This window comes from uncultured Muribaculum sp. (genome assembly GCF_910583865.1).
GTDB lineage: Bacteria > Bacteroidota > Bacteroidia > Bacteroidales > Muribaculaceae > Muribaculum.
Window position 1 is genome coordinate 115,344 of sequence record NZ_CAJTYX010000001.1, and the last position, 53,987, is coordinate 169,330.

General features: G+C 53.4%; 37 protein-coding genes. 10 read left to right on the top strand and 27 right to left on the bottom strand.

Annotation, left to right across the window (positions count from 1 at the left end; genetic code table 11):
* Positions 1-58 precede the first annotated feature (58 nt).
* The 4 genes from ruvC to QZ303_RS00430 are packed head-to-tail and all read right to left on the bottom strand — an operon-like array spanning position 59 to position 2,384.
* Positions 59-667, bottom strand: coding sequence for a crossover junction endodeoxyribonuclease RuvC (gene ruvC / locus QZ303_RS00415; protein ID WP_295727720.1), 609 nt, complete (start codon positions 665-667; stop codon positions 59-61).
* Positions 660-971: a DUF4286 family protein gene (locus tag QZ303_RS00420; RefSeq protein WP_295727721.1), complete on the bottom strand. Its 312-nt coding sequence runs from the start codon at positions 969-971 to the stop codon at positions 660-662. The genes ruvC and QZ303_RS00420 overlap by 8 nt, the downstream gene beginning before the upstream one ends.
* 10 nt (positions 972-981) lie before the next feature.
* Positions 982-1,566 carry a CD225/dispanin family protein gene (locus tag QZ303_RS00425; RefSeq protein ID WP_295727724.1) on the bottom strand — a complete coding sequence of 195 codons (585 nt, stop codon included), beginning with the start codon at positions 1,564-1,566 and terminating at the stop codon, positions 982-984.
* A gap of 47 nt (positions 1,567-1,613) precedes the next feature.
* Positions 1,614-2,384: a glycosyltransferase family 2 protein gene (locus tag QZ303_RS00430; RefSeq protein ID WP_295727726.1), complete on the bottom strand. Its 771-nt coding sequence runs from the start codon at positions 2,382-2,384 to the stop codon at positions 1,614-1,616.
* A 109-nt stretch (positions 2,385-2,493) separates the two neighbouring features.
* Between QZ303_RS00430 and QZ303_RS00435 the strand changes: the two genes are divergently transcribed.
* Positions 2,494-4,473, top strand: a complete 1,980-nt coding sequence (locus QZ303_RS00435) for a protein-disulfide reductase DsbD (RefSeq protein WP_295727728.1) — start codon at positions 2,494-2,496, stop codon at positions 4,471-4,473.
* 139 nt (positions 4,474-4,612) lie between these two features.
* Here the strand turns inward: QZ303_RS00435 and QZ303_RS00440 are convergent, their stop codons facing one another.
* The 3 genes from QZ303_RS00440 to QZ303_RS00450 all read right to left on the bottom strand — a co-directional run bounded on the left by QZ303_RS00440 (position 4,613) and on the right by QZ303_RS00450 (position 9,253).
* Positions 4,613-5,551 carry an RluA family pseudouridine synthase gene (locus QZ303_RS00440; RefSeq protein ID WP_295727731.1) on the bottom strand — a complete coding sequence of 313 codons (939 nt, stop codon included), beginning with the start codon at positions 5,549-5,551 and terminating at the stop codon, positions 4,613-4,615.
* A gap of 9 nt (positions 5,552-5,560) precedes the next feature.
* Positions 5,561-7,903 carry a type I DNA topoisomerase gene (topA, locus tag QZ303_RS00445; RefSeq protein WP_295727733.1) on the bottom strand — a complete coding sequence of 781 codons (2,343 nt, stop codon included), beginning with the start codon at positions 7,901-7,903 and terminating at the stop codon, positions 5,561-5,563.
* 183 nt (positions 7,904-8,086) lie between these two features.
* Positions 8,087-9,253, bottom strand: a complete 1,167-nt coding sequence (locus QZ303_RS00450; RefSeq protein ID WP_295727735.1) for an MFS transporter — start codon at positions 9,251-9,253, stop codon at positions 8,087-8,089.
* A gap of 125 nt (positions 9,254-9,378) precedes the next feature.
* Here QZ303_RS00450 and QZ303_RS00455 point away from each other — a divergent pair, with 125 nt between their 5' ends.
* The 4 genes from QZ303_RS00455 to QZ303_RS00470 all read left to right on the top strand — a co-directional run bounded on the left by QZ303_RS00455 (position 9,379) and on the right by QZ303_RS00470 (position 14,967).
* A complete protein-coding gene (locus QZ303_RS00455) occupies positions 9,379-10,050 on the top strand; it encodes a redox-sensing transcriptional repressor Rex (protein ID WP_295727737.1) in 672 nt (223 codons plus the stop codon).
* Positions 10,047-10,592: a hypothetical protein gene (locus QZ303_RS00460; RefSeq protein ID WP_295727738.1), complete on the top strand. Its 546-nt coding sequence runs from the start codon at positions 10,047-10,049 to the stop codon at positions 10,590-10,592. Before QZ303_RS00455 ends, QZ303_RS00460 begins: the two co-directional genes overlap by 4 nt.
* Positions 10,593-10,653: 61 nt before the next feature.
* On the top strand, positions 10,654-13,953 hold the full coding sequence (gene porU, locus QZ303_RS00465) for a type IX secretion system sortase PorU (protein WP_295727740.1): 3,300 nt from the start codon (positions 10,654-10,656) through the stop codon (positions 13,951-13,953).
* 555 nt (positions 13,954-14,508) lie between these two features.
* Positions 14,509-14,967 (top strand): hypothetical protein, encoded by a 459-nt coding sequence (locus QZ303_RS00470; protein ID WP_295727742.1) that lies wholly within the window; start codon positions 14,509-14,511, stop codon positions 14,965-14,967.
* 412 nt (positions 14,968-15,379) lie between these two features.
* Here the strand turns inward: QZ303_RS00470 and QZ303_RS00475 are convergent, their stop codons facing one another.
* The 6 genes from QZ303_RS00475 to QZ303_RS00500 form a co-directional block, all read right to left on the bottom strand.
* On the bottom strand, positions 15,380-16,372 hold the full coding sequence (locus QZ303_RS00475; protein WP_295727745.1) for a DNA methyltransferase: 993 nt from the start codon (positions 16,370-16,372) through the stop codon (positions 15,380-15,382).
* Positions 16,373-17,092: 720 nt separating this feature from the next.
* A complete protein-coding gene (locus QZ303_RS00480) occupies positions 17,093-17,971 on the bottom strand; it encodes a carbon-nitrogen hydrolase (RefSeq protein ID WP_295727746.1) in 879 nt (292 codons plus the stop codon).
* Positions 17,972-17,991: 20 nt separating this feature from the next.
* Positions 17,992-19,038: an agmatine deiminase family protein gene (locus tag QZ303_RS00485; RefSeq protein WP_295727747.1), complete on the bottom strand. Its 1,047-nt coding sequence runs from the start codon at positions 19,036-19,038 to the stop codon at positions 17,992-17,994.
* Positions 19,028-19,267, bottom strand: coding sequence for a hypothetical protein (locus QZ303_RS00490; protein ID WP_295727748.1), 240 nt, complete (start codon positions 19,265-19,267; stop codon positions 19,028-19,030). Before QZ303_RS00490 ends, QZ303_RS00485 begins: the two co-directional genes overlap by 11 nt.
* A 232-nt stretch (positions 19,268-19,499) precedes the next feature.
* A complete protein-coding gene (locus QZ303_RS00495) occupies positions 19,500-23,783 on the bottom strand; it encodes a choice-of-anchor J domain-containing protein (protein WP_295727750.1) in 4,284 nt (1,427 codons plus the stop codon).
* 375 nt (positions 23,784-24,158) lie between these two features.
* A complete protein-coding gene (locus QZ303_RS00500; RefSeq protein ID WP_295727752.1) occupies positions 24,159-24,617 on the bottom strand; it encodes a DUF695 domain-containing protein in 459 nt (152 codons plus the stop codon).
* 169 nt (positions 24,618-24,786) lie between these two features.
* On the opposite strand from QZ303_RS00500, the gene QZ303_RS00505 reads away from it, so the two are divergent.
* The 4 genes from QZ303_RS00505 (at position 24,787) to QZ303_RS00520 (ending at position 33,407) form a co-directional block, all read left to right on the top strand.
* Positions 24,787-26,442, top strand: coding sequence for a diphosphate--fructose-6-phosphate 1-phosphotransferase (locus QZ303_RS00505; RefSeq protein ID WP_295727754.1), 1,656 nt, complete (start codon positions 24,787-24,789; stop codon positions 26,440-26,442).
* 83 nt (positions 26,443-26,525) lie between these two features.
* The gene (locus tag QZ303_RS00510; protein WP_295727755.1) at positions 26,526-27,974 is read left to right on the top strand and encodes a bifunctional UDP-sugar hydrolase/5'-nucleotidase; all 1,449 of its coding nucleotides are present in this window, start codon (positions 26,526-26,528) and stop codon (positions 27,972-27,974) included.
* A gap of 14 nt (positions 27,975-27,988) precedes the next feature.
* Positions 27,989-30,973 (top strand): glycoside hydrolase family 3 N-terminal domain-containing protein, encoded by a 2,985-nt coding sequence (locus tag QZ303_RS00515; RefSeq protein ID WP_295727756.1) that lies wholly within the window; start codon positions 27,989-27,991, stop codon positions 30,971-30,973.
* Between the two features lie 115 nt (positions 30,974-31,088).
* Positions 31,089-33,407 (top strand): TonB-dependent receptor, encoded by a 2,319-nt coding sequence (locus tag QZ303_RS00520; protein ID WP_295727757.1) that lies wholly within the window; start codon positions 31,089-31,091, stop codon positions 33,405-33,407.
* Positions 33,408-33,521: 114 nt separating this feature from the next.
* Here QZ303_RS00520 and QZ303_RS00525 read toward each other — a convergent pair whose 3' ends face one another.
* The 12 genes from QZ303_RS00525 to QZ303_RS00580 all read right to left on the bottom strand — a co-directional run bounded on the left by QZ303_RS00525 (position 33,522) and on the right by QZ303_RS00580 (position 51,431).
* Positions 33,522-35,936, bottom strand: a complete 2,415-nt coding sequence (locus QZ303_RS00525; RefSeq protein ID WP_295727758.1) for a choice-of-anchor J domain-containing protein — start codon at positions 35,934-35,936, stop codon at positions 33,522-33,524.
* A 163-nt stretch (positions 35,937-36,099) separates the two neighbouring features.
* A complete protein-coding gene (locus QZ303_RS00530; protein ID WP_295727759.1) occupies positions 36,100-37,074 on the bottom strand; it encodes an SPFH domain-containing protein in 975 nt (324 codons plus the stop codon).
* Between the two features lie 53 nt (positions 37,075-37,127).
* The gene (locus tag QZ303_RS00535) at positions 37,128-37,580 is read right to left on the bottom strand and encodes an NfeD family protein (RefSeq protein ID WP_295727762.1); all 453 of its coding nucleotides are present in this window, start codon (positions 37,578-37,580) and stop codon (positions 37,128-37,130) included.
* 133 nt (positions 37,581-37,713) lie between these two features.
* Complete coding sequence (locus tag QZ303_RS00540) at positions 37,714-39,072, bottom strand: NAD(P)-dependent oxidoreductase (RefSeq protein ID WP_295727763.1); 1,359 nt, start codon at positions 39,070-39,072, stop codon at positions 37,714-37,716.
* Between the two features lie 122 nt (positions 39,073-39,194).
* Positions 39,195-40,775: a sulfatase gene (locus tag QZ303_RS00545; protein ID WP_295727764.1), complete on the bottom strand. Its 1,581-nt coding sequence runs from the start codon at positions 40,773-40,775 to the stop codon at positions 39,195-39,197.
* A 9-nt stretch (positions 40,776-40,784) separates the two neighbouring features.
* Complete coding sequence (locus tag QZ303_RS00550; RefSeq protein WP_295727766.1) at positions 40,785-41,348, bottom strand: RNA polymerase sigma-70 factor; 564 nt, start codon at positions 41,346-41,348, stop codon at positions 40,785-40,787.
* A complete protein-coding gene (locus QZ303_RS00555) occupies positions 41,345-42,805 on the bottom strand; it encodes a phosphodiester glycosidase family protein (RefSeq protein WP_295727768.1) in 1,461 nt (486 codons plus the stop codon). Before QZ303_RS00555 ends, QZ303_RS00550 begins: the two co-directional genes overlap by 4 nt.
* Positions 42,806-43,118: 313 nt before the next feature.
* The gene (locus QZ303_RS00560) at positions 43,119-44,585 is read right to left on the bottom strand and encodes a BACON domain-containing carbohydrate-binding protein (RefSeq protein ID WP_295727770.1); all 1,467 of its coding nucleotides are present in this window, start codon (positions 44,583-44,585) and stop codon (positions 43,119-43,121) included.
* 28 nt (positions 44,586-44,613) lie between these two features.
* The gene (locus QZ303_RS00565) at positions 44,614-46,182 is read right to left on the bottom strand and encodes a SusD/RagB family nutrient-binding outer membrane lipoprotein (protein WP_295727772.1); all 1,569 of its coding nucleotides are present in this window, start codon (positions 46,180-46,182) and stop codon (positions 44,614-44,616) included.
* A 6-nt stretch (positions 46,183-46,188) separates the two neighbouring features.
* On the bottom strand, positions 46,189-49,815 hold the full coding sequence (locus QZ303_RS00570; protein ID WP_295727774.1) for a SusC/RagA family TonB-linked outer membrane protein: 3,627 nt from the start codon (positions 49,813-49,815) through the stop codon (positions 46,189-46,191).
* Between the two features lie 100 nt (positions 49,816-49,915).
* Positions 49,916-51,013 carry a FecR family protein gene (locus tag QZ303_RS00575; RefSeq protein ID WP_295727776.1) on the bottom strand — a complete coding sequence of 366 codons (1,098 nt, stop codon included), beginning with the start codon at positions 51,011-51,013 and terminating at the stop codon, positions 49,916-49,918.
* A gap of 187 nt (positions 51,014-51,200) precedes the next feature.
* Positions 51,201-51,431 (bottom strand): hypothetical protein, encoded by a 231-nt coding sequence (locus QZ303_RS00580; protein ID WP_295727777.1) that lies wholly within the window; start codon positions 51,429-51,431, stop codon positions 51,201-51,203.
* 89 nt (positions 51,432-51,520) lie between these two features.
* On the opposite strand from QZ303_RS00580, the gene QZ303_RS00585 reads away from it, so the two are divergent.
* Positions 51,521-52,813, top strand: a complete 1,293-nt coding sequence (locus tag QZ303_RS00585; RefSeq protein WP_295727778.1) for a hypothetical protein — start codon at positions 51,521-51,523, stop codon at positions 52,811-52,813.
* Positions 52,814-52,921: 108 nt separating this feature from the next.
* Here QZ303_RS00585 and QZ303_RS00590 read toward each other — a convergent pair whose 3' ends face one another.
* Both QZ303_RS00590 and QZ303_RS00595 read right to left on the bottom strand, forming a co-directional pair.
* Positions 52,922-53,278: a helix-turn-helix transcriptional regulator gene (locus QZ303_RS00590; RefSeq protein ID WP_295727780.1), complete on the bottom strand. Its 357-nt coding sequence runs from the start codon at positions 53,276-53,278 to the stop codon at positions 52,922-52,924.
* Between the two features lie 332 nt (positions 53,279-53,610).
* A partial coding sequence (locus QZ303_RS00595; protein WP_295727781.1) for an RloB family protein occupies positions 53,611-53,987 on the bottom strand: 377 nt, incomplete at its 5' end.

Below are 53,987 nucleotides of genomic sequence, written 5' to 3' on the forward strand. Positions count from 1 at the left end.
TTCGTAGAACTTTTCGTTTTAAAGCATTGGCATCGCGACACCATGACACGGCAGGATGTCATTTGACGCGTCCCGGATTGCGGGCGATGAATTCCTTCCATGACTTCGGGCCACGGGCTATGGCGGGTTTCTTAGATTCGTAGAAGTGGCACAACGCCGCTGCGAGCGCATCGGTGGCATCAAGCTCGGGCAACAGGCTCTCGCGTGGTATGTCGAGCATACGTCGCAGCATCTCCTGCACCTGCTCCTTCGAGGCCGCCCCGTTGCCGGTAATCGACAATTTGATCGATCGCGGCTCATACTCCGTGATGCACACGTCACGACTGATCGCCGCAGCCATAGCCACTCCCTGCGCGCGTCCAAGCTTTAGCATCGACTGCACGTTCTTGCCGAAGAACGGGGCTTCTATCGCCATCTCGTCGGGAAGATACTGCTCGATGATGCCCGTCACACGATTGAATATATGTCCGAGGCGCATATAATGGCTATCGAACCTGCTGAGCTTAATAACCCCCATGGCTATCATCGACGGCTTTCCTCGACGCACACCGAGAATGCCGTAGCCCATAACGTTGGTGCCCGGATCGATACCTATTATTATATGCTCCCACTCCCGTAGCGCCTCGTTGCGCGCCGATGCGGAGAGGGGACGCGCAACGTCAGCCACGCTCCACCTCCTCCATCACCGTGGTAAAGTGGAGCACACGATGCGCCCAACGACTTGCGGCCTCCTGAAGAAGTCCGGGCTGTAGCTTGTCGAGCCAATCGGATGCCTCACGAGGGCCGTCGCACTGTATCTGCAACGCATAAGTCGTGCCGGGCGAATCTTCCCTGCTGGAGCACACACGCATGAGAAGCGGATGCCGATAGCCGGCAGACGAAGCAGTGGCTATATACACGCCATGCGCCCATGCCGTCCACTCATCCTCAAGTCCGGTATCGACATGGAAAGTGGTATTGACAAGTACCATGCTACGGATCTCAAAGATTGCTCATCACACCGCTGAATATCATCAGCCCGCTGTAGAGCAATCCGACCACCAGACCGCAGATTGCGGCAATCAAGGTCCATTTCTTGGCACTTGCCGATGCCTGGTAGGCCTGCTCGTAATTGCCGGATGTCCACAAGCCGTTGACAGAAGCTGCCTTAACGATAGCAACAATACCGAAAGGCACACAGCATAGGATGGTGACAATGATGGCCCATACCAGATAATTTTCAGGCGGCACGAGTGGCTGCTGATAAGGCTGCTGAGGCTGGTATTGCTGCTGATAAGGCGACTGCTGAGATGTCTGCTGCTGATATTCGGGAGCAGGCTGTACGGCACGCGGGGCCGGAGGAGGACATACGCCACCCTGCGCCGGGACTGCCGGAGCTGATGGCACATCCACGTCGGACTTAGGCCCGTAAAGAGCCATACGCACCTCTTCTACAGACTCAGCCGTAGCCCAGTCGGCCATACCTTCGGCCCACACCAGATCGGTAGGACGCAAGCCGCGGGCCACAAGTTCGCTTAACTCAAAAGGCCCTACAGGAGACTCGTTTTCAATAATGTAATATTTCATATTCTTAAAGATTGATTCATTTATAATTTGGTTGAAGCAACGGCTGCTCACATGCCGGCAATCTTCTTTTCCAGCCTGCGGCGACGAAAGAAACGACCCATAAAACCGACATGACGCCACAAAGTAGGAAAGAAACCGTAATAATAGCTCATGATACGGAATCTCTCACGAAGCGATGCCCTGCGGTTGCGCGTGGTCATACCCTCGGAAAGATAGTCAATCATGATCTCGTCGTCAGGAAGCGCCACATTGTCACGCGACCGCTGCAGGCATCTGATGCACCACTCGTAGTCGGCCGAGAAGCGGTAAGCAAGGTTGTACGGTTGCGCGATTTTGCGCAACACCACGAAAGCCTGATGACATACCACCATACCATCGGCGAAACTCTGAAGCGTCAGAGTCTCCGGCGCCGTGAGATGGCGCGGAGCCAAATAGCGGCGTTCCGCATCGACGATACAGGTTTGTCCGTAGACTATGCCGGGAAAGTCGTTGTCTGTGATCAGACGGGCAAGATGGTCGAGGGTCGACGGAGAATGGAACGCATCGCCGGCGTTCAGAAATATAAGGTATTGTCCTCTGGCGAGATCCATGGCCTTGTTCATGGCATCATATATCCCCTTATCCGGCGACGAATATATCCTCGCGTTTGGTATGCCCGCATCAATGGCAATCTTAAGGGTGCGGTCGGTCGATACACCGTCCATCACTATATATTCATACATGTCACACGTCTGCTCTTTCACGCTTGCCAAAGTGGCGGGAAGAGTGTCGGCGGCATTATAGGCGACGGTGATTATGGTAAACAGAGGAGCCATCATGTGAGCTTTGTAGATTCTGCAAATGTAGGTAAAAAAGATTACTTTACAAAAAAAAGCGCTACCTTTGCCATATACAAAATCAATATATATAATTCATATACGGAAACCTATGAAACGTTGCCTGATCATACTTATAGCAATGTTGGCATTCTTGACCGTAGACGTAACGGCACAGATTGTCAATCCGGTCCATTGGTCCGTTTCGTTTAAAATGACCGACGATATCAATGGAGAAATAATAATGACAGCATCGATCGACGAAGGCTGGCACATGTACTCACTCGAAGTGGATCCGGATGTCGGCCCTCAGCCACTTGAGATTGAGTGGCCGGCGCTCACCGGAGTCGAACTTCAGGGACGTCCCGTGGCCGACAAGGCGCCTCACAAGGAGTATGACGAGATGTTCGGTGCCAATCTCAGCTGGTGGACCGGCGGAGTCACCGTCAAGCAGGCATTCAAGGCCGTCAAGAACAAATTCACCATCGACGGACTGATACGTTATTCGGCATGCAACAACGACAACTGTATCCCTCCCGCCAAAGAACCGTTCACCCTCTCCGAGACCGCCAGCATTCCGACCGCAGTTGCCGAAGAGCCGGCTGAATCCCTCCCCTCCGACACCACCGTGGCCGTCGCTGCCGTTCCTGCAAAGGAAGAGAGTACCCCGTCCGACCTCTGGGCACCGGTAACACCGTCCGGCGATACCGCCACAGACACCTCCTCCACATCGCTATGGTACATCTTCATAGCATGCTTCGCAGGAGGTTTCCTCGCGCTCCTCACACCCTGCGTGTGGCCCATGATACCCATGACCGTCAGCTTCTTCCTCAAGAAAGGCAAGAACCGCGCCCGCGCCGTGGCCGACGCCATTACCTACGGCCTGTCGATAATCATCATATACGTGGCTCTCGGTATCCTCGTGACGGCCATATGGGGTCCTGCCAAACTCAACGAGCTTGCCACGAGCGCCGTATGCAACATCATATTCTTCGTGCTGCTCGTGGTGTTCGCCATAAGCTTCTTCGGTGCGTTCGACATCAAGCTACCCTCACGCTGGGCCAACAAGATGGATGCCACCGCCGACAAGACCACCGGTCTGTTGAGCATCTTCTTCATGGCATTTACCCTTACCCTGGTGAGCTTCTCATGCACCGGACCAATCATAGGCACACTGCTCGTAGAGGCCGCCAGCACCGGCGACAAGTTCGGCCCGGCTATAGGCATGGCGGGATTCGCACTCGCGCTCGCCATACCGTTCTGTCTATTCGCCATGTTCCCCTCGTGGCTTCAGAGCGCACCAAAATCAGGCAGCTGGATGAACACCGTAAAGGTCGTGCTCGGGTTTCTCGAACTGGCGCTGTCGCTGAAGTTCCTGTCGGTGGCCGATCTCGCCTATGGCTGGCATATCCTCGACCGCGAGACATTCCTGGCGCTATGGATCGCCATATTCGGATTGCTCGGCGCCTACCTGCTCGGAGCGTTCAACTTCGCCCATTACGGTCCTGCCGACCGCTCGATAGGCACTGTGCGGTTCTTCCTCGCACTCGCATCGCTGTCGTTCACGGTGTATCTCATCCCGGGACTGTGGGGAGCGCCACTAAAGAGCGCAAGCGCGTTCGTGCCACCGCTCTACACCCAGGATTTCAATCTCTACGGTGAGAGTTTCAAGGAATACTCCGACTACGACGAAGGAATGGCCGTAGCCCGCGAGGAGAACAAGCCGGTGCTGCTTGACTTCTCCGGATACGGATGCGTGAACTGCCGCAAGATGGAAGGGGCCGTGCTCGACGAGCCGGATGTAAAGGCGATGATCGAGAAGAATTTCGTGGTAATCAAGCTGATGGTTGACGAGAAGCGTGCACTTCCTCAACCAATATACGTCGAAGAAAACGGGAAACAGATACGTCTCGACACCTCCGGCGAACGCTGGAGCTACCTGCAGCGCTACAAGTTCCAGGCAAACGCCCAGCCCTACTATGTGGTTCTCAACGACCGTGGCGAACTGCTGTCGGGACCCTATTCCTACGACGAAAGCATCCCGCGCTTCACGGCATTCCTCGAAAAAGGTATCAAAGCCTTCTCAGAATAACTTCGGTAGTAGAAAGACCGTATGTCTCACATAAAGATCGGGCAAAACCCACGGAGAGCATACCTTTCCGCAACAAAAAATATGCCACCTTGCATTCGCATGATGGCATATTTTTTGGTTATGGACTATGAAAATCCTGTCATTTACCGCCGACAAGCTTCCAGAAAGAGCCGGGCACGGGGGTCTCGAAGTTCATGTCGCGGCGTGTGGCCGGATGGACGAACCGGAGAGTGCGTGCATGCAGGGCGAGGCGGTGGATAATAGTCGACTTCGCCCCGTAGCGCCTGTCGCCGGCGATAGGATGGCCGAGTTCCTTCATGTGCACACGTATCTGGTTCTTGCGCCCGGTTTCGAGCGACACCTCTACCATAGTATGCCCCATAGCACGCTTTATCACACGATAGCGCGTGACAGCCAGTTTTCCTTCTTCCGGGTTCTTGGTCGTGTAGACCTCATGCTGCGAGTTCTCGGCAAGATAGCTGCGGATCTCACCCTCGTCGTCATCGACATACCCTTCGACCACGCACACATATTTACGGGAAATGACCATATTGTTCCAATTATGCTGCATGGTCTCTTTGGCCTTCTCGTTCTTGGCCAACATCATCAGGCCCGAGGTATCACGGTCAAGGCGATGCACGATGAAGAGCTTGTTGGAAGGATTCTCCCATTTCACCCAGTCACGCATGATGGTATAGGCCGTGCCGTCGGTCACCTTGTCGTTGCCCATCGACAGCAGCCCGTAGCCCTTCTCTATAACCATGATGTCGGAATCCTCGTAGACAAGCTTGACCCTACGGTTGCTGAACACCTTGAATTCACGCGTCAGATTCACGCTCACCGTATCGGCGGGAGTGACAGGAGTGTTATGGAGAGTCACCGGCATGCCGTTGACAGCTACCCGGTTGTATTTCAACAGCTCCTTTACTGTAGTGCGCTTGCGTTCAGGCATCGATGCGAAAAGGAAGTCAAGAAGCGTAGTGTCGGACGCAGGTGTATAGTTCTCGATCACATCGGGCTTGAACGGTGCCTTCTGCGCGCCGGGACGATTGGTGGTGACTGGTGATTTGCGTGGCATATTTCTATATCATTTTTTGCGTGAGGACGCACGGCGTACCGTCGTCTTTTTAGGCTTGGCATCCTGCTCCTCGGCCATCTTCAGCAACTCGTCGCGCGTCAGGTTCTCGGGATGCTCAAGGCCGCGAGGGAGCTTATAGTTGTTCTTGTTGTAGGTGAAATACACACCATAGCGTCCGTTAAGTATCTGCATGTCGCCATCACCCTCGAAGGTCTTTATCACCTTCTTGCTCTCGCTCTCACGCTTGGCGATAATCAGCTCCTCCGCTTCAGGAAGAGTGATCGCCGCGGGGGCAAGCTCCTTTGGTATCGACACGAATTTTCCGTCGTGACGCACATATGGGCCGAAACGGCCTATGGCCACAGTGACAGTCTTTCCTTCAAACTCTCCGAGAGCGCGCGGGAACTCAAACAGCTTGAGCGCCTCTTCGAGTGTGAGCGTGCTCATCGATTGCCCTTTCAACAATGATGCGAACTGGGGCTTGTCGGGGTCATCCTCGGCGCCACCGATCTGCACCAACGGACCGAAACGCCCTATCTTCACGCTCACAGGCTTGCCGGAGGCAGGATCCGTGCCGAGCAGACGCTCACCAACACGGTGCTCCAGACGCATGTTACTCGCCTGCTCAACGTCGGGATGGAACACGCTGTAGAAATCCTCAATCTCGCTGTTCCATTTAAGGTTGCCCTCAGCTATATCGTCGAACTTCTCCTCCATCCTTGCGGTGAAATCATAGTCCAGAATCGAGGGGAAATATTTTATCAGGAACTCGTTGACCACCATTCCTATGTCGGTAGGCACAAGCTTGCCCTTCTCAGAGCCGGTGGTCTCCGTGCGCGTGCTTCGTGTAATCTTGCCGGAGGCGTCGAGCGTAATCACCTCGTAGCTGCGCTCCACACCCTCCTTTTCGCCCTTCTCCACATATTCGCGAGCCTGAATGGTGGATATGGTAGGGGCATACGTCGAAGGACGCCCTATGCCGAGCTCCTCCATCTTCTTCACCAGCGAAGCCTCGGTATAGCGCGGAGGATGCTGCGTGAATCGCTCCGTAGCGACTATCGAATCCATCGTCACGGCATCGCCGCTCTTCATCGCGGGAAGAAGCGAAGCGCTGTCGTCGTCGGCATTGTCATCGTCGCGGCTCTCGATATACACACGGAGGAAACCGTCGAACCTCACCACTTCGCCGGTGGCGGTAAAGCGCTCGTCGCATGTCGAAGGGGTTATCTCTACTGTAGTGCGGTCAATAAGCGCGTCGGCCATCTGCGAGGCCAGCGTGCGCTTCCAGATCAGCGCATACAGTCTTTTTTCCTGCGATGTACCATCGATTTCGGCCACGTGCACGTCGGTGGGGCGTATAGCCTCGTGAGCCTCCTGCGCCCCCTTGGAATGGGTGTGGTAGTGGCGCACCTGAAGGTACTCCGGGCCGAGACGTCGCGACACCTCGTCGGATATGGCATTCACGGCCAAAGAAGATAGATTTAGCGAATCGGTACGCATATAAGTAATGTGTCCAGCCTCGTAAAGCTTCTGGGCCACCATCATGGTCTGCGACACGGTCATGCCGAGCTTGCGTGCGGCTTCCTGCTGAAGTGTCGAGGTGGTAAACGGCGGTGCCGGCGATTTCGTCACCGGCTTGGTGATGACATCGGTTATGGTGAACCGGGCGGCACGGCATTTTTCGAGCAAAGCTTCCGCGCTCTTCATGTCGGAGAGACGGCGGTCGAGCTGCGCGGCAAGCGTGCCCCCACCCGAAGTGGTGAAGTCTCCGTTGACGCGATAATAAGGTTCTGCATGGAACGCTTTGATCTCAAGCTCGCGCTCCACTATCAGCCTTACCGCCACCGACTGTACGCGCCCGGCCGAGAGCGCCGGCTTGATTTTCCTCCACAGCACAGGCGACAACTCGAACCCTACGATACGGTCGAGCACACGACGCGCCTGTTGCGCATCGACACGGTTAAGGTCAATGGCACGCGGATGGCGTATAGCCTCCTCGATGGCTTTCTTGGTGATTTCGTGGAACACTATGCGACGCGTGGTGGCCGGATCAAGCCCGAGCACCTCGCAAAGATGCCACGCGATAGCCTCACCCTCGCGGTCCTCATCAGACGCAAGCCATACCGTGTCAGCATTCCTGACAGCCTTGCGGAGATCGTCGACAAGCGATTTCTTGTCGTCAGGTATTTCATAGACAGGGGCAAAGCCATTGTCGATGTCTATACCGAACTTCTTCTTGTTGAGGTCGCGTATGTGACCATATGACGACATCACCTTGTAGTCGTTACCAAGAAACTTCTCTATTGTCTTGGCCTTCGCCGGCGACTCGACTATTACTAAATTCTTAGGCATTTTCGCGTTTGTGGATGGAAATTTTTGGCAAAATTAGAAAAAAGTGTTAATAGATTGCCTATAAAAATACCCAAATTTTTCCGGACACCCGTCATACCGTGACGACTGATGGCGCTGTAAGGCGTTATTACTATGGCAAATCAATCCATATGGATAAACACGACCTATGCATGAAAGTTCGCGTCAGCGCGCGACTCCTATGCCCGGACGCTCGTAGCGGAAATACAACCACGCCAGCAGAACCACTCCTACAGCCACCAGAGGGAGACCTGCCACGGCTGGAGCCATATAGCTGCAGGTGGTGCGTATGATCACGCCTCCGAACCATGCAGCCACGGCATTGCCTACATTGTAGGCGATCTGTATGCACGCCGCTCCGAGCATCTCACCGCCGCGGGCATATCCCACGATATCGCTCTGCAACGGACTGCCCGAGCCGAAAAGCGCTGCCGTGCCGAGCACCATCAGCAATACAGCGGCAATCTTATGATGACCGAGGAAGAAGAAGAGCAGGAGCACCGGTATGGCCGACGCCTGCACCCACGCCGCCACGGCCGCAGGCTTGAACCGGTCGCTGAGACGCCCCGCGATAAGATTGCCGGCAAACATGCCGAACCCTGCGACCGCCATCAGCCACGACATGGAGTCGCGTGAGAATCCGGCCACGAAAGTCAGCTGCGGATCAATGAAGCTATACCATGAATATATGCCTATCTGTCCCAGAAGCACACCGCCGAACACAAGCCACGGCGGAAGGGTGCGTAAAAACCGGAATTGCCCTTTGAACCCCATATCCTCAAGGCCGGGCACCTGCGGCACCCAGTATCTGATAGCCACGAACGTGGCGGCACCGCTCAAGCCGACTATCACGTATGCCACACGCCATGAGGCCATGTTCGATATCAGTGTGCCCAAAGGGACGCCTGCGAGCGTAGCCACCGTCATTCCTCCTATCATCATAGCCACGGCACTCCCGGCCTTCGACGGCGAAGCGAGCCTGCGGGCCACTATGGCACCCACGCCGAAATACGCACCGTGGGGAAGCCCGGAAATGAAACGTGCCGCGCAGAAGCTCCAGAACTCTGGAGCAAACGCAGCAAGCATGTTGCCTACCGTAATCACACCGGCAAGTATGAGCATGAGCCTCTTCAACGCCATCCTGCGGGCGAACAGAAGCGCCGGAGCGCCGACACACACGCCTGCCGCATAGGCTGAGATGAACGCGCCTGCACGCGATATTCCCACCCCCATGTCAGCGGCAAGCGTACCCAGGATTCCCATAGTCAGAAATTCGGTGATTCCGAGGGCAAACGTGCCCATCGCCAAAGCAAACAATCCTCGCTTATTCATAGGTAAAGCATTTTGAAAAACGGCTGCAAAGTTACATATTATCCTCATTTTACAGACAAAGAATAGCATGCCGGCAAAAAAATTCGTAATTTTGCATCACTGAAACAATACACAGACACTTCAACGTGAACGATAACATACACATACAGTCATCGACACCGATCCGCGAGCTTCCCGAGCCTACCCTCAGACGCCTGCCATGGTATCTGGCCTACGTAGGAATGCTGAAAGAACGCGGAGTGGAATACGTGTCATCCACGCAGATTTCCAAGGAGATCAATGTCGATGCGTCGATGATTGCCAAGGACCTCTCTTTCCTCAACATTCGAGGAAAGACCCGCATCGGCTACGAGGTCTCGGTATTGGATCATGAACTTCAGGACTTTCTCGGGTTCAAAAGAGGACATAATGCCGTCATGATAGGTGTCGGCAGCCTCGGCGCGTCCCTGATAAGCGACTCCGGCCTGGTCAACTACGGCCTGCGCATAGTGGCCGGATTCGACATAAACCCGGAAGTCGTCGATACATCCATCTGCGATGTACCCATCTACGACATGAAGCATTTCAGCAAGCTTATACCATCGCTCAACGCCGAGATAGGAATCATAGCCGTGCCTATCCACGTGGCGCAACAGGTGAGCGACACGCTGGTCGAAGCCGGGATAAAGGCGTTGTGGAACTTCACCCCCTTCCGCATCACCGCTCCGGAAGGGATCGTCATCACCAACACGTCGATCTACGCGCATCTTGCCGTCATGTACAATCGCCTCGGACTTCAAAGCACCCTGCGGAAATGAAAGCGATGGTAGGCATGCGGCGCCCTGATGTACCATTCGGGCCTGAGACTCCGGTAACGGTAGTTCCGGATTCTGCGATTCTGCGCACAGGGCGTCCATGGTTCATTCCTCCGTTCGCCACACGGTGGACCCTTGAGACTGTGCTCGCTCTTAGAATATCGCGGCTGGGGCACTGCATCGGCGCAAAATTCGCCCACCGCTATTTCGATGCCGTGACGCTCGGCGTGATGCCTCGCCCATATCCACATGACCCGTCCAACGGCATGCTCGATGCATTCGACGGCGCCTTGATCATAGGTGACTGGATGCCACTCACCGACGATGGCACCATTGTCGCCTTTACTCCAACGGGCACAATGGATCTTGGCCCACAGATTGAAGGCGCACGCGACATGATAGCCCACCTCAGCTCATTCGCCACTATGAAAACCGGCGACGTGGTGGGGATATGCACGTTCCTTCCGGTCGCCGACCCATCCATCGACCTACGATGGGAAGGTGGCATAAACGGCAAAAGACTCCTCTCGTTCAACGTCAAGTAATATATATATCCACATTACCCTCCTCTCCCTACTTAAAAAGCCATTTATACCGGAATTTCTCATGAAACACGACATACCACTGCTTGCCGCCATAAGCCTTCTTGCCGCCGGAGAGGCCCAGGCCCATGAATACTCCTATTATGCCGCACAATCAGCACTATCCTCTGGCAGATGGGTGAAGATAGAAGTATCCGAGACCGGCATACAGCAAGTAGATGCCGCCACATTGCGGTCACTTGGATTTGAACATCCTGAAAAAGTAGCCGTCTACGGTTATGGAGGCGCATTGTTGCTCGACGACAAGTTCTCTACAGCACTCCCCGACGACCTGCCGAGACAGACCTCCATATTCGCCGAAGGCAAACTGATGTTCTACGGGCAGGCTGCTGAAAATATCACCGTATCCGGCAAAACACTGACTCCCGCCCACAATCCATACTCGTTTAATGGGTATTATTTCCTCACTCAGTCCGCCGAGGAGACCCGTGCCCCGGAACCGATAGCATATATCCCATCGGCAAACGGAGTCGAGACACATACCGCCGCATATGCCGTCAACCGCGACGTCCAGAGCTATGATTACCTCGGTGAACGATGGTTCGACACAATGCTCGAAAGCCACAAGGGCACATCCTACAGCTTCCCTATAGCAGATGCAGTCAAGTCCGGATTCATGCGTCTTAGCTACGCATGGGCGTCGGAAGAAAACGCGTCAATCACGATAAACCTCCCCTCTCAGGCTTCCGCATCCAATACGACAGGGATATCAATATCCAAACCTTCGACGCTCGTGCGCCGCACCGGATATGCCGACATTACGCTCGGAGATGACATGACTGCCGACAGCCTGTCCGTGGACATACGCCTCGACAACCCGAGATCAGACAGAGGATTCGCGGCAATGGACTACGCGGCGCTTATTTTCCAACGTGACAACACACTCGGGGGCGATGCCCAGCGCCGCATGTATGTCACCACATCCGCGAAAGAAAACATCCGGTTCCACGATATCCCATCGAACGCAATAGCCTGGGACGTGACTTCCCCCGTGAATGTAAGGCAATATGAAATCATATCAGAAGAAATCACGCCTGCCGCTTCCGGGACGGCCACAATCATACTCTTTGACCCCAAGGCCACGCAACACGTGCCGCAAGTGACCGATGACGCGATGAGAACGCAGAACCTGCACGCCGCCACCACACCCCACATGCTTATCGTCACCATCGGCCAACTGCGTGAACAGGCCGAACAGCTCGCGGAAATACACCGCAGGGAGCAAGGAATAGAAGTACTTGTGGCCGATGCCGAGGAGGTTTACAATGAATTCTCCTCAGGAGCATTCTCGGCCATGGGAATAAGGCGATTCGTCAAGATGCTATACGACCGCGACCCCCAAAAGCTGCGTTCGCTGCTGCTCTACGGCACCGGATCCTACGACATGCGCCATATCACACACTCGATGCCGATCCTTCCGGTAAGGGAATGCTCACAGGACGCCTACATGTTCAGCCCGTCGCAGTCATATTGCGCCGACAGCTATTTCGCGATGCTTGACGACAACTACAATCCAAACACCATCTGGCATCAATATCCCCGGATAGCGGTAGGACGCCTCCCCATACACACACCCGAACAGGCACTGCTCGTCAACGACAAGATAAACCGTTTCATCACCACCCCCTACTGGCAGCGCGCGGCCAACACCTCCATTTTCATCGCCGACAACGTGGACGAAGGCCAGTACCATGAGGCCCTCGACCAGGTAGCCGGAGAAATAGGGAAACGCTCGGGGGCTACGACACTGAAGGACTACATCGACTTTTTCCCCGACGATTATAAAAATTCGACTTCCCCTCAGCTCAACCGCGCCGTAAGCGCACATATACATGAGGGAGCGGGATTCCTGCACTACATGGGCCACTCCGACTACGACGGGTTCGTGTCCGGTGGATATGGCATCACTTCCAACGAGGCACGCAGATACACCAACCGCAGCTTGCCTATATTCATCCTCAGCACCTGCAATGTCGGCCATTTCGACGGGCCGAAATCCACGCTTGGGGTATCGTCGGTGCTTGCACCGAATGCCGCAATAGCAGCAATAGCGTATGCCCGTGAATCATGGGCCAAAGGCAATGAAAACTCACATGCAATAATCGGACGTCACCTATCCTCAGCAAAGAATGGAATGACCTTAGGAGAATTGTGGCTGAATATACGAACGGAATGCGTGAAATACCATATGAACAGTACCCGCTATTCCATCAATGACCTCAACAGAAATCTCCTCGGCGATCCAGAACTGCCGCTCCGGTTCCCGGAATATAACGCCACGCTCTCACTCCCTGGAAGCACGTCAACAGAACTGATTCCATTGTCTCCCCTGAAAATAAGCGGCACCGTATGCGACATCGAAGGCAATACCTTGTCGGACTTCGACGGGAAGGCTCATATCCGTGCTTTACTTGAAGAGATGCCGATGACCACACGTGGCATTCGCGATTCGGAGGCCAAGGGGATGACTTACATGTGCGGTTCTGTTCCTGTAGGCACTGTGACAGCCGACATAACAGATGGGAAATACGAAGCCTCAATAGTGCTGCCCGACGGAATCGGCAACAACAAAATGAGATTGGTGATTTATGCCGAGAGTACCGACCTGACACGCACCGCCGTAGGGGAACTTGCCGGCCTTACTTTCGTTTCTTCGTCAGACGCCATTGATACGCCCGACACCTCGGCCCCCGAAATCACCGATTTCTTTGTAGGGTCGCCGCAGAACGTAGCCACTACGAAAAACGATATGCTCAAAGCCGTCATCGCGGCAGACCCGTCAGGCATAGCGCTTGGAGCGTCACCCCTCGAAACAGCGCTAAACCTGTCAATCGACGGAGCATCCATTGACAATGCGACGATGCATTGCATGACCCGTACCGACGGCTCGGTGACATTGACCGCGCCAATAGGCTCTTTGCACGACGGGCGTCATTACGCCACACTCAGCGTCAGCGACAACGCCGGAAACCGTAGCCAACGCTCCATATCGTTTGAGGTAGTCGCAGCTGATGTGTCTGCCACTCTACTATGCCTTACCGAGACGGCACGCGATAAAGCCAAGTTCATTTGGGAACACACCTACCTGTCGACCGAACCGGAAATGAATATCATAATAACAGACCGACGAGGGCATACGGTGGCCAACTCGACAATCGACAGCGCCGACGGATCGTGGGAATGGGACCTGCGCGACAAGAACGGCGACCCTGTAGCCAACGGAACATACTCAGCCTCCATCCTCGCTACCGACTCATTCCGCTACACGTCATCATCTCCGGTCACATTCACTGTGCTACGCTGACAAAGCTGCCATCATTATAATAAGCCGAAGGCGCGCCGGAATTCATGTAGAAGTATTCTACAACCATGAATATCAGAATGTTGAGTGGTAAAAGGTAAAAATGCTGTAATTGTACTTCACAATCCTAAAATTTCGTTCCCTCGGCTAATATATGGTGTTTCAAGGCATTATATCCATGTTACTTAGATAATACCCATGTCATCTGCGTTGAAGATTTTACATATAAGTCCACAATATTTGATGCAGCAAGATAAGCTATTTCCATTGCAAAAAATAGGTGGGACGAACGGTGACAGCAACCATGTATTCACAGAAAAATCGGGTCGAGGGATTCCCCTTTGCAAGGATGTTATTGTCGGGCAGAAGCGCAACGATTGTCTGACAATAACACATCTTGCACAAGGATATTGAAAGACCAACCTACAAGATTAATTTGATTTTTAATGATTAAAATAGTAACTTTGACACACCTAATCTCTCCTTTGGTAGACTTAAACTAATTCTCATGTCCCAATACTGCAGGACTATCTGTAGGGGTTTAGAATGATAAGATTGATGACAAGCAGGCTATACAAAAGCATTTTAGAAAATGCAAGCAGGAATATCTGCCATATCTCCGGCAGAACTTTGGATATTGTAGACGTAAAAAAGCCATCTACAATAGAATATGCAGTACAACTGTCAAAGGTTATATCCAAGCTTTCACCCTTAATAGGGAATATGATAGAGTTTTCTACAGTTGATTTATTAAATCAAGAGAGTATCAACACTCTTGGGAAATGGGTTAGACAAGACCCCGGTTTCCCCGATGCTCTCTTTAAGAGCGCTATTGTCTCGCCAAATCCCGGAATAGAAATTAAGGCGTGGTTTCCATTTGCCACCGAGATTACAGCACGTTTTAAAGATAGCGTGAAACTCTTTGAATCCGATCATATTAACGTTGCATTAATTGCTTGGCTTCCTGAATTTGTAATTATATGGGAAACCGAAAGTAATAGATGTACTTGTTGTTAGTGGTAAATCCGTGGCTGAGGCTCGTGATAGGCATTACCACAAACCTCCTAAGTACATCGTAATAGAACCAGAGGACACGACTGCGAGAACTGGAAATCTTCAGCAGACAAACACTAACGGTTATAAACTACAAGAGGATAGAAGCGACATTGCTGCAGCCCAACGTATTGTAGATGAATGGGGAGAAAAGCTATTAGTTTATAGCCCAGATAGGTCATATCAAGACCTTATAAAATCACTCCAAGGCCAATTCACGTATAGGCTTGACACCAATTATGCAAAAATAGACAGAATAGAACACTCAGAAATTGAAAACTTCAAAAGACGTGTCCTAAGCACTGTCTATCATGGCAAAACTATTGGCACATGGGCACGACTTTTGTCAGGACATGGAGATTTAGATACATTGGAATCAGAATTGAAGAGTTTGTTGTGAGACTTTTAGTCGCTTTACACCAGATTCATATACTTCAGGTGTTATTTCAGATGAGTAACAAATCCGTTTTGTATTCATGCAAGACAGTGCAGACGTGAATAGCCCACCAAAAGGATCCCATACAACATCTCCGGCATCTGAAGACATTTCAATAATTCGTTGGATTAGCCCAAGAGGTTTTTGGTTAAGATGGACGGCTTTTAATCCATTTTTAATTCGCTCCGTGCCTCTAAGTTGAGCAGTGGTCCATACATTAGTAACACCAAAAGGGCAGTAGAATTTGGGGCGCATGGTATCCCATTCCTCTTTGGAAATCGGTTTTTTACCATCTATCGAAAAATAAGGCTTTCCATCTGGTTTACCATAAGTATTAGCAAAATCAGATATTCGGCAAAACATATCAGCCGGCGGCATATACCAAAGATGACATTTTGTGAAATATTTTCTAGTTGCGGCATTCACTACTCCACAAGCATCATTAGTCTTAGAGAATGGAAGTCCAGTTCTCTCCCATTCATACCTAAGCCAGTCTTTCATTGACATAGCTCTGCCATTTACGTCAAAAGACGGCTTTTTAACGTATTGGACACAGACTTCTGAGACAACAGGTAAATGAGATATGGTTTTAGTATTGGTATTTCCAGCAACGTGACTCATTCCTTTGTCCCAAACATTACAGGTTTTAAACTCCCATCCATGTTTTAAAAGGATTGGATGAACGGTTGCCCAACCAAGCTCAGTATTCCAGAACCAAAGAGTAGTTTGAGCCGTAGCCTTTCTAGACCAAGCTTCAATGTGAGGCTCATACCATTCATCTAATCCTATTGGAGTTTTTAAGTCTCCTTTATAACCGTTAATTCCATATGGCCCATCTGATACAATGACGGTAGGCACTTCCCAACGATCGTAAAAATCTATGGAATCGCCTTGAAACAGGTGAATGGATGAGTTTATATTTAGTACGTCCATAATGGGATTATTTATTTTGAAACAAAGTTAGGCATTTATTTAATATTTACCAAATAGTAGGCTCAAAAAAATTTTCTAATTATGCATTTATTTAATATTTGCGCTGTTTTCCATAACTTTGCAGTCGAAATCAACTGATTTATGGACAATACTAACAAAGATAAGCAGGAAAGGAAAGTAGTCCACCTTGAAATCGGTGAGATACACGAATACTTTGGCTCAATCGAACAGCTGTTCTGTAAATACTCCAAAGAACAGCTGGGCTTCAGCATATATCAAGTTCGGAACAACCTAAAGAAATTGGGAAAGATGACATCTCCCTATTGCACAATCCGTGTGGGAATGCTACAAACTAAGCTTAAACAGTCTGAATAATAAGAAATTGAATTATTTACATAGAGCCTTGTATTAGGGACTTAAAAGGGGTCAATCCATATTGAACCATCGTGAACGACACTGAAAGAAAGTCGTATCGTGTGCCCCTCATCCCGAAGCCCAAATGGGATACAAAAACATTTCTAATCGACCATAAATGGAATAGGGCGTAAACCAAATTGTCTATGATAATTAGTTGATTGGGCGACCATTATCCTTAATCCGTCTTAATCCATTAGATGATGGATTGAGGCGATTGAAGTTTATATAGCGCACCTCCGACTTATTATGGCAACGGTGTTTCATGACAGAAGTTAGACACCCTCATATAAAATCCTGCAAAATTCAGACGAGGTAGCGGTGTTCAAGACCCTGGTAGGCATCTATGCGGCGGTCGCGGAGGAAAGGCCACCAACGTCGTACCTGCTCGGAACGGTGCATGTCGATGTCGACTATCGCCTCGGACTCTTCACGGTCGGAAGCCCTATAAAGCAGTTCTCCCTGCGGGCCCGCCACGAACGACGACCCCCAGAACTGTATGCCGGCTGTCGCGCCAGACGGATCAGGCTCATGCCCGACCCTGTTTACGGCCACGAGCGGAAGGCCGTTGGCCACGGCATGACCGCGCTGCACGATTGTCCACGCGTCACGCTGCCTCTCCTTCTCGTCGGGAGCATCAGTGCTCTCCCACCCTATGGCCGTAGGATATATAAGCATCTCGGCACCGCGCAATGTCATCAGACGCGCAGCCTCCGGATACCACTGGTCCCAGCACACTAAAACCCCGAGACGTCCTACCGAGGTATCGATAGGCTCGAATCCGAGGTCGCCGGGTGTGAAATAGAACTTCTCGTAATAGGCCGGATCATCGGGGATGTGCATCTTGCGGTACATCCCGGCTATAGTGCCGTCGGACTCAAACACTACAGCCGTATTGTGATACAGTCCGGGAGCACGGCGTTCGAAAAGCGAAGTCACGATCACCACGCCGAGTTCTTTAGCAAGCGCTGAATAAGTGTCGGTCACGTCCGACGGAATCCCTATGGCGAGGTCGCACAGAGCGGTCGACTCGCTCTGGCAGAAATAGAGAGAATCGTGCAGCTCCTGGTTGACTATCAGCCGCGCTCCTTTGGCAGCAAGCGCACGCATCTTTGTGCATAGCCGCGCACGATTGTCGGCTATGTCGGCGGTGTTGGCCTGCTGGATCAGACCTACACGCAGCATTCTGGTTATGTTGTCGTATATCATATCGGTAAAACCTCCGCCGGAAGCTGCATCGTCACGCAATGCAGCGAGCCGTGCTGGCGGATAAGGGCACGGCAGTCGATACTGCGCACCTTGTGGTCAGGAAAAGCGATGCGCACGGTCCTGGCAGCGAGATTGTCGTTGAGCGGCTGTCCGTAGGAGGGCATGAGTATCGTATTGTTCATCACGAGGAAATTGGCATATGTGGCCGGAAGCCGGCACCCATCCTCATCGTATATGGCATCGGGCCACGGAAGCTCGATAAGATTGTAAGGCAGACCCGCCGGAGTACGCAACTCCATGAGCTGACGCTTCATGGCGGCAAGCTCCTCATAGTGCTTGTCATCCTTGTCGGGGCATCCCACATATATTATAGTATCGTCGGGGGCCAGGCGAGCGAGCGTGTCGATATGACTGTCAGTGTCGTCCCCGTCGAGAGCGCCACGGTCGAGCCACAGCACCCTGTCGAGTCCGAAATATTCCCGCAGCCGCACCTCGATCTCTTCCCGCAACAGGTCGCCGTTGCGGTTTGGCGAGAGCAGGCACTCCGATGTGGTCAGCAACGTGCCGCGACCGTCGCTCTCGATGCTGCCGCCTTCGAGCACAAATCCCAGACGGTTGGCATACACTCCGCGAAGCAGTCCGGCATCGACCATGCGTCGTGTGATCAGATTGTCGCGGTCGGCAGGAAACTTCAGTCCCCAGCCGTTGAACTTGAAATCGTCTATCTCCCAACCGTTCGGAGTGGCTACGCATATCGCGCCGAAGTCACGCGCCCACGTGTCGTTGGTGGGACAGTCAAGGTAAAGTATGCGGTCGGCATTAGGGTGCGAGGCGAGCACGCTGCGGGGCGCCGAAGTGTCGGGAGCCACGACTATAAGAGTCTGCTCATCAGCTATCGCGCGTGCGATCTCCACAAAACATCCCCTCACCTCATCAAGCATAGGCGCCCAGTCGGTATCCTCATGAGGCCACGAAAGGAGCACCCCTCCCTGCCTTTCCCATTCGGCCGGAAGTCTGCGCCGGATAGGTCCATCACATTTCATTGTCCTCGTCGGCAAGGGTGTCATAAATCGAGCTTTGGTTGTCGAGATACTCCTCGCAATAGTCCAGGAAGCCGTTCTTCTCCGAAGATCCGACTGCGTCGCACCATTCCCTGTAGGCACTTCTCAGCTCCGGATCCTCATGAATCATCTTCTTGAATTCAGCATCGGCAATGTCGACGCTCCCATACTGGCCGATAACCTGGAGGAACACTTCGGTAATATCGCTCATGTCTTTTATGCTATGTTAAGGTATTTTATTATTAGTTAAAGTTATAACCGAGATTATACTCTAAAAGTTTTCAAAATTACATCAACCCTGCATATCTGCAAAATTAATTATCATTTTTTAAGGCAACCAAAAGGTTGTTTTGTACTTTTGATCCGGTCACTTCTACATATTCCATAAAAAGCGGGGTATCGACAATTTCGACACCCCGCTTATTCCCGGTTGTATTCTTAGATTATCTTACCACTACCTTCACGGCTGTGCGACCGGCCTTCACGATATAGATGCCCGGCACAACATCGACGGCCACCCGATCAGTGGCGACAGCAGAATATACAGTCTTTCCATCAACTGTGAAAACTGACATGTCAAGGCCTTCGGCACCGCTGACAATAATAGATCCGGCAACAACTTTGACTGTTGTCGCGCCATTGACTCCAATGCCGTCGATACCTGACTGTGTCATATCGACAACAGCGTCATTGGACTTGCGCGATTCGCCTTCGGCATATACGGCAGTAACTGCATATGAATATGTAGAAGTGCCGTTGACTGTTTCATCAGTATAGGATGTGGCGGCAACGGGAGCTTCGTTGATCTTCACATTATCGCGATAGATATTGTATCCGTCAACGGCAAGAGTCTTGACCGGACCATTCTTTGCACAGAACGTCACGTCATCGACAAAGAGCATGTACTTGTCATAGCTGATTGCATGTATGGCAAAATATTTTGCTCCCTCGGGGAGATAAGCGGTATACTTTGTCCATGCGGCAGGAATCGACTTGAACGTCTCCACAGGTATGAAATCCTCCACGGCATTTCCTGTGGTGGAGTACAGTATCTCGAAGCTTTCGTAGTATTGCGTTTGGTCGGAATCGGCCTTGAAGCTGGATGCATAGAGCGAAATCATCTGCGGCTTACCTGTCAGTTCAGGAGATACAGCCCAGTCATCGCTCTGAACCATGGTGTTGCCGGTCATCACATACATCGAGCAGAGATACTGCGTCCCAGATTTCGCGGCAAACTGGCTGCTGTTAATAGCCTCGTAAGTATTGTTCATCACGAAGAACGACTGCCGTCCGCTCACAGGAATCTTCTTGCTGCCGATTCCGCCGATAGTGGCTTTGTCCTCATCATAGAATGTCCAGCCGTCTACCACGGAGGTCCATGCCGAAGCGGGATCATCAAAATTTTCCGTAGTAGCCTCTACCACCTTGTCAAGCCCCGCAGGCTCGCTCCATTGCAACGCCACTTTTCCTTCGGTCGCCGATGCTGCAAGATCGGTCACATGGGGCAGCGCGTTCTCACGCACCTCAACCTGCACCTCGGCCATGTTGTCACCCTCTACCATGTCGGGACCGTACTCTATCTCAGCTCTGAAAGCCACTTTTCCGGAGTATGCCACTCCCAAGTTGCATGTAAACTTAATTTCAGTCGAAGCCTCAGGCTCAAGGGCATCGCCGCTCTTGGTGTCGACAAGCTCATCGTTGCAGAAAAGATGGACTTTATAGCCGAGCGCACGATTTTGTCCGAGATTATCTACGGTCACGGCCACGTCGAAATCTACATTACGCTCCACAGACGAGGGTGCAGATATGTCACGCAGGCTTAGGTTGTGATCGGCACATGAAGTCACCTTAAACGCATCGACATAGTGGAATGCATATTGTTTGGTCGTTGAAATCACACGGATCTGCACGGTCTGTCCCGCATAATCGTCAAGAGGCACAACGACCTTATTCCATTTGTTCTCATCGCCGGTAGCCTGAACCTCTGAGCCATACAGCTTCTCATATCCGTCGCCGGCGTTTACCTCCACCTCTATGAGATTGGTATTTGGTGAAGAGGTCTTGAAATTATAGGTATAGAATATGAATGCCGGGGAAGGAAGCGTGCCAAGATCTATCTTGCCCATTACGATAGCACACTTCGATGGATTGTAACCTTCGAGGAACATCATTCCGCCATCGTCGTCGGCTGGATATACCCCATAATCGCTATGCGATGCCACGACAGTCCATGGATCACTACCTTCGATTATCTCATAACCTATGAGGGAACTTACCGAACTGTTGCTGAACGACTCGGCATAAGGAGCCTTGTAAGCCTCACCGACAGCCACACGTAGAGTAGGCTTCGGCTTCGACATGCCACCCTCGGTCATAGCCTCGACAAGTGTCTGCATGAACTTCTGTGTGCCCGCAGGCAGCTCGATATCATATTCATATGTAGTACCCGCCACGGAATCTTCCACGAGAACCTGCTCGCCGTCCATATAGCGTGATATCCTGTAGAGCACGTCGTCGGCTCCGAGTGTACGGCCATCGACATCCTTAACCACCGGCGTCCATGTTGCGACGATATGTCCGGGCGTGGTTTCTTTCATCTTCACCTCATCGGGCCGGAGGGGAGCGCCGAATCCGACATATGCCTCAGCCTCGGCCGAAGCTCCGGCACCATGGGCGTTATGACATACCACGGAATAGACATGGTTGCCGGCAGAAGGTGCGGAATTATCTACAATCGTAAATTCCGCTCCGGGAGTGAGTCCTTCGACAGCGCTGTTGACCTCCACGCCGTCACGCAGGAGCGACACCTTGGTGATTGCTTCGAGAGCTACACCCGACAGGTCGAGCGTCGGAAGTGTGAATGTGGCCGTGGCCTTATGCGCACCGGATGCGTCGGACTCGACCTTCAGGTCGGTGACAGCCGCAGGGGCATGCATCGACACGCCCTCCTTGATGCTTACGCTCTCCACATACAGATAGCCTCCGGAAGCGGATTTCGCGTGTATGCCTATATAATATATCCCGTCGGCTTCAGCCGTCAATGAACCGGTGAATGTCTTGAATGTACCGCTCTTGACATCGGTCGAAGGGATGACAGTGGAGGTCAATGCTGCGGCCTCCGGCGAATTTCCTACCATCACCTCGAATGTTTCCATATATGAGCCGGAATAGCCTCTTATCGACACGCCCACCTCATATGAATTGCCCGCTTTCACATTCACCGGAGGCAGAAGCACCCATGCGTCGGCAGGTTTGCCGGAAGTACGCACATATATGGTTCCGCTTGAGAACTGCCATTTATTGGTGTCGGCACCCGGATTAAGTACGGTATACCCGATGAAATCAGAAGCTGAGGCAAACTTGCCTTCGAAAGGAGGATCGATAGGGCCGAGACTGAACGTCGCGGATTTGGCGGGAGCGGAAGAAAGCTCTCCGGTCACGGCCTCCACGGTATAATAATAATCGGTGCGCGTCTGCGGCATCTCAATGGCATCAGTCAGCGACACGGTTTTCTGGTCGGCAGGGCTTACCACCTTTTCGTCGGGATAGCGTGTGACGCGATATACGAGATTCGTGCGGTCAATCTGGCCGCCGTTCATTCCGCTTGACACGGAACCCCATTTCACGGTAGCCACACCGTCAGCGTAGGTGACATTCACCGAACCCGGCGCTTTTGGAGTGTCAAGTCCGATGAATTTTTTCGACGCACGCTTGCGCGGGCTTTCGCCTGCCTCGTTGGATGTGGAAACGGCGATGCTGTACGTGTCGCTTTCGGGAAGGGTGACATTGACCGTAACATATCCGGAAGCCCCGAATGTACTTTCCCCGGTGGCGACCTCCTTGCCGTTGGCATATACGTGATATGTCAGAGGCCCGGAAGCGGCTGTCCCGTCATAGGTGGTACGCGGCATTTGGAAGCGCACCGTGCCCGACAGACTCGTGCCGGAGAAGCTCAGTGAAGGAGTATAGGGCAATGCAGCCGGCACTCCTGCGGCATAATCAGCCTCCGGGATATAGAATCCGCCCAACTGCTCCTCGTTTTCAAGGTCGTAGAGCTTGGTGGCTTTTGCCGTAGCAAGGTCTACGGAGTATAGAGCAGCCTCGGTAGAATTCTTAACACTATAAATCATCTTTCCGCTCTCTTTGTCTATGAAGCCGCCGGTTATCCACTCGGTGGCTACTCCCGTCGATCCGACCTCTGTGAGCGCACCCGTACGGGTATTGACAGTAAAGAGCATGCCATCCTCGTCAATAGCATAGAGCGTGCCGTTCTTGTCGAAGTCGCAAGCGCCCCACCCCTTGGGCAGGTCGGCGATCTTTGTCTTTCCCCAATAGGGTATGTTGACGGAACACATGCGGAATGTGGCGCCGTCCTCATTATAATAACACCCTATCGCCTCGTCGCGGTCGGCATTATAGGCGATTGCAGTTGCCACATCCTGGATACTTCCGCTGTAGGCATCTTCCGGTTCCCACGTCTTTAGGTTGTAGCTTTGCTGCGACACACCCGCAATGCCGGCGATTACCTCAAAACGCACACCATAATAATAGTCACCATAGGCGATACCGCCTCCGCTCGCATATACGTTTCGGGCAATCTGCGTTGGATTGTAACCGTCCGTTGTAAACTCATAGATACCTACGGACTGCGCCGGATATGACACTGCAGCCCTGAACTTCACATCACCGTCGGCCAAAAGCGTTGAGCCGCCCAACAGGACAGCCATGCCCGACATGACAATCCGCTTGATTGTGGGGGGGTAAAAACTACACATTATAAGGTTAAATTTGTAAATTGGTGATTTGTCTTATTGTAACTTGCATTAACACAAGCAGAAACGAAACGTTACTAATCGCAATCAACAAGAAGCATAAGACATTGATTATTACTTTATTTGCCAAAGTTAATTATAATCATCAAAACAAATCATAATTTATAACTCTTATTTGCATTTTTTAACCAAAGAATTTCCCAAAAGACATCCCCCTGTCGGAACAACGAGGTTATATGAAGTTGTTTAAAAACAACCTCTAAGCGACAACCACCACGATTACGACGTTTTATAAGCTAAAATATGTTATTTTGAATAAGCGCCAAGCTGTCAGTCGGGAAAGTCGGGAGCGGTCAGTTCGGTTGAGTCGCGCATCTCGCGGTATTCGGCCCAGTCGGGGTCGTTTTCGGTATAGATGGTGATTGGAAGCAGGTCGAATGGCGCAAGAGCTTCGTTGATCTTGCGCTCGAAAATGCGCGTCGAGGTAGCATAGAACACCCAGTCGCGCCGGTCATCGCCGGTATATATGCCAGTGAGAATCGCCACGGGGTCGCGGTCGAACGCCTTCGTCATGGCATCCTGCACGGCCTCCATCACCATGGAAGTAGGCTTGTCGGGCATACCGGAGGCATCTCCCGGATAACGCCACGTAATCTCGACGCGTATACCGTATTTCCCGCTTGCCATGGCGTTATCAACGCCGCGTCGCCCGGTCACTATCACGGTACGTCCGCTTTCGGTGCTCTCGGTGGGTGCGGTCCACCAGTCGTTGCATATCTTATTGCTCATAATATGGTGTTCACGATATGTTTTTATTTGCAAATTTAATTAAATTGTTTGTCTGCAATATTGAATATCCGGCTGAAATTTGCGAAATTTGCCGAAAGTTTCATGCGTCCCGACATTCAGGGACTATATCAACATATACAATAATTCCAACAACTAATAAGATATACCGATGAAGAAGAGTGCACTTCAAAAGGCCCGCGCGGCCTATCAGCCCAAACTTCCCGTAGTGCTCACCGGGGCCGTAAAGGCCGTGGAGGGCAAGCCCACCCACTCGGTGGCCGACCAGGATGAGATCAAGGCATTGTTCCCCAACACCTACGGCCTCCCCGAAATCCAGTTTGAGAAAGACCCCAACCCAGCAAAGGGTTCAACACCTTTCAACGTGGGCGTGATACTTTCAGGCGGTCAGGCTTCCGGCGGCCACAACGTGATTTCCGGACTCTTCGACGGCATCAAGAAAATAAACCGTGACAGCCGCCTCTACGGCTTCCTCATGGGTCCCGGCGGTTTCGTCGACCACAAGTACATCGAGCTGACCTCCGATATCATCGACCAGTTCCGAAACACCGGCGGCTTTGACATCATCGGCTCCGGACGCACCAAACTTGAGACCAAGGCCCAGTTCGACAAGGGTCTTGAAATCCTCAAGCAGCTCGACATCAAAGCCCTCGTGATCATCGGCGGCGACGACTCCAACACCAACGCATGCGTGCTTGCCGAATACTACAAGCAGATCAACGCCGGCGTGCAGGTAATCGGTTGCCCCAAGACCATCGACGGTGACCTCAAGAACGAAGTTATCGAGACATCATTCGGCTTCGACACAGCCACCAAGGTCTACAGCGAGGTTATCGGCAACATACAGCGCGACTGCAACTCGGCCAAGAAGTACTGGCACTTCATCAAGCTCATGGGCCGCAGCGCCAGCCACATCGCCCTCGAATGCGCCCTCCAGTGCCAGCCCAACGTCTGCATCATCTCCGAGGAGGTCGAGGCCAAGAAGCAGACCCTCAACGACATCGTAAACTCTATCGCCGACATCGTGGCCGCACGCGCCGCCAACGGCAACAATTACGGTACTGTCCTCATCCCCGAAGGCCTCATCGAGTTCATCCCCGCCATGAAGGCCCTTATCGCCGAGCTTAACGACCTGCTCGCCGCCAACGCCGCCGAGTTTGCCACAGTCGAGCCTAACAACCGCCTCAGCTGGGTTGCCGGACGCCTTTCGGCAGAGAACGCAGGCATCTTCACAAGCCTTCCCGACGGAGTGGCCAACCAGCTCTGCCTCGACCGCGACCCCCACGGCAACGTGCAGGTATCGCTCATCGAGACCGAAAAACTTCTGGGCCACATGGTGGCACGCCGTCTCGACCAGATGAAGAGCGAAGGCCGCTACGTAGGCAAATTCGCCACTCAGTTCCACTTCTTCGGCTATGAAGGCCGTTGCGCCGACCCCTCCAACTTCGACGCCGATTACTGCTACGCACTCGGCTTCAATGCCTCCTGCCTCATCCGTGCAGGTGTCACCGGCTACATGTCAAGCGTACGCAACCTCACCAAGCCATCGGTACAGTGGATCGCAGGCGGCATACCTATCACCATGATGATGAACATGGAGCGCCGCCACGGTGCCATGAAGCCCGTGATACAGAAAGCCCTTGTGACACTCGACGGTGCCGCATTCCAGAAGTTCGCCTCACAGCGCGACAACTGGGCGCTCAACACCGAGTTCGTATATCCCGGCCCGATCCAGTATTTCGGCCCGGCTGAAGTATGCGACCAGTGCTCTATGACACTCAAATATGAGCATGCCGCACACAAGTAAGAGATAATCCCGACTCACAGCTTGCAGGACCGCCTCGGGGAGCAATTAAGCTCATGGCGGTCCTTTTTTATTATCCGAACTTCATGAAACGACAATTATTAGCCTTAGGAGCGGCGATCGCAGCTGTCTGCGCCATGGCCGGCGAACTGGTGATACTCCATACCAACGACACCCACAGCGCCATCGATCCCGATGACAAAGGACGCGGCGGAGTGGTACGCCGGATGGAGATAATCGACAGCGTGCGAGAGGCCCGTCCCGACGTCCTGCTCATAGATGCCGGTGATGCCGTGCAAGGAACCCTGTATTACACTCTCTACGGCGGCGAGGTGGAACGCCGTCTGATGAACGCACTCGGCTACGACATAATGATATTGGGCAACCACGAATTCGACAACGGCATGGAACGTCTCGCCGACCGGCTGCGCCTGTCCGACGCCGAACTCCTGGCCTCGAACTACGACATGCGCGGAACTCCACTCGACTCCTTGTTCAAACCATACACGATAAAGGAGTACGGCGGCAAGAAGGTTGGCATCATAGCCCTAAACCTCAATCCTGAAGGGATGATCGCAAGCCACCACACCGAAGGTCTGCGCTATCTCGACGCCATAAAGGCCGCCAATTCGCTGGCATGGTACCTGCGCAACGTGGAGCATGCCGACGCGGTGATAGCCGTGACCCATATCGGCTACGACAAGAGCGCCGACAACACACCATCAGATCAGGAGTTGGCCGCCGCCTCGGAAGGTATCGACATCATCATCGGAGGCCACAGCCACACCGTCATCGATCCGGAGTCGCCCGATGGACCGCCGTTCCGCCTGCCGAACGCAGCAGGCGACACCGTACTCCTGGCTCAGACCGGAAGCCGTGGCCGCTATCTCGGAGAGGTCATACTCGACCTTGAAACCATGAAAGCCCGTTCACGGTTGCTCCCGGTGGTAACCCGTCACAACACACGCGCCGACAGTCCACTCGACTCCATAATAGCACCCTACCGCAAAGGCATCGACGCCCTGAAAAAGACACGCATAGGCACTCTCGCCCAGGATATGCCGGCGGGAAGCGACCTGCTGCTCAACTGGGTAGCCGACGAAATTCTCGCGGCAGCACGAGGCAGTGTGCATTGCGACGTGGATCTCGCCATAGTCAACAAAGGAGGCATACGCCGCGGATTGCCCAAGGGTGCGATCACCAAAGAGGAAATCATGACCATGTTGCCGTTTGACAACCATATCGTGCTTCTGGAAATCAAAGGCAACGACCTCATCGACGCATTCAAGGTGATGGAAGGACGCGGTGGCGACGGTGTAAGCGGAGACTTCGACTGGCGCCGGATCGATCCCGACCGAACCTATATCCTCGCCACCATAGACTATCTCGCCAACGGAGGCGACTACATGGAACCTCTCACCCATGGCAACGAACTGTATCGCTTGCATGGAAAGCTCGACGAAGTGATCATGAAGCGTATCGAGTCGCGAGGTGGCAAAGCGATCAAGTACGACAAATCGGCTCCGCGCATGTAACATCTATGACTGTCATGAAAGATACATTCATACGCCTTGGCCTGCGTACCCTTCTCGTGGCTCTCATGCTCATTCCTTGCGCAGCTTCAGCCGTCACCCCGGGGATGCTCGGAGGCCATGACGCCGCACGCGAGGCATGGATTGACAGTGTGATGCAGACCCTCGACCTGCGCCACCGTGTCGGGCAACTGTTCATACCAATGCTCGACCCGCGTTCGACCCCTGCCGCCAAGAGTGCCGTCAAAGGCTACATCGACCGTTACGGCATAGGGGGCATCCTGATCAGCGGAGGAACCACGGCACAGCACGCCGCACTGATCGACTATGCCCAGTCAATCTCGCCGATACCGCTGCTGGTGACACTCGACGGCGAGTGGGGTCCGGCCATGCGCCTCAAGGATGCCGAACGCTTCCCCTACAACATGACCCTCGGAGGCATCGATGACGACACGCTGCTTTCCGACTATGGCCGCGAAGTGGCGCGACAGTGCCGGTTACTCGGCGTGCATGTGGTGTTCGCACCTGTGCTCGACGTCAACTCCCGTCCCGACAATCCCGTGATAGGACGGCGTTCGTTCGGCGAAGATGCGCAACGTGTCAGCGCACTCGGACGCGCCTATTCACGAGGGCTTGAGGAGGGCGGCGTGCTCTCCGTCGCAAAACATTTCCCAGGCCACGGCGACACAGGCACCGACAGCCACAAGGCGCTACCGACTGTTGATCACAGTGCCGAGACACTGCGCAAGGTCGACCTGCTCCCGTTTGCCGACTACGTGAAGGATGGGTTCGGAGGTGTGATGGTGGGACATCTCAACGTGCCCGCACTCGACAACAGCGGACGCGCATCGTCGATGTCGCGGCGCATCACCGAAGGAGTTCTCCGCAATGACCTCGGGTTCGAAGGACTGGTATTCACCGACGGCCTCGCCATGAAAGGAGCCACGCCTCCCGAGGGTGGCGACAACTGCGTCGGCGCGCTCATAGCAGGAGCCGACATGCTTGTGGAGCCTGCGTCTATCCGCACAAGCATGACAGCCATACTGGAGGCAGTGAAAAGCGGCAGGCTTCCGGAATCGACAATAGACGAACGATGCCGCAGCGTGCTCCGGTGGAAATACGCCCTGGGGCTTTCCCGCCGTCCGACACCGTCACCGGCCGACTTGAGGACAAGGATGAACGGCGCGGAATCGGAAAATGTGCGCCGTAGGCTTACCGCAGCATCAGTGATATGCCTCGACAATGCCGACGGAATTCTGCCCATCGGACGTCTTGACACCGCAAGCATCGCAGTCGTCAACATAGGCGCACCGGCAAGAAACACCTTCTCGGGCTACTGCGCGCGATATGCCAAGATCGACGTCTATTCGGCATCGGGCGGCACCCCGCTCACTTCCGCGGTCAAGAAAGACATATTGTCGCACGACATCGTGATCGCGGCGGTATATGACGACGACGCGGCGGCCCGCGCCGCGCTCTCATCGCTGAAGGATGCCGGGAAACTCGTCGATGTATTCTTCATCGGCCACTACAAGGTGGCTCGTTTCGCCCCGATAGCAAGCCGCACCGTAGTGCTCTGCGGGGAGAACACCGCGCTCACCCAGGAGTATGCGGCACAGGCGCTGTTCGGCGGGATAAGGGTCAACGCCACGTTGCCGGTCACTATAAAAGGTGTCGCACCGGCAGGCACCGGCGTCGGACTGCTAAAGACACGCCTCGGCTATACCAACCCCGAGGCACACGGGTTCACTACTGCCATGTCCCGCGAGGTCGACTCGCTGATACGTCTCGGAGTGCGTACAGGCGCCTTTCCGGGAGCTGTCGTGCTTGTGGCCAAGGATGGTGACGTGGTGTTGGAACGCGCCTACGGCTATACAGACTCGCAACGCACACATCGCGTGAGCGCCGATTCCACCCTTTACGACCTCGCATCCGTGAGCAAGATCGCAGGCACGTTGCCGGGAGTGATGAAGGCAGTCGATGACGGGTTGCTCGACATCACATCCCCGGCAGCACGCTACATACCCGGGTTGCGCACGGAAGGGCGCGACAAAATCACGTTGCGGCAGATGCTGATGCATGAAAGCGGATTTCCCGCAGGGATATCCAACGCCGCCGCCGTGACCGACAGCGACTCATACACCGGTAAGCTCGTAAGCATGCGTCCCACCCGCGACAACACCATAAAACTCGCACGACGTGCCTATGCCAACCGCAACGCGCGTCTGCGCACTGACATCACGTCGCACACACGGACTGATCGTACCCCCTGGCAAATAGCCCCGTCATTATGGGTAGGGCCGTCCACCCGCGACACGCTTATGAACCGTATCTACAATGCAACGCTGCGCGATCCGGGCTACAGGTATTCCGATCTCAATTTCGCCATGCTCATGGACGCCGAGGAACGCGCTACCGGAATGCCCCACGAAAAATGGGTGGCCGGGAAGATATTCGCCCCGCTCGGCGCGTGGCACACCGGCTATCGTCCTCTGGAGCACTTCAAGCCATCGGAAATAGCCGCCACCGAGCATGACCGCTGGCTGCGGAAAGCCACGCTGCGCGGCTACGTACACGACGAACTTGCAGCCTACAGCGGAGGCGTACAAGGCAACGCCGGCCTGTTCTCCACCGCAGGCGACCTTGCCAAACTCGGGCAGATGTGGCTCGACGGAGGCCGCTACGGTGGGCAAAGGATAATATCGGAGCCTGTGGTCAGGGAATTCATGACAGCCCGCAGCGACATATCGCGGCGCGGACTCGGGTTCGACGCGCCCGACATGGCTAATCCGGAAGCATCGCCCACCGCACCGGAGGCCCACCCATCCACAGTAGGCCACCTCGGCTTCACCGGCACATGCATGTGGATCGACCCCTCACGCGACCTTATCTTCATCTTTCTGACAAACCGTATCAACCCGTCGCGCGACAACCGGGCATGGACCGACCTCGACATACGCCCGAAACTTTTTTCAGCAGTCATATCAGGACTAAAACAGTAAGCACATACTTGAAATGGATTAATCCGAGGAAATTTATGAGCAAAAAATCATCAGAATAAGGTATTGCCGTCAGCAGCCCTATTCTGTAACTTCGCGGCTCATAAATGACCGATCAATGATTCATAGAACACTTACACTGGCTGCCGCCGTAATACTGGCGGCAATACAAGCAAGCGCGACAGCAGCCACGGCTACCACAGGGCCTTCCGATGCCAATATAGTAGGACACGTCATCGACAAGGAAAACGGAGAGCACATACCGGGATGTATCGTAAAAATCGCCGGTTCAAGTCTTACAACGATGACCGACGCGTCGGGACACTACGTGTTTCGCGACCTGAAGCCGGGCGACTATACGCTTGAGACATCATACATGGGCTACGGGAGCGGAAAGAAGGGTACTTCCATCAGAGCCGGGCAGACAATAGAACTGAACTTTGAAATCGCACCCGACGCATTCATGCTCGACCAGGTGGTGGTGACCTCATCAAAAACCGAGACACGCCGACGCGAAAGCGCATCGCTCGTCAACGTACTGTCGGGAAGCACACTTCTCAACTCCGGAGCATGCTCGCTCGCCGACGGACTCGACTTCCAACCGGGGGTGAGGGTGGAGAACGACTGCCAGAACTGCGGATTCACCCAGGTAAGAATCAACGGACTCGACGGGCATTACTCACAGATACTGATGAACTCACGCCCTGTGTTCTCGGCCCTGACCGGAGTGTACGGCCTTGAACAGATACCCGCCAACATGATCGAACGTGTGGAGGTGATGCGCGGCGGAGGCTCGGCCCTGTTCGGCTCATCGGCTGTCGGGGGAACCATCAACATAATCACACGCGACCCTCTGACCAATTCGGCCAAGGTGACCCACACGCTTACTTCAATCGGCCCGTCTGGAGCCATGGACAACAACACAACAATGAACGCCTCCGTGGTGACCGACAACAACAAGGCAGGCATATTCATCTACGGCCAGAGCCGCTACCGCGACGGATACGACCACAACGACGACGGATTCACCGAAGTGGCACAGCTCAAAAGCCAGACGATAGGCGCACGCACGTTCATGCGCACCGGCGATGACTCCAAGCTCACGCTCGAATACCACAACACCCACGAGTACCGGCGTGGAGGTGACCGCCTCGACCAGCCGGCCCACATGGCAATGATTGCCGAGCAGGTCGACCACAACATACATGCCGGCGAGGCCACATTCGACCTGTGGCTGCGCGACCGGCGCGACCATATGTCGGTTTTCGCCGCCACCCAGGCCACGCGTCGCCAAAGCTACTACGGCTCTGACATGGACCCAGATGCCTACGGACGCACATCGGACATAGTAGTCACCGCCGGCACGCAATGGACGCATCCCATCGACCGTTTCCTCTTCATGCCGTCGGAGCTGGTAGCCGGTCTGGAGTATTCCTACAACCGCCTGCACGACACCACGATCGGCTACGGTCACGACATGGTGCAGAACGTGAACATCTACAGCGGCTATCTGCAAAACGAATGGAAAAACGAGAAATGGGGATTCCTCGCAGGTGCACGTATCGACAAGCACTCGATGATACATAACGCCATAATATCGCCGCGTGTCAACATACGGTTCAACCCGTCCGAAAACCTCAACTTCCGTGCCTCCTACTCCACGGGATTCCGTTCACCGCAGGCCTACGACGAGGATTTCCACGTGGCCATAGTAGGTGGAGAGCGTGTTGTGACAGTGCTCGCACCCGGACTGAAGCAGGAGAGTTCGCAGAGCGTGAGCGTATCGGCCGACCTCTACCACCGCTTCGGCAACGTACAGACCAACCTGCTTGTAGAAGGGTTCTTCACCGACCTGCGCGACGTGTTTGCCCTGCGGCAGCTTGAAAACACCGATGCCGACGGCAATGCCGTGCTGGAGCGCTACAACGGATCGGGCGCACGCGTAATGGGCATGAACATCGAGGCAAAAGCATTCTTCTCCAACAAGTTCGACATACAGGGGGGAGTGACGATGCAGCGAAGCCGCTACAAGAAAGCGGAATCGTGGAGCGACAATCCCGACGTACCTGCCGAAAAGAGGATGTTCCGCACTCCCGACATCTACGGATACTTCACCGCCAACTGGGGAATCACCCGTGCCCTTCGTGCAAGCATCACCGGTACAGGCACCGGGCCGATGCTCGTGCAGCACCTTGTAGGCTCTGGCACCGACATAGACATGGCAATTGAGACAAAATCGTTTATAGACGCGTCGATAAAGCTGACATATACATTCCGCCTTTACAACCGCGTGGATCTCGACCTTTCGGCAGGTGTCAGCAACATATTCAATTCCTATCAAAGCGACTTCGACCGTGGCCCCCTGCGCGACTCGGGCTACATCTACGGCCCTACCCTCCCCCGTTGCATCAATTTCGGCATCTCCCTCGGGATATGATGCCTGCATGATGTCTGTAAATTCATATATATACATATATAGAAAATGCGGTGTGCCACACGACACACCGCATTTTCATATAGATTTAAACGCTTATATCTTAAGAGGGAAGGATTATTTCGTGAATTTGGCCACATGCGAGCCGCAACGCACGATGTAGACACCATGGCCGAAAGAGGCGGTATCAATGCCGTTTGCCCCGGAGTAGACCAGACGGCCATAGGTATCGTAGATATTGACAGTCTCTGCATCAGTCACTCCGGCTACTGCCAATATAGAGCCGTCAAAGGTCAAAGAGAATCCGTCAGCGGCATCAACACTGTCAATGCCCGAAGTAGCCGTCTGCTTTACACGGATGCGGGCCTCGCTGCCACCATTGGAGAGATAGACAGTCTTTGAGCGCTGTTTGTCGGTTGACGGTGCGGAGAAACGCACAGCGAATGATCCGTCGGGTTTGGTCACGGGCGTCACGGTAAGCCAGTCGAAGCTTGTGCCTTCGGCGACGAGCGGGAGACGTGCATTATCGTTTGCCTTGTCGACCACCCACCAGTTTTCAGGAGCGTTGGTAGCGCTCGCGCTTACCTCTACGGAATTGGTGGCTGTGTCGAATTCCACGATCTCCTCGTCGAGTTTCAGCACATGATATGTGCCGTTAAGGCTGATGAACAGAGCCGATGCATATTCCGTCAATGCCTCGGATGCCGAGTAGAACACATCCCTGCCGTTTATATCAAAGATCATGTAGGCATAGTTATGTGAGGCATCATTCTTTATAGCCTGCGCACAGGCGGCAAACGTGCGCACCTTGGGGCTGTCGAAGCCTTTGATCATCACCAAGGTATTCCCGGTCATCTCATAAGGTGTATCGAGGCGGAAAAACGCGTTATAGAAACCGAATCCGGATATGTCCTTCCCTTTTACCACGGATGTCGCCGCCGGCTCGGTACTTACCGAACCATATTTATCTACAGTGTATATTTCCATGGTAATTTCCGCATCATCGTCGGCATCAAATTCGCCAAGGGTGAGCATCACGTCGGTGACAGTCAGAGGCGCTGCGGGAGCATAGAAAAGGTTGCCGAATGCTTTCTGGGTAATACCGGTTCCCCACGTGCCCTCGGCTGCTGTTCCGAAGCAATAGGAGCCGTTGCCGAAGTTCGGGGTGACAAGGCCTTTATTTGTATAATCGTAGTTGCCGAGATACACGACCTCGTCGACCAGGTCGGGAATTCTTCCGCCGATGTACATGCCACCCTTCATATCCTCTGCGGCTGCGCCGTCATAAGAATACGTGTTGGTGCCGTTGACATTGGTTGCGGTGAGCTGTGGATACGGTATCACACCCCCATGGCTCCAAGGATATGAAACGGAAGCGGTGTTACCCTCCACGATATCGGTCATATCACCGGAGGCCTCGCTGTAGAATGCCCATGAATTCTTCTCCGTGTAGGCGTTCGAGGAAGCATTCCAGCTGATCCGGGTGTCGGCGGGAAGCAGAATATAGGACTGGTTAGCCGCATGCAGGCCGTCGGTGACTCCTGCAAGCAGAGTGCCGTCGGGGAGATGGTAGAAAGCCTCGGGCTGCGGAGCAGCAACCGTCACGGCATCGACCGCCATCGAGTTTCCTCCGGCATAAGGAGTGGTGTAGCGAAAAGCGATCTTCACGCTCTTGCCACGATAATCCGTGAGGGGCACACAATATGAGTAGTACTTAAGCTCACCCATGAGATCATACATCTCATTGTCGGTCATCGACGGGCACACGTTCTCGCTGACTTTCCAAAGGCTCTTCCACGTCTCGCCGTTATCCAATGTGACAAGGACTTCCAGATCGGTGTCGATTTTGTCGTGGTCATACTCATATGCACTCCAGTTATAGTCGAATATGGAGCCAAGATCCACCTCGGCAAGGAAGAAGAGGTCATCGTTAGCACCCACGTTGATCTCGGGCGTTATCAGCCATTCGTCCTGCGGAGACTTCGCACCCTCGACTTTCTCACCTTCAGAGTTCTTGTAGCTCCAATTGTAGGTGAAGTGAATCCAGCACTCCTTCACTCCGTCGGATGTAATGGCCGTCCAGTATCCGTCGCCTGTGTCCTGTGCGCTCCATGAGTTGTTGATATTATGGCTGCACATCTCGAGGGTCGGTTTATTTTCGGGAGTATTGATTTCCGTCCACCCTTCGGGAAGCCAGTCAAGCTGATCTGTATGGCCTTCGAAACTTTCAAAGAATGTCGCCCCTTCGGGAGCCATGAACGGCTTGCGTATCTGCTGGCGTTCGGCAGATACTTTTCCATGCTTCACCATATCCTTGTAGACACGGCCTTCACTGTCACGAACCACACGCTGCACTATGCCGGGAGCCATCTCCTGCTCGGCAAGCACCATGCGACTGTCGCCTACCGCGTTGATACTCAGCGATTTAGATTCGGGGGGGGTAATTCTTGCAATAGCAATCGGCATCGACGGGCCTGAAGCAACAGCCGATGAGAATGAAAGCAACAGCACCAATGAGGTAGAATACTTCATAAATTGTTTTGTTAAGCTTTTAGTTAATAATTATTTGATTGGTAGTAAAATATGTATTTTATGTAATCGAACCAAGCATTTTGAAAATCATATGAAATGACAAGCAACGGATAACAGATTGTCGTGGAGGACAATCCTGACAAGTCAACGTACGCGAAGGGTCTTATTTTTGGAAGAGGGATTGTATCGAGCCTATGGAAGAGAGGACTGAAGAAGCTTCGTAGGGTATATAGACAGTCTTGTTGTCTTTGCCGGATGTCATTTCTCGAAGTGTCTCTATGTACTTCATCGCGAGCATATAGGTGGCGGGATCGGTATTGCCTGAACGCACCGCGTCGGCCACACGAAGTATGGCATCCGCCTCAGCCTGGGCGTTGAGGATGATGGCTCGCGCCTCACCCTCGGCACGCAGTATCTCAGCCTGCTTTGTTGCCTCGGCCTGATTTATCTTGGATGCCTTCTCACCTTCAGAACGAAGAATCTGCGACTGCTTCTGACCCTCTGCATTGAGAATCTCGGCACGACGGTTGCGCTCGGCCTGCATCTGTTTCTCCATGGCCACACGCACCGATTCGGGAGGAGTGATGTCCTGAAGTTCCACGCGGTTGACCTTAACGCCCCACTTGTTGGTGGCATCGTCGAGGATGGCTTGAAGCTTGGTGTTGATAGTGTCGCGGCTCGTAAGCGTCTCATCGAGTTCCAGCTCGCCGATCACGTTTCGCAGCGATGTCTGGGTAAGCTTCTCTATGGCGTTTGGAAGATTGTCGATCTCATACACTGCCTTCTTGGGGTCGGTAATCTGGAAATAAAGGAGAGCGTTGATTTCAGTGGTCACGTTGTCGCGGGTGATCACCTGCTGCGACGGGAAGTCATAGACCTGTTCGCGGAGATCTATCACGCTCGTCACGGTGTTGCGCACTATGTGATGGCCGCCCACGGTGGTCTCGACACGTCGAGTGTATATGGTCTTTGGCTTGTCGATAAACGGGATGATGAAGTTAAGTCCGGGATTAAGCACGCTGTGGAAACGTCCGAGACGTTCGATCACACGTGTTTCAGACTGCGGCACGACCTTCACGCCTGCCGATATGATCACTATTGCCAATACGACAATTACAGCTGCAAGGATGTATGACATGGTTGTAGGATAATTAGAGTAATATGGAGTGTCCTGTATTATACAAAATGAGGTTATTTGTCCGGCAGCGTAGCCGTGAGTATTATAGAATCGTAATCGGTGACTATTACCTCTGCGCCGCACGGAATCGCATATGGAATGCCCGGGGCCACAATCTGCCATGAATCACCATCGATACGCGCACGTCCTATCTCGCCGGGACGAATCACCTGTGTGACAATGGCACGACGTCCCAACAAGGCGTCCATGCCCGTGCGCGCTGTACGTCCTTCCTTTGCAACCTGCTTCTCATGCCACCTCTTCACAAATGGCACAAGCACTATGTAGGCCACTACGGCGATGACTGCGAGCGTGACGAGCTGCCACTCAAGCGGAGCGCCAAGGAAGTCGGCGGCCAAAGCGGCAACGCATCCGATGGCCAGACATAGCGTCCACACCATCTGCGAGAACACTTCTATTATGATAAGAAGCGCGGCCAAAGCAAGCCATATAATCCAGAGTGTCATATCTGAATTCGGTTATCAATACCGCAAAGATACCAAAATAATTTAATTTTTCTCAAAAACGATAAATAATATCTAAATTTCCGTATATTCACTATTTAATCGTCCTCCTATTCCAGACAACTGAGAGACGAGTTTATGATGGAAGGTTGATGGACTCCATGAGCTTGACTGCATCGACATATCGGACGATACCCTCGGCCACACGCTTGGCATCCTGCATGGCATGGACCACCGTGGCGGGACGGTTGGTGACATCGCCACCGGCAAATACCCCGCGCCGTGTGGTCATACCATAAGGCACGTCACGTGTGAGCACATACCCCTTTTCATCCACACTGATGCCTTCGGTGGAATCGACAATGCGTGAAGCGGGCGCGCTGCCCACGGCGAGAATCAGACGGTCTACAGGCATGTCGGTAAGAGTCCCTTCGGTATCGACCGTGATTCCGCTCAGGCGATTGGCGGCATCCCACGGCATGTCGGCAGACACGGCGTCGGAGTCAGGGCGCGCACCGCGTATGTCGGTCACGGAAGATTTCCACAAGAACTTCACGCCCTCCGCCACGGCATCGTCGTATTCCGCGCGTAGCGCGCTCATCTCGTTTACCGTGCGATGGTAAATTACCGTCACCTCCGCGGCGCCCATGCGCAGAGCGGTGCGCGCCGCATCGATAGCCGTATTTCCGCAGCCGATCACCGCCACACGCTCGCCCTCGCCTATGACCACTTCCTTGCGGTCGATACATCCCGACTGGAACAAGCTCACCCTGCGCAGAAACCATATGGCCTGACGCACTCCGGGATGGTCAATCCCCGGGATAGGGAGCTTCTTGGGCCTCCCGGTGCCGGTGCCCATGAATATGGCATCGAAGCCACGGGCAAAAAGGTCGTCGATGGTGAGCGTGCGCCCTATAGTTGTGTCGAGATGGAAAAGCACCCCGAGGTTTTCGATTTTCTTGATTTCGCGGCGTACGACCTCCTTGGGAAGCCGGTATTCGGGAATGCCGAACATGAGCACCCCACCCGGTTCGGGCTGCATCTCGAAAATCTCCACGCGGAATCCCTGCCTGGCAAGGTCGCCGGCTATGGTCAGGCCGGCCGGCCCGCTGCCAATCACGGCAACCGCGCCGCGCGACTTCTCGGGGATGGCCTCGTGGGTAAGTCCGGCGTCGGCATCGAAGTCGGCCACAAATCGCTCAAGCTTGCCGATATTGATGTGGGCACCCTTCTTCGCGAGCACGCAATTGCCTTCGCACTGCCGCTCGTGGCCGCACACGCGACCGCACACGGCGGGAAGGTTGCTCCGCGAATTGATTATCTTCATTGCATTGCCGAAGTTGCCCTTGGCAAGCTCGGCAATCCAGTCGGGAATGTCATTGGATATAGGGCATCCCTTCTTGCATCCGGGTACCTTGCAGTGGAGACAACGCTGCGCCTCCCTGATGGCCTCGGGGAGGGTATAGTTCTCAGAAACTTCCTTGAATCCGTCCATAGTATCGGTATGTGTTAATGTCGAGGAATGTTACAGAATCGCAAATGCATTCCGTCACAGTTCCCAGTCTGTTTAATTGGATATTTCGGACGGCAAAGTTAATCAAATTTTTCCAATGAAAATCATTCCTCGGCCTCCGGGTCAAAATCAGACTTACTGATCCAACCGTGGGGAATCTTCTTCTCCCCGGCACGGACACGATTCCAATACATCCGTGATGGGCACATGTTGGGATACCCGTCAAACAGATGTCCCTCACCGGCCATGCGCGGATCGCCCTGTTCGGTAAGCCGTGCGGTCATCTCACGTTCAAGTCTTTCAATCACTCCCTTCATGGCAGGCTCGTCAGCGAGATTACGCACACACTCCGGATCGTGTACAATATCGTACAACTCGACTTGCGGACGTTTTCCCATCGAAAGATCCCACAGACGGCGGGTAGTGGAATCAAGGCGAGCCTTTATTATAGCTGTCTTGGTAGGAGAACCGTCGGTATCCATATATCCTGTCGACGGATTGCCGGAAGGCCACCGGGCAGGCTCGTAGTTACGGACAAACAGATAGCCGTCGCGCACGATACCCCTTATTGGATACCCCTGATCATCAGGCCGTCCGACATCGTGACGCTCCTTTCCGAGCATCATGTAGCCACGGTCGACCGTCCTGTCGGTGGAGTCCGCTATTATGTCGGTAAATGAGCGTCCGGTAACGGACAGCATACCGGCTTTTTCCGGATCCATCCCGATAATCTCCATAAGAGTCGGCACGACATCGATATGCCCTATCAACTCCCGTACCTCACGTCCGGGATTCGCCAGACCGTCGCGCCACATCATCGCCATAGGCAGACGTGACGCCTGGTAATATTCCTGCCCCTTGCAGCGCGGGAAAGGCATGCCGTTGTCGGAAGTCACCAGCACTATGGTGTTGTCAAGCTGCCCGATGCTGTCAAGCTGAGAAAGGATTGAGCCGAGGTGACGGTCGAAGTATTCGATTTCATAGGCATAGTCGAGCATGTCGGTACGGACCGTATCATTGTCCGGCCAGTAGGACGGGACGGAATCAATGTCTGAAACGGATTTTCCGGCACGTAGTCCGGAGCCGTATTCATACTTGCGATGCGGCTCCCTGGCCCCGTACCAGAAACAGAAAGGGGTCTCGCCGTCCCAATCACGCAGGAAGGCGCCGAAGTTGGCCGAATAATCTATAGCGTTGATCTGCCTTGTCGGGGGGACACACTTTATGTCGTTATACGGTCGACCGGTAAGATAACGGTCATTGCCCAAAGAGTCGACAGCGATCCCGGGTCCCCACCCTTTACCTGTGTATCCGGTAAAATAGCCGTCATGCTCAAGCGCCTCGGGAAACGACATTATGTCGCGCGGGAACTCGCACCAATGATTGGCGGCCTCGCGCAGTTGCCAGGAATTGCGACCGGTTATGAACGACGCACGCGACGGTGCGGACTTGGAATTGCACGTAAACGCATTGCGGAAAAGCAGTCCCTGCCGCGCCACGCTGTCGAATGCCGGAGTAGACACCCACGGGATGCCGTAAGCGCCCATATGTGCGGCATCGTCGGCCATGCATATGAGTATGTTGGGACGGGGGAGAGATGAATCGCGGGCAACCGCATGACCGGGCAGCAGAGCCGACAGACCTATAGAAAAGACCACCGGCATATAGTAACGAGAGGTGAGCATACGGCAAAGTTATAAAAACAACACCACAAATGAAAGCACCTTGCGCAATTCCTTCAATGCGATGCCTATATGATACTGCACCGTCTTGTGGCTCACTCCCACGGCCTCGGCTATCTGCTGATAGGTCATGCCTTTGGAGCGGCTCATCAGGAATATCTTTCGCCGCAGCGGCGGCATTCCCGCGACGGTCGCCCTTATCATGGCCACCATCTCGCGTGTCGAGAAGGTCTCCACCGGATCGTAGGGCGAGGTAGTGTCGAACGGCTGTAATGCGTAGTCGTCAACGATACGCCTGTGCTTCAGCCGGTTGAGCACGGCATTGCGCGTCATGCGGAAAAGATAGGCCGATGGCGAAGCAACCCCTTCAAGCACATTGCGGTGCTGCCACAACGACATGAACACATCGTGGGCCACATCGCATGCTTCGTCGTAGTCGTGCAGGATACATTGCGCCAGCTCGCGCACGCGCGGTGCATACCGCAGGTAGAGCAACGTGAGCGCTCCACCCGCAGTATCCTCCTCACCTTGTAGAAGCTGCATCAGGCGGCTGTCGGATGTATCCTTATCGGTCATTTTCCAATCAATACTTTTGTAACGTCGGCCCCGCGACGGCGGATATACAGACCGGGGCGGTGCGGATTGCCGTCATAGACCAACCCGTCGAGCGTGTACCACATGTCGTATGCATGCGCATCCTTGCCGGCACAGACACCATCAATGCCAGACACCCCGGTAGAGAACACCATCAGGCCGTTGGCCACATCGCGCGGGGTCGCCTCGGTGGTGGTGTTGACAATCTTTCCGCCATACATCATCTCGGCGGAACCTCCGGCATCGAAGTTGGCCATCGACGAGCATCCGAAATGACGTGCGATCTCGCACATGGCCGAGGTGGAACATCCCGCCGACTTGCCGTAGACAGGATCGACCGACTTGTCGATGACTATGATGAACAGACGGCGGTTGTCTGCGGAGCATCCGTAGCCGGTGCGCGAATACACCATCGAATTATATTCCTCATTTGTGTTGTGCTCGGTAAGAATGCCGTCGCGCATCACAAGAGCGTTGCCGCATATGGCCTGCTCAATCTCCGGAGATATGTCCGCGCCGGTGACCTTGAAAGAATAATTCAGGTGCACCTTATATCCCACCTTCAACTGTGCCAGACGCCCCGGTTTCTTGCCTCCACGTGCCACGAGGGCGAGGTCGTGGTCTCCGAGAGTGCCGGCAGGAGCTTTCGTGCGCACGCTCTTCACGGTGAAGGTGATGTCACGTCCGGCCATCCATGTCTGTCCCTCGTCGAGATCGAGAAGCACCTCAGTGGCATCGGCGGCATCCTCGTCGATGACAAGCTTCTTGTTGTCATCGATCTCGACATACATGAACTTATTGTCGCGCCCGTAGTAGGCATTATACATACCCAGCTCGCCTGTGGTGGAATATTTGGCCGACACGCCTTTGTTGCATGTGTTTATGTTCATCTGTCCCTGCTCGGTGCCGGGCATCTTAAGAGTGATGGTCGGGGTAAAGTAATCGACATAGACATGCCCGTCGGGGGTTATGCCCACCGCGCCGTTTCGTCCCGGGCCTTTCAGCCACTTCTCACGGCCGGTGCTGAGTTCGGTCACGAGCACACCGTTGCGGATGGAAAGCACACGGGGAATCAGGTTATAGACAGGATATTCGTTCTGCCCGTAGCAGTGCCAGAAATTACCGTTGGCGGCAGCAACCGGAGTGAGAGACTCAGATGTGAGACGCTTCGCGGCGGAGGTGATCGCCTCTATTCCGCGCGACGACTCTTTCGCGCACCATGTCTCCACCCGGCAACCGGGGTCGGAAAGATCGACAGTGAGAAGATTGACATTAAGAGGATAGTCGGGAATGCGCAGACGCATGTAGGACACCCCCTGTGCAGGTTGTTCACTTTTCACAACAGTATAATCCCATTGCTTACCGGCTATCTCAAGCGTCTCCGCATGAGATGCGAGGACACTTGTAGCAAACAGGGTAAGACAGCATAGTTTTTTCATGTCATCAGTGATTTTTTTCATTCATAGAAGTTCTACGTCTATAAGTAACTCGCAAAAATTATTTCGCATATGATAAATTCTAAAGCTTTATATTTCCGCCGGAGAATTTTCGGCGCTTTCCGCTCTCTTCATCAGTCATGTAGCTCGCTACACTCCTTCTTCATCGAGCAAAAATCGCTCGAAAATTCTCTCGTCGTAAATATAAAATAATTTTTGCGAGTTACTTAAGACGTCCGAGATGAGCGATATGCCTGATAAATATCGGCACATCGCCCATCCGGGGATGTTCATATCTCGCCTAAGAGTAGCCGGATCAATCGACTACCACCTTGAAGTTGTCAAACAATTTTCGGTTGGACTTATATTTTCCTTTATTGGAACGCACATCCCATCCTTCGCCGTCGTTCATGGTGAGATTGTCGGCATCGCATGCAATGAACACGATGCGTGTGGCTGATGTCATGCCCTCGACTTTCATCGAGAACATGCTCTCAGGATTACGCCATACCTCCAGGCATGTGGTCTCCTCGGTGTCGAAATAGCCGTCCTTGCCTATAAGGAACTTCGCTGCCTCGGTGAGGTCGACATCGTGCACACCCGCCTGCCCGTCGGGGGTATCGCCGGTGCTGTTGTATGGTATGGTGCATGTGCCTGTCATTATGGCCGCAGAGCTTGTGCCGTTGGCCTTTGCATCTACGATGCGTCCCGGCCCGAGGATCGACACCCAAAACTCGTTGCCTTTCTCTTTGGCGTTCTTGGCCGATGTGAAGCCGGCCATGCTCCAGCTTACTGTGGCCGTAACCTCCCCGCTGATGGAAGATATCGCCGGGGAACATATGTTGCCGGCGCACTTGCTGGAGGTGCCGAACAGGATGAAATGGTAACGTGAATAAGTGTATGGACCTGCCGACTTGCCGGAAGAGCCACGCACTGCCGTCCAGCCGGGGTTTGCCGACTTAACAGGATCGATCCACTTATCGATACGGAGCATGTGGTCGTTCCAGCACTGCGGCTCTACGTAAGCCTCGTCGCAAAAATCGGCATTCGCATCCACAGGTGTGAAGCACCACCCGAAATCGTCGAAGAATATGGCATCGAGCTGGGTGACGGATATAGTGGTCGTAATCTCCGAATTGGCACCGGTTCCCCTGATGACAATAAGAGCGGAACGTTCGGCACCGGTATGGTTTGCCTCAGCGGTTCCAATAACGAGCTTATCGCCGTCGCGCACCACCGACAGCCATGCGGCATCCGTGTCAGGCTCTACTGTCCATTCATAGTTGGCAGTGACTACAACCTCGCTGAAGCTGCCGGCCTGCTGGAGCTGGATGTTGTCAGCGGTGACGGACAGTGTAGGTCCTGACGGATCCTGCGCAAGCACGAGACGTTGCGGCAACTCCACGCCGTTGGCCATCACGCGGAACTCAGCCTTGCGGACTTCGGCCATCGGGTTGCTTACGGCATAAAAGCGAATGATGCCTTCGCCTTCCCCATCAAGCGGATATAGCTTCATCCACTCGGGCATCTCACCGTCGACGGGGACGAGACGCCAGGAACAGTTTGAACGTACTATATAATGGTCGCCCGCACCAAACGACCATTTATCCTGGTCGAGACCTTTGACATCCATGCGTACAACCCCGTTATCGGCACCTTCCACATAAAAGAACGGATCGCCTGCAACCGAATCGTCATCTTCCTTACATGAGGTGACAGCCAGCGCCATAAGAGCGGCAACGGCGATCACATTCGAAACCCGGAATATATTTTTAAATTTCATTTTTCTGAGAATTAAGTGTCATATATCGTTACTGCTGGCGCACGGCGGTAAAAGTGCCGTTAATGGCCTTGTAGCTCCACCACACCGGAGTGCGCAGGGTGTTCTCTCCACCCATACGGGTGAGGGCCTCCTGCACGTGGACGCTGTTGGATCCGACGGTGTTGGTAGGATAATAAAGCCGTTGCGGATATTCGTAGTTATTGTAGCTGCATCCGTTGCCGATAGAGATTACCGGCCATCCCGTGCGACGCAATTCATGGTATGCCTCAAAGCCGACCCAAAGCAAAGATATGAATTTCTGGTTGGCGATAAGGGCCGCATGGTCGGAATTGGCGTCCCAGCCCGCGAGTTTCCCGGCAAGCAGCTCGGCTATGCGGTCGTCGGTAATCTGATACTGCGTGGCGCTATAACGCGTCAACTCGCCCCACTTCTTACATGAAGCAGTGACGGCTGACTCGTAATAGGCACGTGCAGCATCGTCGCCCCCGGAGATGTAGCCCTTGAGCGCGGCTTCCGCGAGGATGAACTGCATTTCGGAGTAATCGAACAGCCATGCCGGCGCAGCATCACGCGCAAGGACGGGATAGTTGAGATAGCTGGCGCCGATGTCCTCGACACGTGCATCGGAGATGGAGCATCCGCCCTGCACGCCTTTCCAGTCGCCGCCGCGCTGTATTGCCATAGTAGTAAGACGCGGATCCTCCTCGGAATCGCGGCCGGTGATAAGAAGAAGGTCGAGAAACGTGTTGGCAATCTTGTTGGGTGTGAACTGCGTTTCCTTCACGTCCTCCGGGCGGAAGTAGTTGTAATAAGGGTCGATGCCGGTATATTTCACGGTAGCGCTCTCCGATGCCGAAGATATGACCGGATATTTCGAAGGAGAAGCCAGAATCTCGGCGATCTTTTCACCGGCATTCATCTCCGCGCGTGCCGACACTCGCATGAGCAGACGCAGATACAGTGAATTGTTGAACTTGCGCCACAGCTGCATGTCGCCGCCGTACATCAGGTCGATAGCCGGCTTGGCGAAAACGGGGGAGGAAGAGTATATCTTGTTGGCGGCTTCAAGATCGGCAAACATCTGCTCGTAGACATCCTTCTGGCTGTCGAAAACGGGAGTCCAGTTCTCCTTGTCGTACTGGAATGCCTCGCGGTAAGGTATGTCGCCGAATATGTCGGTAAGATTGGACATGGCGAACACCTTCAATGTCATGCCGACAGCCTTTGCCGCAGGCTCATCTTTCGTGTCGCCAAGCAGTATCATATGGTTTGCGTTGGCGGCATATCGGGCATAGTTGTTCCAGACGGTTGACACGTGGGAGTCGCTGAAACTGTAACGGTGGAAGTCCTTGCCATTGCTTCCGGTGCATGCGGTGAACTGCACAAGCTCATTGTTGTAGTTCCATGTGAGATAGAGCTGGCGGTTGGTCATGCCATAGAACATCGCCTCAAACACCCCATAGGGGTTCAACTCCCCCATTGGGGTCTTGTTGGGGTCGGTGTTGATGATTTCGAAATCGCTCGTGCAGGACACTGCGGCGGTGCCGACCAATGCGCCGGCGAGCATGTAGAGTATATGTCGGTTTAGTAATTTCATGTTGGATCAGAATGAAAGTTTGATGTTGAATCCATAAGTGCGCGTCATCGGGAGAGCGCCCATTTCCAGACCGTTGACGATATTGGTGCCGTTCATCGTGCCGGCTGCCTCGGGATCGAACTGCGGCCAACGTGTGATGCAGAAGATATTCGTGCCGTAAACGCCGAGGGACGCGCCCTGGATAATGCGAAGCCGACGGCAGATCTTGCGGGGAAGAGTATAGTCGAGACGTGCCTCTCCGAGCTTGAAGAAATCTGTCTTGAAGGTATGTTCCTCGGCATTGTTACGAAGGAACTTCACTTTCTGGTAATAGTCGATGACCGACTCCACCGGGCGGGTGTTGGGGGTGTACGACACCGAGCCGTCGGGATTTTCAGTCGCCACCACTCCTTCTACCGTAAGACCGTCATAGCGGCCTTCGAGGGAGTTGGTGAGTTTGCCCATATAGGACAGGACGGCATTGGTATGGGAGAACGCATGTCCGCCCATCTGTGCGGAGAATGTAAGCCCGAGAGTGAAATCCTTATATCGGAAAGTGTGGCTCATTCCACCCCTCCAGGTAGGATTGACCTTGGCGATGCGGGTATCAGCCGCATCGTCAAGCAACGGCATGCCGTTGGTGGCATCGATGATCTTCATGCCGGAGCAGTCCACGGTATTGCCTGCGGCATCGGTATAGGTGGCACCTTGAGGAGCGCGCTTGTACCCCTTGCCGTAAATCCAGTTCATCTCCTGTCCGATATACGACCGCACTGTGGCGTAGCTGCCTCCGGCACCGTCGTTCTGTATGAAAGCAGCGGCCGGATCCCATCCCTCCTCCAGGCTGACAAGCTTGTTCCAGTTGCGGCTCCAGTTCACATCGAACGACCATGTAAAGTCCTTGGTCTGTACGGGAATCACATGAACCGCGACTTCAATTCCCCGGTTGCGGATCTCGCCGGCGTTCATCTTACGCCCGGAAACGCCCGTAATCATATCGGCCACGGCACTCACTATCTGATTGGTGGTAGATGAATGATAGAATGCGAAATCCACACCGAAACGGTTGTGGAGGAACATGGACTCAAGTCCCGCCTCCCAACTCTCGACATTTTCCGGCTTGATAAAGTAGTTGGCAGCCGTGGTAGGGAGTAGCGAGCTTGACGGATATGACGAGGAGGCCGCATAAGAATCGGTAAGTGTGTAGGGACTGGTATCATTGCCCACATTGGCCCATGAGCCACGCACTTTCAGCATATCGACCCAAGGTGCGGTTTCATGGAAATTGAGGGCATTGTCGAGTAGCACGCTTGCCGAAACCGACGGATAGAAGAACGACCAGTTGCCGCGTCCGAGGGCCGACGACCAGTCGTTGCGGGCTGTAAGGTCGAGATAATATGTATCATCCCAGCTCAGGTTGACGAATCCGTAGAACGAATTCACCACCTTGCGGCTACGCCAGTTGTAGGGACGGGCAAACTCTCCGTCGGGAAGATTGCTGGAGTTGTATATGCCCTCCTCCCCGAGATTCTTCAGAGTGATGGAGTTGCGGAAAGCACGCCGCATCATGGTGTTTCCTCCGACAGCTGCATTCAGACCGAGGCGCTTGTTGACAAGCTTGTTGTTGACATAACGGAGCATGAAGTCGAGGTTGGTCTCGATGTCGCGGTTGTTCTGCTCGCGATAGAAGCCACGCTCGAAATTGGGGGTGCGGAACGGCTTCTTCTGCTGACGCCAGTCGATGCTCAAATCGGTACCCGCACGCAGGTCGAGCGTGAGTCCTTTGACCGGGAAAGCGATGTTGAGCGCTACGTTGCCATATACGCGATCCTTGTTGATGGCGTTGGTGGCCTCATACATCTGACGGTAGGGATTGACCGGCTTGGAATTGCCCATGCTCTGCACCATAGCCTTTCCGTCGTAGCGGTTGCCGAGATAGTTTTCTTCCGTACAGTAGCCACCGAAATATTCATCGCGATACTGTGCGGGGCTTATGTTTGTGTTACCCCAGATGAGCATATAGAACGGGCTCTGGTTACTGTAGCCCTGCACCGGGAGATTGTCTGACGACTTATGGAGATAGTTCACACGTGCGGATAGCTTTATCCACTTGTTCATCTTGGTATTCAGCGCCACGGACACCGTCTGATTCTGATAACCGGTGTTTGGCAGAATCCAATCATTGCGTGTGTCGGTGACCGACAAGCGCGCTGAAGTCCCCTTTCCGTTGTTGGAGCTGAGTGTGATGTTGTTGCGGTAGGTCACACCTGTCTCCATGAATCCGGTGAACCAGTCGTCGGCATATAGAAACGGTGTAAGCGTCCACTCTCCCGTGACGCGGTTGTAGGAATTATACTGACTGCGCAGCTTGTCGGCGCCGAAAGCTTCGCCATAGCTCATGCGCGATCCGTTGGCTGTAGCGGGAAAACCCTCGGGGACATCCATGTTGCGAAAGCGCCAGAAAGCATATGGCGCGAAGCCGCCATCCGCACCCGGGCCGTAGACGCCCTGGAAATCAGGATAAAAGTCGGCTTTTTCCCATGTTATCGATGAATTGATTGTGACACCGATCCCCTTCTCGGCCTTTCCGCCCTTGGTGGTGATGACAATCGCACCGTTGGCCGCACGCGAACCGTAAAGCGCGGTAGCCGCCGGGCCTTTCAGCACGGTGACCGACTCCACATCCTCGGGGTTGATTTCCGATGCCCCGTTACCGAAGTCGACAGGCGCATCGTCGTTGGAAAACGACACACCGCTTCCCGTGCCGGCATCGCCGGAGGTGATTGGCACACCATCGACCACGAAAAGAGCCTCATTGGAACCGTAGTTGAGTGACTGCTCTCCTCGTAGCACCACACGCATGGAGCCGAGAGGACCGGATCCCGCACTTGTCATCGACAGGCCGGCCACCTTGCCGTTCATCGAATTGAGCCAGTTGCCAGAGACCGTATTGTTAAGGTCCTCACTCGACACTTTAGATACGGCATAGCCGAGCGATTTCTGCTCACGGCTGATGCCGAGGGCTGTCACAACGACATCGTTAAGCGTCACCCCCGACTGGTTGAGGGTGATACTGACAGGAGTTCCGGGGACAGCCTTGATCTCTTTCGGGTCGCAGCCGACATAGCGGGCCACCAATGTGGGGTTCTTACCATCTATGACCAACGAGAAATTGCCGTCGATATCTGTAGATGTACCGTTGTTGGTCCCTTTCTGCATCACGGTAGCACCGATCACCGGCTCGCCGGTATCGTCGATGACACGTCCCGTGACAGTCTTTTTGCCGGCCTTGGAGGCTTTATTTCCTTTTCCCCTGCCCTCTCGTACAGTCTTGCGGGGAGTCAGGATAATGGTGTTGCCCTTTATCTCGACCCCGGCACCCGGGAGCACCTCTGCAAGTATATCGTCGAGAGGACGGTCTGTGGCATGCAACGTCACGCGCTCTGCCACAGGCAAGCCGCCCTCGTCGCTATAGGCAAATGTGTAGTCGCACTTCGACTCGATGTCATGGAGCAGCTGCTTGACCGTAATATCGTTGGCATCGATACTTATTTTCGGAAGAGCTACCGCCGCCATTATCGGCGATGCCGACATGGCAATGAGCGATACGGCGATAAAAACCTTGGTGCGTAAACGCACAAGTCCTGATGGCATACCGCTAAATTTAATATTTGCAATCATGTCTAAGGGTTGGTATATATTTAAAGGTTGATTGGTTTACTACTGGGATTATCCTTACGGCGGTAATCGCGAATCACACATGGGACGCATTTCCTACAGCAAGATTGCGGCCATCCACCGTTATCTCTACAGGAAGGAGGTGCTCGATAATCGAAATTACTTCATCGAGGGATTGCGATGAATTTATAGTGATGGAGAGTCGGGAATCCATCCACGCGGAATCATCGACAGTCATTTCCATACCGTAGCGACGAGAAATGAGGCGCAGGATATCCGACAGCGGCTCGTTGTCGAAAGTCGCCGACGGCTTTATCCACCGGCAATAGGCTTTGGCATCGGCAGGTTCGACCAACACATCGCGCGACATGCGGTCAAGCGTGATCCTCTGGTCAGGCTTGATTGTGATTGGACGACCCAATAACGGACTTTCCACTTCCACTTTCCCAGACAGGAGAATAACCTCCTCGGTGTCGGCATAGGAACATGAGCGCGCACTAAACGAGGTGCCGAGCACCGTCACATCCATCGACTCCATCTCTACCACGAATGGGCGGCGCGCATTTCGAGTGACCTCGAAGTAGGCTTCTCCGTCAATAGAGACCCTGCGCTCTCCGGATTCATTGAAATCACCGGAATATGTCAACGTTGACCCCCCATTAAGCCACAGGTGGGTTCCGTCGGGCAAAGTGTATTTTCCAATCGAACCTTCTGCGGCGAGGAGCACCGTGTCGGAAGCCTGAGAGCCGCTTAATTTGCCCAACAGGAAAGAACCTATGGATAATATCGCACACAACATAGCCGCGACAAACAGCCATCCGGTCCGTGGTCGTCTCGCAGCCTTGTCGGAAAAGTCCGCATCGGATGTAGTTGCCTGATTAGCAGGTGGTACGTCATCAGACATAATCGAAACCGGGCCGACAGGCGCTCTGCGCTGCGAATTTATCTCTCGCAAAACGCGCTGAAGCCCCTTGGCCATGTCGGCGTCAATGTCCAATCGAGACACACCATCCTTGTCACGGGCATCAAGGCTGTCCCAAAGGCCCAACATCGCACCTGTAGTGGCGGCCTCCCCACCATGCTCCAGAAGCCAATTATGAATTGCCTTAAGAAGATCGGCCGGAATGTCGGATGATGAAGCAAGATAATCTACTATTTCCTGATGGTCGCTCATTTCGAAATGTAAAATGACGGTAAGGCAAGCCATGCGGCGATAAGGTCGCGCCACTCAAGGACTGCCATTTATCTAATGACAACCATACTCCACTATACGCTAATATTTTTTTCACTAAAATTTCAATAATGTGCGTTTGATAAACTAAAACATGCCCCCGGTGTTAACAGATATTGAGGAAACGGGGCTAAGGATTAAGCATATCCAAATTACGGAATTCAATAACGCTTTGAAGCGCCTTTATCCGTTGTTCGGTCTGTACGTCTGGTTCTACATCCATGGCCATATGCAGATCGCTCAAAGCCCTGCCGAGTTTTCCCGTCGCCAGAAATGCCTCACTACGCAACAGGTAGGCCCATGCCGGGGCATTCCCCCGAGCAATAATCTCATCTACGGCAACAATTGCCTTTTCAGGCATGTTATTCTTAATAAGGTTGGTAAGTTCCTCGCAAGTCATCGGGCTTATTTAATTCGATTCATATTCAATTCACACAAATTTACAAAATAATGTACCGCCGGGCAATTCTTATCGTAACTATTCTCATAATAGCCATAGCAGCGACAGCACATGTCGAGCCTGTATCGCACTACACATTCGACGAACTCCACGGATCTGCACGGGTGTACCCGGCTCCGGAGAGACGCGTACAGCTTCCCGACACTCTTACGCCAGTGATGATAAATCACCTGGGACGGCATGGCGCAAGATACGAGACATCACCCAAGAGGGTGAAATCACTCCGCGCCTCGCTTATCGATGCCAGACAAAAGGGTATGCTGACGGCTCTCGGCGATTCAATGCTGGAAATCGTGGAGCGTGCATATGCAATGTCGCGCGACAAATGGGGGATGCTGGATTCAACCGGAATGTCGGAACAGCAAGGTATTGCCGAGCGAATCTATGAAGCATGGCCTACACTCGTAAAGGGTGCACGCATAGAATCGATTTCATCCTATGTGCCGCGATGCATCATGAGCATGGATGAATTCACCCATCGGCTCGCCGTGCTCGACAACGACGTCGAGATACTCTCATCGTCAGGCAGGATGAACTCGTCACTATTGCGCCCTTTCGCCATCGACTCGGCATATCTCAACCTGCGGCGTGATGCGCCCTGGAGTAAAGAACTTAAGGAATTCTACAAAAATAACGTGCCTCTGGAGCCTGTATGGCGCTTGATTGACAAGAGAGTGATGGATGAGGAAAAGGCCCGGGAATTTGCCATCCCAATGTTCGGATTCCTCTGCGGGCTTAACGCCTCCGGGATGAAGGGCGACTTTCTTGAAAAGTTCTACACATATGATGAAGCGTACAGGATGTGGGAATGCCGTAACCTCATGCAGTATCTCGAACGTACTGCCTCCGTCTATTCAGCGATCCCATCGGAAATCACATGTCCGTTGCTTGCCGACATAATAAACACCACCGATGATTTCCTCGCCGGGCGCTCAAAAGCCTCATTAAGCCTGAGGTTCGGCCACGCTGAGACCATAATGCCGTTTCTATCTTTGATCAAGCTACAGGATTGTTATTATGCCGGAAAGAATATGAATGACGTGGGACAGCATTGGCAGAACTTCCACGTCACCCCGATGGCCAGCAATTTCCAGATGATTGTATGCATGTCGACATCCGGCACTCCCTACGTGCGCATCGACCTCAACGAACGCCCTATCCTATTCCCGGGTACCGACTGTTATTACGTGACATGGGAATACGCACGCCGATACTTTGACAACATACTCAATTCGTCCCCCCTTATTCCCGGGACATCGACAAATCAACAGGGTGTTTCATAACAGAAGTAAACACCCTCTAAAAACATCCGTCTATGACAAGGGTACGTATCATATAAATTTGAGCAACCCATTAGTTTGAATTGGGCGTGTGCGCCGGTTGCAGGCGTATCAGATTGTATTCATAATTCGAGTAGGGGCAATTCCAAAATGCTTTTTAAACGCAGTGGAAAAATGCGACAGATTCTTGAAACCGACTTGAACATATACTTCTGATGCCGAGATGCCTTTTTTCAACATAACCATCGCATCGTCAAGACGTTTGCGCATTATCCATCTCGCAGGGGTATAACCCCCGGATAACTCCGCGAATTCACGTTTAAACGAAGAAAGACTCCGGCCTGAATAATGGGCGAATTCTTCGATGCTCAATTCGCTGAGGTAATTTTTTGCTCCGAAATGCCGGTTGAGATAAACTAAAAACCTCCGAAATCGTCTGGATTTCAGAGGTTTTCTGCATTTTGCCATTTGGCTTGGTGACCCCGGAGATTTCGGGGTTATTTCATCTATGAGCACTGGCTATCAAAGAGTTGCGAGCGAGAGTATAGGGCCGACTCACTAATGGCTCACTCCGCTACTTCAATGTTCTTCACCGTTATGACGATACGGTAATGCAAAGTTAATACTTTATTCCCAATCATCAAAGAGCCAAAGCGTTAAAAATCCTTCGGACTCACGGATATAGGGATTTCCCGGCTCATGGTTCAAAATGCCAAATTAAAGTATTCCATAAGAGAATGGCTTTTGCCGACTCACGGTTGATTTGCCGTGCTGTTTTCAGCCGGAAACGCTTCCTGCGACTATCTTTTTACGGAGGTTATCTCATCGGTCAGCAGGTGAATTGTCGATGACGGATTAGTGTATGCCTCTTTGGATTTTGCTCGTTTGGCAGCATCTTCAATAGCGTCTATCAAGACCTTTTTCATTGACGTGGAGAATACTCCTTTCTGATAATCCGCGTCTATGTTTTTCAGCATTGCAAGACACTCGGCAGATGACAACTCCTTGTTGGTGTTCTTGTAATGCAGCACAAACCAGTATTCGATGCAGGGATTGGAGAGCAGTAACACAGCTTCTTTTATCTTTCGCAAATGCTCCAGCATACCCGGTACATCAAGGTCGAACATCAAAAATGTCTTATCCTCCGATGTTGTAAACCTGTCGCGCTTACACCTGT

Coding starts and splice junctions, on each gene's coding strand:
- QZ303_RS00420 (WP_295727721.1), bottom strand. CDS start 971: ATGGTACTTGTCAATACCACTTTCCATGTCGATACCGGACTTGAGGAT.
- QZ303_RS00425 (WP_295727724.1), bottom strand. CDS start 1,566: ATGAAATATTACATTATTGAAAACGAGTCTCCTGTAGGGCCTTTTGAG.
- QZ303_RS00430 (WP_295727726.1), bottom strand. CDS start 2,384: ATGATGGCTCCTCTGTTTACCATAATCACCGTCGCCTATAATGCCGCC.
- QZ303_RS00435 (WP_295727728.1), top strand. CDS start 2,494: ATGAAACGTTGCCTGATCATACTTATAGCAATGTTGGCATTCTTGACC.
- QZ303_RS00440 (WP_295727731.1), bottom strand. CDS start 5,551: ATGCCACGCAAATCACCAGTCACCACCAATCGTCCCGGCGCGCAGAAG.
- topA (WP_295727733.1), bottom strand. CDS start 7,903: ATGCCTAAGAATTTAGTAATAGTCGAGTCGCCGGCGAAGGCCAAGACA.
- QZ303_RS00450 (WP_295727735.1), bottom strand. CDS start 9,253: ATGAATAAGCGAGGATTGTTTGCTTTGGCGATGGGCACGTTTGCCCTC.
- QZ303_RS00460 (WP_295727738.1), top strand. CDS start 10,047: ATGAAAGCGATGGTAGGCATGCGGCGCCCTGATGTACCATTCGGGCCT.
- porU (WP_295727740.1), top strand. CDS start 10,654: ATGAAACACGACATACCACTGCTTGCCGCCATAAGCCTTCTTGCCGCC.
- QZ303_RS00470 (WP_295727742.1), top strand. CDS start 14,509: ATGACAAGCAGGCTATACAAAAGCATTTTAGAAAATGCAAGCAGGAAT.
- QZ303_RS00475 (WP_295727745.1), bottom strand. CDS start 16,372: ATGGACGTACTAAATATAAACTCATCCATTCACCTGTTTCAAGGCGAT.
- QZ303_RS00480 (WP_295727746.1), bottom strand. CDS start 17,971: ATGCTGCGTGTAGGTCTGATCCAGCAGGCCAACACCGCCGACATAGCC.
- QZ303_RS00485 (WP_295727747.1), bottom strand. CDS start 19,038: ATGAAATGTGATGGACCTATCCGGCGCAGACTTCCGGCCGAATGGGAA.
- QZ303_RS00490 (WP_295727748.1), bottom strand. CDS start 19,267: ATGAGCGATATTACCGAAGTGTTCCTCCAGGTTATCGGCCAGTATGGG.
- QZ303_RS00495 (WP_295727750.1), bottom strand. CDS start 23,783: ATGGCTGTCCTGTTGGGCGGCTCAACGCTTTTGGCCGACGGTGATGTG.
- QZ303_RS00500 (WP_295727752.1), bottom strand. CDS start 24,617: ATGAGCAATAAGATATGCAACGACTGGTGGACCGCACCCACCGAGAGC.
- QZ303_RS00505 (WP_295727754.1), top strand. CDS start 24,787: ATGAAGAAGAGTGCACTTCAAAAGGCCCGCGCGGCCTATCAGCCCAAA.
- QZ303_RS00510 (WP_295727755.1), top strand. CDS start 26,526: ATGAAACGACAATTATTAGCCTTAGGAGCGGCGATCGCAGCTGTCTGC.
- QZ303_RS00515 (WP_295727756.1), top strand. CDS start 27,989: ATGAAAGATACATTCATACGCCTTGGCCTGCGTACCCTTCTCGTGGCT.
- QZ303_RS00520 (WP_295727757.1), top strand. CDS start 31,089: ATGATTCATAGAACACTTACACTGGCTGCCGCCGTAATACTGGCGGCA.
- QZ303_RS00525 (WP_295727758.1), bottom strand. CDS start 35,936: ATGAAGTATTCTACCTCATTGGTGCTGTTGCTTTCATTCTCATCGGCT.
- QZ303_RS00530 (WP_295727759.1), bottom strand. CDS start 37,074: ATGTCATACATCCTTGCAGCTGTAATTGTCGTATTGGCAATAGTGATC.
- QZ303_RS00535 (WP_295727762.1), bottom strand. CDS start 37,580: ATGACACTCTGGATTATATGGCTTGCTTTGGCCGCGCTTCTTATCATA.
- QZ303_RS00540 (WP_295727763.1), bottom strand. CDS start 39,072: ATGGACGGATTCAAGGAAGTTTCTGAGAACTATACCCTCCCCGAGGCC.
- QZ303_RS00545 (WP_295727764.1), bottom strand. CDS start 40,775: ATGCTCACCTCTCGTTACTATATGCCGGTGGTCTTTTCTATAGGTCTG.
- QZ303_RS00550 (WP_295727766.1), bottom strand. CDS start 41,348: ATGACCGATAAGGATACATCCGACAGCCGCCTGATGCAGCTTCTACAA.
- QZ303_RS00555 (WP_295727768.1), bottom strand. CDS start 42,805: ATGAAAAAACTATGCTGTCTTACCCTGTTTGCTACAAGTGTCCTCGCA.
- QZ303_RS00560 (WP_295727770.1), bottom strand. CDS start 44,585: ATGAAATTTAAAAATATATTCCGGGTTTCGAATGTGATCGCCGTTGCC.
- QZ303_RS00565 (WP_295727772.1), bottom strand. CDS start 46,182: ATGAAATTACTAAACCGACATATACTCTACATGCTCGCCGGCGCATTG.
- QZ303_RS00570 (WP_295727774.1), bottom strand. CDS start 49,815: ATGCCATCAGGACTTGTGCGTTTACGCACCAAGGTTTTTATCGCCGTA.
- QZ303_RS00575 (WP_295727776.1), bottom strand. CDS start 51,013: ATGAGCGACCATCAGGAAATAGTAGATTATCTTGCTTCATCATCCGAC.
- QZ303_RS00580 (WP_295727777.1), bottom strand. CDS start 51,431: ATGCCTGAAAAGGCAATTGTTGCCGTAGATGAGATTATTGCTCGGGGG.
- QZ303_RS00585 (WP_295727778.1), top strand. CDS start 51,521: ATGTACCGCCGGGCAATTCTTATCGTAACTATTCTCATAATAGCCATA.
- QZ303_RS00590 (WP_295727780.1), bottom strand. CDS start 53,278: ATGGCAAAATGCAGAAAACCTCTGAAATCCAGACGATTTCGGAGGTTT.